The following is a 56,770-nucleotide window of genomic DNA, read 5'->3' on the forward strand; positions in this document are numbered from 1 at the left end:
TAATTGCGGTGCGACTAACCACCCAGGAACAGTAGGACAGCTCGGTCAACCGCATCCAAGTGGAAACCTAGAAAAACCAAAGCCCCAGACCAAGAAGGTCCGGGGCTTAATTCATATAAGTGAGAGAGAGCGGCTAGCGCCAACCCATGGTCATCAGCAGACCAAGGACGAACAGTCCGAAACCGATGCCATAGTTCCAAGCACCCAGCTCCACCATGAAGGGGATATGTGTGCCAGCCAGGTAGTTGACTACGAGCCAGATCAGACCGGCCAGCATGAGACCGAACATGATGGCCTTGTACCAGACCGGAGTACCTCCAGTGTTGATCTTTACTGGGGTGCGGTTAGCCGAGGACGTGCTCGACTGCGGGATGGAGCTTTTGGTGATCTTCGCCTTGGGCATATCAGGCCTTTCGTGTCAGTGGCGTTAAGGGTACCAGCCGACGGTGGTCCCCTAGATTTCTTTCGGTGAGCTAGCTGTTTCCTATCATGCGCCTGGGATTAGGGCACCGACATTGAATTCATAAAGAAGAATCGTAATGGTGGCGTCCTTGCGGATGGCTCCATCTGCGGCAGGCTCGCTGGCTGCGATGAGATCCTGGTCGATCAGAGCACCAGTAGGGACGGTCTCACCTTCGATCAATTGAGCAGCTGATCCCTGCCATCCAGACTCTTGGAGCATAGTTAATGCCTCATCGCGCTCGAGACGAGTGATATCTGGCATGGAGATCAGCATTCCATTGGATACTTCGATGGAAATCACTGTACCCGGGGAGACGTTAGTACCTTCGTTGGTCATGCTCAGTACTTGTCCCTCTGGTTCGAGAGAATCAATGGTAGTGACCTGTGCGGAAAGACCGATTGACGCCAAAGTAGCTTCGGCCTGAACCAGCTGCATACCGATTAATGACGGTACTCGGACTAACTCTGGACCAGTGGAAACCGTAATCGATACTGAGGATCCCTTGGACAGCTGGGAACCGGCGGCCGGTGACTGCGCGATAATACGTCCGATCTCGACCGCTTCCGAGTTGGCCTCGTCGACTTGCTGTTCAAGTTCTAAACCAGCAGCTTCGAGGGCATCTGCAGCCTCTTGGGGAGTCATATTGGTGATATCGGGGACATCGGTAATCTCTCGTCCGGAAGACACCGTGACGGTGACATTGGTACCAGGTTGTAGCTGGGAACCGGCGGTCGGATTGGTACGAATGACTTGGCCGCGCGCGACATCGGGATTGGGTTCTTCGTTGATATCTACCAGTAAGCCCAGCCCCTCGAGCTCTGTGACCGCTTCTAGACGCTGCATACCCGTGACATCGGGGACAGTAACCATCGATTCGGTGGAAACTCCATTGTTGCGATCGCCTACAAAATCCCACAGGAAGGCAGATCCAATACCTAGAGCTAACAGTGCCAACAGCCCAGCAACCCAGACCATCCACCGGTTACTACGACGCTTGTCGTCAGGGGCGATTTCTTGCGGTGCGGCAGGGACTACTGGAACAGCGGTGCTGGTATTTGCAGCAGCTAACAGGGTAGGAGATACCGCGGCAGGTCCTGCTATTTCGGTCGGTACCTCGGCGGAAATATGGTGCCTGGCAGCCTCGGTGACCGCATTGCGTGCCAGGCGTTGGAGGTCTTCGCCCATCTCAGCGGCGTTTTGGTATCGATCGGCAGGGTGCTTGGCCATCGCGGTCAACACCACGGCGTCGACGTTGACGGCGGCGGTGGGGGACAGCGGCTCGTCGAGAAGCTCGGAAGGAGGCGTCGGATTTTCCTGGACATGCTGGTAAGCCACAGCGAAAGGCGACTCGCCCTCGAAGGGCGGCCGGCCGGTGATCGCCTCGTAGAGGACACAACCCAGTGCGTATACGTCGGAACGGGCATCGGCAGGTTTGCCACGTGCTTGCTCAGGCGAGAGATATTGGGCCGTTCCGATGACCGCGGAGGTTTGGGTCATCGCGGATGTCGAGTCATCGAGGGCGCGAGCGATGCCAAAGTCCATCACCTTGACCGCACCCGTGTTGGTGATCATGATGTTGGCTGGCTTGATATCGCGGTGGATGATGCCAGCGTCATGACTGGCCTGCAAAGCTTGGGAGACGGGGAGCAGCACTTCCGCGGCTCGCGCCGGTGACATGGAGCCGTTCTCGCGAATAATCTCGCGAATAGTACGACCGTGAACCCGCTCCATGACGATATAGGGAACGTTGATGCTATCGATGATGGTCTCACCGGTGTCATAAACAGCGACGATCGCAGGATGGTTAAGACGACCGGAATTCTGCGCTTCACGGCGGAAACGCTCGCGGAAGTTGACGTCGCGAGCGAGCTCGACGCGCATGATCTTCACCGCGACACCACGCCCGAGCAGAGTATCTTCGGCCGCGTAGACATCGGACATCCCGCCAGTGCCGATGACCTCAGCCAATGTGTAGCGATCCCCAATTAAGGTCATCCGTCTACTCCATTGTCGAGGTAATCCGGAGAGGCGAGTACGCCCTCGTTCGTCTGCGGAGCACTGATAGGACCTTCGCTTTGGGCATCGTCGCCCGTGGCTTCATCATCAGTGTCATCGGAGTCTTCCGGTGCTGCGGTCGCAGTGGTTTCGACTGGCGTGGCGGGAGCTGTCGGACTGGTTACCTCCGGGGCAGTCGTAGTCGGAGTAGTAACCGTGGGCACGGTGGGTGTCGGAGTGATCCGCGCGGTGGTAGTCGGCGGCGCTGGCTCAGGTGTTGAGTTTTCTCGAGTGGGCGTCGGGGTAACCCATTCAGTGACAATCTCCGGCTCAACGGTGGTCTCTGGGGTGGAGGTTTCCACGCCGCCGGTGTCACCTTCGAATAACCCGGACCTTGACGCCAAGTACATGCCTCCGCCCAAGAGGCCAGCAATGACAACTGCCATGAGCACTCCCGTGATGAAGCCGCTGTTTGAGCTGCGCTTGTTTTTTCGAGGAGCCTGGACGGCAGCGGATGCTGCTACTGCGGCTCCGGCCGCTGCCGGGTGAACGGTAGTCGGGTGAGCGACCGCACCGAGCATCCGAGTGGATTCAGTGGGGGAGGGCTCTGGAGCCAGCTGCGTCATGGCTGCGGAGGCAGGCTGAGGCGGCCGATTACCCAAGCGCACAGCAGAAACTGCCAAGGCCATTTCATTGCCGTTGGCGAAACGCTGGGTAGGCTCCTTGCGCAGCGCAATGCCAATGAGCTCGCGAGCAGTAGCGCTGGTCTGAGTCGACAAGGGTGGTGGAGCATTGCCGATGTGGGCCAAAGCCACTGAGACTGAAGAATCGCCAGTGAAGGGACGCTGGCCGGCAAGCATTTCGTAGCCGACGACACCAAGCGAATAGATATCGGATGCTGCGGTGACCTCTTTGCCCTGGGCCTGTTCCGGGGAGACATATTGTGCAGTGCCAACAACCATGCCGGTGCGAGTCAACGGGACGGCTGCAGCGGCCTTAGCAATACCGAAATCGGTGATTTTGACTTGGCCGTTTTGAGTGACCATCAGATTGCCGGGCTTGATGTCCCGGTGCACCAGATTCATTCGGTGGATGATCGAAAGCCCATGTGCGGCTTGTTCGAGTACATCCAGTGCCAAGGACTCCGGCAACTGCTTTTCGCGGCTGAGCAGATCCGCTAGAGATTCGCCTCGAATGTACTCCATGGCAATGAAACAGAAAGTGTGACCAGCCGGATCGGGAATTTCGCGGTAATCGTAGGTGCGAACGACATTGTCAGAGTCGAGGAGTTTGGCGGTGCTGGCTTCGTTGCGGAAACGATCGAGAAACTCGCGGTTATCTGAAAACTCTGGGCGAAGGACCTTGATAGCCACCTCGCGATCGTTGACCACATCATCAGCTAGCCACACGGTGGACATGCCGCCGTGGCCAATGATCCACTGAAGCCGATAGTCCTCACCGATGAGTTTTTGGAGCCGTTCTCGGCCCTCATTGTCGTTCATTATGAACCTTCCTGGGCAGCCAGGGCAGCCTGGATAACAGCGCGGCCAATAGGAGAGGCCACCTGTCCACCGGTTGCGCTCGTGCCGTATCCGCCACCATTTTTGACGACAACTGCGACTGCCACGTCAGCATCTTCGCTCGGGGCGAAGGCTACGTACCAAGTGTGCGGAGCAGAGCTTTCATCACCATGCTCGGCGGTACCAGTCTTGGAAGCGTAACCCGTCCCGCTGCCGCCAGTGGTGTTGCTCTCGGAGGCGAGCATGAGTTGGGTCAGTTCTTCTGCAATGTCAGAGCTTATAGCTTGGGTGACCTCGTTGGGATCAGTGCTGCGTAATTCATCAAGGTTGCTGCCGGTAATCCGGTCGACGAGGTAGGGCTCCATGCGCAGCCCGTCATTAGCGACGGTCCCGGCCATCACCGCAGCCTGGAGTGCAGACATCGTGACATCGCGCTGACCAATAGAGGTTTGGCCTAGCGCCGCATCATCGGGAATATCGCCGAGAGAGCCGGCAGACATAGGCACGCCTAGGTCATAGGTCTCTCCGACACCGAAGGCATCGGCGGCACTACTTAAGGAATCTGCGCCGACATCAATACCCATCTGCACGAAAGCGGTATTACAGGAGTTGGCGAACGCAGTCTCTAAGGAGACTTCAGTAGATCCGGCACATTGCTGGTTACCGTAGTTAGTCAGCGTGGTGTTGGTGTTAGGCAGCGTGATCGAAGAAGCACCAGTGAGCTGAGAACTAGAGCTATAGCCGTTTTCTAACCCAGCGGCGGTGGTGATGATCTTAAAGATCGAGCCGGGGGGAAGAGTCTCTTGGCTGGCGTGGTTGGTCAGCGGGTTGCCTGGGTCGCTGTTGATTTCAGCCCAAGCATCGTTGGCAGTGGTGGGATCCACGATTGAGTTCGGATCAAAGCTGGGCGAGGAAGCCATAGCCAGAACTTCGCCAGTCGAAGGCTGCAAAGCAACAACTGCACCCTCGTAGCCATTGTCGCTGAGCTGCTGCTGGGCAACCTTCTGGACAGTGGGATCCAAGGTGAGTTCGAGGTTGGCACCTGTGGATTCTTGGCCAGTGATGGTATCCATCCAACGAGTTCCAAAGAGTGAATCATCGGTGCCGTTGAGGATGGAGTTATAAGAGGATTCTAGTCCCGCGGCTCCGAACTGATCAGAGAGATAACCCACGACTGGAGCGAAAGCGGTGGGGTTATCGGAAGGATAGGAGCGATTATAAAAACCCTCCTCATCCGCAGTGCTAGAGGCCAGCACGACCCCTCCTGCGGAAATCTGGCCTCGAGGGATTGACTTCATCTCGAGGAACCCACGCTGATTCAGCGCGTTGTTGGCGTATTCGTCCTGACGGAACCCCTGAATGATGGTGAGATTGATCATCAGAATGAGGGTTAACAGCAGGGCAAACACAGCGACGAGTCTGATAGGGCGGTTCATCTAGCGGTTCACCTCGCTCTGATTAAAAGTGGGGAAATATCCGGTTTCTGCGCCTTGGCGATTCGGATTCCCAGTGCTGAGTCCGGCATCGGTCTCAGCCGGCCGGCGAGCGGAGTCGGAGATTCTTAGCAATATTGCGATCAGGATGTAGTTGGCCATCAGTGAGGATCCGCCCGCGGACATGAACGGAGTGGTCAGTCCGGTCATCGGCATCAGTGCGCTGACACCTGCGGTGACGACGAAAATCTGAATGGCGATAGTTAACGAGAGTCCTGCGGCGACGAGCTTCCCATAGGAGTCACGCACCAACAAAGCGGTACGGAATCCTCGGGAGACCAGCAGTGCAAACAACACGAGGACTGCTCCCAGACCAATGAGTCCGAGTTCTTCACCGATCGCGGTAAGGATGAAATCGGAGTGCGCAACTGGCACAATTTCAGGATTTCCCTGACCTAGGCCGGTGCCAACGATTCCGCCCCAGGACATACCGAATAGGGCTTGGGAGAGCTGATAGCCGGTGGAATCGTAATTAGCTATCGGATCTTGGAAGTTGGAGACGCGTTCCTGGATTTTGGCCGAGACTTGGTAGATGGCGTAGCCGCCAATGCCTACCAAGGTGACGCCAATCAAAAGCCAGGAGGTTCGGTTGGTGGCCAAATACATCATGCCGAGCACGGTGGAAAACAGCAGCAGGGCAGGGCCGAAGTCATTGGAGGCTGCCATGATGAGGATGGCGATGGCCCAGACTGCCAAGATGGGTGCCAGGTCGCGCAGTCGTGGGAATTCGATTCCTAAGAAACGGTAGCCAGCGACATTAAAAAGTGCGCGTTTATTGACCAATAGCTGTGCGAAAAACAGCAGCAGCAGGATCTTAGAGAACTCACCCGGCTGGATAGAAAATGGCCCAATGGTGATCCAAATACGAGCGTCGGCGTTGATCTGAGTCGGCCAGACCAACGGCAAGGCCAAGAACACTAGGCCAACGAGCCCGAGCAAATAAGAATAGCGAGACAACGATTTATGGTCTCGGAGCAAAGTGAGCACACCGATCATGAGCCCGATTCCCAGCAGCGTCCACATCACTTGTCGGCTGGCCATCGACGTCCCATTGGCGATGTCGAGGCGGTAAATCATCACCAGTCCTAGGCCGTTGAGGACAGAGACCACCGGCAGAATGATCTGATCAGCATGCGGGGCCAAGATCACCAAGGCAACGTGTGCAGTGGAAAAGATCAAGATGAAGCCACCAATGAGCCACAGCATATCGGTGGTGAGAGCGTTGCCCTGGCTGAGCTCTAGGTTCGCTAGTGTCACTGTGAGCAGCACCGCAGCCAGAATCAGCAGGTTGAGCTCAGTTCGGCGAGCGGAAAGAAAAGACACTTAGTTCACCTCCCGGCAGTTGATACCCGGGCGGGAGAGGTCGCCGGAATCAGCATTGCCCTCGGCCTCGGGCTGGGTGTCCCGATCAATACAGACCGGCAGAGCTTGATCTGCCAAGCGGCGCAGCTGACCTGTGACCTCGTCATAAGAGCCGCTGGCGAGTCCATCAACTGACGTGCGTGTGGACTCAGGGAGATCTTCGAGGGTGAAAGCGGAACAATCATCGGCGCTGCCGACATCGACCAGGCGTAGCGCACCAGCCTCGTTAAGGCAGGCCTCTTGATATGGCGAGTGCAAATCTTTACCGAATACGGAGTACTCAATTCCCTGTTCGATCAAGAGTTGATCGTTGCTACCGGTGGCCACAAAATAGGTTCGATCCACGACCGACCAAGTCCACCAGCCAGCTACCACGAGTCCAATGAGCAGCAGTAGCCCGGCGATTAATGCCGAGAGACGAAACCTACCTCCTCGACCACCGACAGCGCCGGATTGGCTCGGGGTAGCTTCACCCATCGCTTGGGGTTGGGTTTGTACTCCTCCGTCTGGAGAGATGTTCTTGGGCTGCCGGCTCAATAGTGCAGCCCTACCTGCGGAGGTATCGGGATGAGAGTCTTCTTCGATCTCACCCAACAAGGCACCTGCGGTGGCGGGGATGACAGAGATGGCGGACAAAGCGGCGTCGTCAAGCAAGGAGGCATCGACGATATCGGCGATGACCACGGTGACATTGTCGGGTCCTCCGGAGCGCAGCGCTAGCTCAATGAGACGGTGCGCGGCCTCCTCTGGAGTGCCTTCAGCGAGGGTGGTCTCGATGGTGGAGGCAGTCACTGGGTCAGACAGCCCGTCCGAGCAAAGCAGAATACGGTCACCTGGGAGCGCTTCAAGCACGCTGAGCGTGGGCTCAACCGGGCGGCCCGTATAGGCCTTGAGGATCAATGATTTCTGTGGGTGGGAGGAGACATCCTCCGGGTCGAGCTTGCCTTCGTCGACAAGAGATTGAACGAAGGTGTCATCGATAGTGATCTGGGTGAGCTTGCCATCGCGCATTCGATAGCCGCGAGAGTCACCGACATGGATCATGCCGAATTCCCGACCATTGAACATCATGGCAGTCAGCGTCGTGCCCATGCCATCGGTTTCCGGCTTTTCGCGTACTACCTCGGCGATCTGTCGGTTGGCATCCTCAGCGACATTCCCGATCAAGGCGAGCATGTCGTTGTCTGCCGGGTCGGTATCTAGCCGCTCGAGGTGGGTAATCATGAGCATGCTGGCGACTTCACCAGCGGCATGTCCGCCCATGCCATCGGCCAACGCCAGCAGGTTGGGCCCCGCGTAGGCAGAGTCCTCGTTGTTGCTGCGCACTAGGCCGCGGTCAGAGTAAACGGTGTAATTGAGACGAAGCGTCACGGAATCAACCTCACTGTCGTTCGGCCGACTTTAATATCGGTGCCCACTCCGACTCGTTCAGGCTGATCGATTCGGTAGCCGCCGACGAAGGTGCCATTGCGGGAATCGAGGTCTTCGACAAACCAATCCGAACCGCGTCGGAACAACCTCGCGTGCCGGCCAGAGGAGTAGTCATCGCCCAGTTGGAAATCACACTCTGGACTACGGCCGAGTACGGCTTCCTCTAATGCAGCGACCTCCATATGGGAGCCTTTCAGTGGCCCATCGATGACGGTTAGCTGGCGCGCTGCTTCTCGACGTCCCGGTATCACCGCTGCTGACCGTAGCTGCGGGGCTGGGGTCATCGTGCTGCTGGTGACCCCAGCGGCGAGTTGAACGTCTTTGCGCATTGCCCGTAGTGCCATGAGTACAAAAAACCACAGCAGCGCTAACAGGCCGATACGGAAAACGAGCATCACAATCGAATCCACGGCTACCTCCTTTGTGGTTATCTAATGGCGGTTCGGGTCCACAATGCGGACCTCAATATGAGAGTGGCCAACCGTAATAACGTCTCCGTCTGCCAGAAGCCAGTTGTCTACCGGCATGTCATTGACGGTGGTTCCGTTGGTCGACTCCAAGTCGACTAACACTGCGTCATGTCCATCCCAAGTGATCTCCGCATGTTGTCGGGAGACACCTGTGTCGGGCAGCCGCAGATCGGCGTCATTGCTTCGGCCGATAATATTCGAGCCTTCCTTGATAAGGAAGGTACGGGAGGAGCCATCCTGCAGCAGTAGGCTGACCACCGGCTGCTTGGGGATCTGTGAGATTTCGGTGGGCGCGTCAATATCGTTCATGATCTCCTCCTGATGGGGATCCTCTGAGCTGGCAATGTCTGCGCTGCTGATTGCATCGAAGCCGCTGACATCAGTCGGAGTGCCGTCCGCATAGGACGACACCCGCAGCTGGCCGGTTCGCAGCCCCGATTCTTCAGCGATTCGGACGACCACAGGGCCGGAGAGTTGCCAACCATGATTACGGCAGTATCGCGACATCTGGTCAGCGAAACCGGCTGGAAGGTTTTGGTTCGCCTGCGACAGGGACTCTAGGTCCTTGGAGGAAACCCCCACCACATAAACATTTGGCGCGCCGGGGATACCTCCGCCGAGATTTGCGAGGTTATCCTCGGCTTCTTGCTTGAGCAGCTCTTCGATCTCGGCAGGTACTACTCGGCCACCGAAAACGAAGGCAAAACCGTTGTCGAGACCGCGCTGTAGAGCACTATCGAGCCTGGCGAAACGTGCCATCAGGGACATGTGCGCGGTCTCCTTTCACCTCAGATGGATTACTTAAGTAGCGCGAGGAGTAGTCCCCACGCGCACGACATGCACCAGTATAGGGGGCAACACCACCTGAAACCCATACCTAAGTAATCAGGGGGCGCGGCGAGAAAGTCCTGGGAAGGCTCTGGAAATTGCCCTTGAACTGGCGATTTGTTAATCGTATGGGCATTGATGTTAACTTAATGAAGTCGCACAGCGGACCGTGGTTTATTCTGCGGAAAGTTGGAACCAACACCCGCCCGGGTGGCGGAATGGCAGACGCGCTGGCTTCAGGTGCCAGTGTCCGCAAGGGCGTGGGGGTTCAAGTCCCCCCCCGGGCACAAAGAGCAGTTCTTGAACTGCAACAGCCGGAGATCACAAACTCGAAAGAGGGTGTGAGCTCCGGTTTTTCTTGTTTCCTGCACTGTTGTCTGAATGTGAAGCCAGTGCTGAGAGCAGCCGTATTTACAGGTCCTGGTGCGGCTCCCCCGTGGGGAAATCAGAAAGGCTGCAACCTCCGGGAGTTTTGAGTTTTGTGTATTGGATAATTCGCTAGAAATTATGGTTAGTGCCGCGACTTTTTTGCTTGATGTGGAGCTCAGGGTTAACGGTGAAGCAGCAAAACAAGGGAAAGCCCCGCAGGTCAGTGACTCCAGCTTCCATAACAATAGGAAGGGCCACTGACCGGCGGGGCTGAGAAGTGATGAGCTCCTAGATATAAATGCCGTGGTTGGCGAACCACGAGACCGGATCCACAGCGCCATCGCCGGTGGGGTGAATCTCGAAGTGCAGGTGGGAGCCGGTGGAAAAGCCTCGGCTGCCCATGCCCGCGATAGTCTGACCTGCGCTGACGCGCTCGCCAACGTTGACATTGAGGGTCTCCATGTGGCCGTAGACCGACATGGAGCCGTCATCATGCTTGATGCGGATCCACTGGCCGAAGCCTGAGGCTGGGCCGGAGTTGATGACGGTGCCATCCATGACGGCCAGGATCGGGGTGCCAATGGCGTTAGCGATGTCGATGCCATTGTGCATGGTTCCCCAGCGCATGCCATAGCCAGAGGTGAAGGTTCCTTGGGCTGGCTTAACGACGCCCCCGTTGAGCTGGGCAGGCAGTGCTTGGACCTGGCTGGCTACGGTGTTCACGATTTGCTCGGCTGTTACTGAAGAACCTGCCGGAAGTGTCTGCGCCGCGGCGGAGCCGATGCCGGCTGAGCTGACTGCCCCAGCTGTGAGCGTTGCCAGGATGAGTCGGCGGCGAGCCGCGGAAGTGCGGGACTGCTTGCGGTGGCGCCCGGCGGGCAGTCGTCGTTCCTGGAGGTGCATCCGTTCCCCTTTAGTGGTGTTCATGAGCAAGACCTGACCCAATCTGTTTTACTGCTCTGTGATCTTGCCGTTATCAATTTGTGACCACAGTAGCGGCCGCGTGCGCTCGTGTCCAACTATTGCCTTCACCTGCAATTAACGCTGCATTCCTGGTGTGGGGATTGAGTTCGAGGCAGTTATTGCGTACCGAATGGGAGACGAATGGTTATTCGCACAGCACATAGGGGTCCAAGGCGGAAGAAGTGATGACTAACTGCAGCTCGAATAACCGCTAGCCTGTTATCTCGGGCTGAAATGGCCATATGAGGTGGTCATCTACTGTGTGAGCATGTTGATTAACGGTCTCGAGGTAGACGGCCAGGGGCGATGCATTCACTACCGCAGCGAGTTCGATGTAGTGGCCAACAAGTGTCAAAGCTGCGGCCTCTACTGGGCGTGTCATGCCTGCCATGAGGAACTAGCGGGACATCCCTTTGGGCGGATGGATGTGCGGGCAGCTGATTCTGTTCTCTGCGGGGAGTGTGGCTACCTCATGGGTTTCGAGGCCTATTCCCAAATATCGAGCTGCCCAAGTTGCAGTCACCCGTTCAATCCTGGGTGTTCAATTCACAAATCGGTATATTTTAAGGTGAATTAGCTCTATCTAATTTTGCAGATGGAATGTAAAATTAGCCCACACACTCCCGATTGGAAGGTTCATCCCATGCGTCGAATCCTGACCGCTCTGACCACTGTGACCTTGGCTGCCGCGTTGACCGTGCCAGTTGCTGGGGCTCAAGACATCTTCAACGGGGGTCGTCTCGGTGGCGGTTCCAGCCAGGTGCTGGAAGGTGTTTCATCTAGCCAAGGCAATCCATTGCCTGAAATCGATGGCGCAGTTGATTTGAACAAATATCAGGGCACTTGGTACCAGGTAGCTGCAGTTCCGCAGCCTTTCACCCTGCAGTGCGCCTATGACACTCGGGCTGAATACGGCGTCATCGACGAGACCACAATCTCGGTTCTCAACTCTTGTGGAACTCTTTTCGGCCAGGACTCCGTTATCTCAGGAACCGCGACTGCAGTTTCGGATGCTTCCCTGCGGGTGTCCTTCTCTGACATTCCTTTCCAGAATGCTGATGGTCCAGCCAACTACCGGGTGACTTACTTGAATGACGATTACACCTTGGCAATTGTCGGAGACCCGGATCGCCAATCGGGCTTCGTGCTTTCTCGTTCTCAGGATCTTTCAGATCAGCAGTGGTCTGATATTCGCGCCACCGTGGAATCGCGTGGCTGGTGGTCTTGTTCTTTCTTGACCGTGCCCATGACTGAAGGACGCGACGACGTTGCGCCTTTGTGTGCCCTCTGAGGTTGATCGCTAGAACTCGAAGCTGATCTAGGCCAAGGCATGGGGGATGCCTCGGCCTAGATTTTTTGGGGCTTGTTTTATTCGAAGAGCTCTGTGCTTTTTTAGCAGCTAGAAGGCTGCGGAATCTACTAAAAGCGGCGAGCGCAAGTCTCCGGTGAGCAATTAATCTGGTGGGAGTTAGCTTGCCACTATTGGCTAAGACCGCTTGTCAGTCTTCATCGTCTGGAGATCAAAATCTCCACCACTCATTGGTGGTTTTTAAACCCCCAGGAACCTTCTAGCCAGCGAACGATAGGCATTGAGGGTGAGATCCAGATCTTCCAATTCGATGTACTCATCGTGTGAGTGCAAAAGTGCGAAGACATCTCCCATGGTGCGTTCTCGAGCGTGGAGTGCGAAACCATAACCCACCCCGTCGAGACGACGAGCAAAACGTAGGTCAGAACCACCGGCTGCGACGGTGGGAATCACCGGTACACCGGGGAAGAACTCGTCGAAGGTATCCACCATGGCGCGATAGAGCGGACCGTCGGTGGGGGAGACCGAGGCAGGCTCGCTGATGAGGCGTTCGATCTGGACGAGATCGGCTAGGTCGCCGAGGGCGTCGATAAGAATCTCGTCTACCTCTTCCTGGGTAGTGCCAGGCAGTGGGCGGATATCCAGATCGAGCGTTGCCGAGGAAGGCAGGACATTGATGGCGCTGCCGGAGTTCAGAATCGTCTGGGAGATAGTCAACCGGGAGAGTGCGTGGGCATAGCGGGAGAGCTCCCCGAAATGCTCAAATGCGGAGTTATCGCTGCCGTTGAGGAGCGCATGTTCGATTGCCGGGGAGAAGTGGAAGGCCCGCACGAAGCCACGCCACAGGGGATCCTGGCTGACGGGGAGATCGATCAAGGAGATGCGCCGTACGACCTCGGCAATTGTTGCCACTGCAGATACTCGACCATAAGGATTCGAGGCATGGCCAGCATCGCCTGTCACCGTGAGCCGCCGCTGTGCAGAGCCCTTTTCACCCACCACGACGACAAGAGCATCGGAGCCATCGGCGACCGGCAAATGCGATCCGCCAGTCTCGGAGAGACAGTTACGCCAGGAGAACGCATCCGGGTGTTGCTCAGAAAGCCATTTCGCACCCAATCCACCGCGGGCCTCCTCATCGGCCACGCCCACAAAGTAGAGCGTGCCAGTCGGTGGTCCAGCAAGAGCAACATCGCGGGCTACCGCAGCCATGCTGGCAGTAATAAACAGCATGTCCATTGAGCCACGGCCGTAGAGGCGGCCGTCGATAATCTCTGCCCCGAAGGGGTCAGTTTCCCAGCGAGAATGATCAACCGGGACGACATCGGTGTGGCCCAATAGTGTCAATGGCTCAGCTTCTGGATCGGTGCCAGCAACGGTGACAACAATGCTCACCCGCCCGGGGGCTGATTCATAGCGATCAATGCAGATGCCAGGTACTCCGTCGAAGAATCGCTCCAGACTATCGGCGTTGCGCACCTCCTGACCGGAAGCCGGGGTCATGTCGTTGACGCAAGCGTTGCGGATCAGTTCACGCAACAGGGCGAGGGTGTCGTCGTAGAGGGCCATACCTCTAAGGTAGCCAGCTAGGTGCTTCATGGGGAGGTCTAGGGGCGTCACACCGTGGAGTGAGAGATTTCGGTACCACTGGAGATGACGATTTAGTGCAAACGCCTGTATTTTTGGAAAGTGCAGGCGTCTTGTACGCGACACTAATTCAGCGAGAGGATCTCCCTACATGGGTTTCATGGACAGCGCTAAAGACAAAGCCGCCGAGTTTCTCGGCAATGAGCAAAATACTGATCAGGTGTTGGACAAAGCAGAGCAGCTAGCGACTGACAAGCTGGGCGAAGATAAGGCCGAGCACATCCGCACCGCACGCGAAGCCATCGATGAGCGCATCGGTGAGACTTCCTCAGCCGATTCAGCACACGGTGCGGATGAGTCCAACGGATTTGACGATAATCCGGAAGACGAACCACTGACCCGCTAGTTCTTTCCTAGCGCGGTTGTTGGCGGTTTAGCGCAGAATCCGCTTGCTCCACTTCAACGCGGTGCTCACCGCCTGTGCATAGGACTGCTTTGACACGCCGTGTGGTCCGCTAAGCGGGACCCAACGCTGGACGGCGATAGTGCGCGATTCGGTGTATTTGAGCAGGCCATCATCTGCGTGTCGACGCCCGACGCCGGAGTCTTTCCACCCGCCCATCGGGGCATCGATGGAGGCCCACGTCGCGGCGAAACCCTCGTTGATATTGACTGTTCCGCATTCCAATTGGGAGGCAATTTTTCGGGCGGTGAGTACTTTTCCCCACACCGAAGCATTGAGCCCATAAGCGGATGCGTTGGCTCGTTGCACCGCAATGTCGTGGCTGCTTACCGTCTCTACGGTGACGACTGGACCGAATACCTCATTGGCATAGAGTTCTGCGTCGGTGGGCACATCAACGAGCACGGTCGGAGCGTAAAAGGTCGGACCCAGCTCTGGGAGCGGATGTCCACCAGTCAGAGCGCGGGCGCCGTGATTGAGGGCGTCGTCGACCAGCGCGGAGACTCGCTCAAGGTGCTCCTGAGAAATTAGGCAGCCGACATCGAGGGTCCAATCATGGCCGGGGCCAATGCGCAAAGATTGCGTCAGCTCCCGGAAACGTGTGGTGAATGCTTCAGCGATATCCTCGTGGACAAAGATCCGTTCAATGGAGATACACAGCTGCCCAGTGTTAGAAAAGCAGGCATTCACCGCGCCTCGAGCAGCAGTCTCGACATCGGCGTCGGCGCACACAATCATGGGATTTTTTCCGCCGAGTTCTGCGGAGAAGCCAATCAACCGTTCCCCGGCCTGAGCTGCCAATATTCGGCCGGTAGCACTAGATCCGGTGAACATGAGGTAATCACATTCGGCCACGATGGCCTGGCCGACGCTCTCGCCTGGGCCCGGGGTGATCTGCATGAGTTCTGGCGGAAGACCAGCCAATTTCAGCAGCTCTAAGGCCCGCAATGCGGTCCGAGTGGTTTTCTCATCTGGTTTGAGTACTACGGCATTGCCGGCTAGCAACGCTGGAATGGCATCAGACATGGCCATGGTCAGTGGGTAGTTCCACGGGGCGATAATTCCGACTACTCCCTTGGGCGAGCGCTCCACGACGGTGCTGGTCATCAATGGCAGGGCACCCTTTGCCTTGGATGTGCGTAGCAGCCGGGCAGCTCGGTAACCGTAATGGCGGGCCGTGATGGCTGCGTCCATGATCTCGTCGAAGGCGCTAGAGCGAGATTTTCCAGTCTCATCTTGAATGAGATCGAGCAGCTCGACTTGATGATCGAGCACCAGATCATGAAAAGCGAGCATAATCTCCCGGCGAGCTGAGACCGGAGTGCGCTCCCATTCTGACTGAGCGTGACGTGCGCGGAGAAAGGCAGTGTGGACCTCGGCGGTGGTGGCAGTAACAGACATAAGATCAACGTTATGCCATCTATCTTTATCTCGGGAGCGGCCACCGGTATCGGCCGTGCCGTCGCCGAAAGATTCCTTGCTGAGGGCTGGACCGTCGGCGCCTATGATATTGCCCCGGTGACCTGGAGTTCTCAGGTTGTTTCCGGGCATCTTGATGTCACAAATGCAGACTCTTGGGCCGCCGCCCTGGCTGACTTCTCTGAGCACACCGGCGGGTCTATCGATGTCGTAGACAACAACGCTGGGGTCATTGCAGCTGGCCGGTTAGCGCAACAAACCCCCACAGAGCTACAGAACATCATCGAGGTCAATTGCCTGGGAGTGACCCTGGGTGCCCACGCTGCCCATCAATATCTCTGCGGCGGTGGCCAGTTGGTCAACATGGCCAGTGCCTCTGCGATCTACGGCCAGCCTGAGATCGCTGCCTATTCTGCCTCCAAGTTTTATGTCGCTGGTTTAACTGAGGCTTTGGACTTGGAATGGCGCGGGGACGGCATCCGCGTGGTTGATATCTGGCCGCTCTGGGCGAAGACTTCTTTGGCAGAAGTAGAGGCAGGCTCGGTGCGCAAGCTCGGGGTCAAGATCACTCCCGAACAGGTCGCTGATGTGGTGTGGATGGCGGTTCATCCGCGCGGACGCTGGGCCCGGGGCAAACTCCACTATGGCGTCTCCAAGCTGGATAAAGCACTATATTTTGGCAGGTCAATCTCGCCGGATCGAGTCTCGCGCCTGCTCACCCGAGTGCTGACTGGCTAAATATTCTGACGCGACTATCACCGCCAGCAATGGCTAGGGTTGTGGATGTGGACAGACCGCTTTTCGACGCCGATTTCAATGACCCCGCCATCAACGACTCGCATCGTTCCGCGCTGCGTTCGATCGCCCGGGTGGTCGAGGAGACCACGATTCCTACTCCACCGGAGCAGGCCCTAGAACTGATTTCAGCACAACTCAAAACTGGTTCAGTGCTCGTGCTGACAGGTGCAGGAGTGTCTACGGATTCTGGGATTCCTGATTATCGGGGCCCACTCGGATCATTGAACAGACATCGCCCGATGACCTATCAGGAGTTTAGCCATGACCCAGCGGCAGCCAAGCGCTACTGGGCTCGGAGTTTTGTTGGTTGGCGGCAGATGGATAGTGCTCGCCCCAACCGCACTCATTTCGCCATCGTGGAATTGGAACGGGCGGGCTATCTTAGCGGGATAGTTACCCAGAATGTCGATGGGCTCCACCGCTCTGCGGGTGCGCAAAATATTGTGCATCTCCATGGTGATTTAGCGACGGTGATCTGCCTGGATTGTCATGCTCGCGAAGTCGACATCAGTGCTGGTCGCGGGATCATCTTTAGCAGTGATGAGTGGCTACCGTCTCGTATTGGAGGGCCTGCGTCAGGGCAAACCGGTAGCCGTAGTCAACGGCGGGCCTGGGCGCGCCGATGGGAGAGTTGACCCGCTGTGGCGCACTGAACTCGCCCCAGCGTTTGACGCGCTACTTGATGCTCTAGATATTTAAGCGCTTTGGAGAGCTCGGGCAGCAGTGAGGCCGCTGCTGAAATGGAACACCGGCTCTACGGGTGCAGCGGGGGCTTCGGGAGTCTCTACAACCTCGACTGTTTCTACAACCTCGACTACCTCAGCCTCATCGGCCTGGAGGTCAAAGGTAACGGAGACACCTAGGGCATCAGCTAGGGTGAGAATGCGATCGAGGGCTGGGCCTTTGGTCATGCCGCGTTCGAATTGGCTGACCCAAGAGCGTGAAACGCCGAGCTGCTCGGCGATCTGACCCTGAGACATGCCGGAGTTCACGCGTGCGGTCTTGAGGGTGGCAGCAATGGCGGTGAGCGTGTGGGACATGATGTGGCCTTCCACGGGAGCGAGGTTCTTGGCGGGGACAATCCCCGTATGATTTCGAAAGGCTAGAGCGCATCCCAGATCAATAGGGTGAGCAAAACACGCCTTAGCGGGAAATTTACTCATAGGTTGGCCTTCGTTCACCCAATACGTTCATGACACCGGTCACAAGTGCGCCTAACATGGCGGTTATGAACATGGACCCGCGCCTCCAAGAGGCCCTAAATGACCAAGTCACCGCCGAGTACACAGCTTCACTGATCTACAGTCAGATTTCCTATGATCTCAGCAAGATGAGTTTTTCCGGCATGAGTGCATGGATGTCTGCTCAGGCCGATGAAGAGCGCCTGCATGCTGGGAAGTTCTCGGATCATCTCCTAGCCCGGAATACCAGCGTCAAGCTCAGCAGCATCACTCTGCCTGATCTGGAGATCACGTCCGCACTGGAGGCTTTTACTATCGCCTACGCGCATGAGAAGAAGGTCTCGGAGATGATTCGTAACCTCGCCCGCGTTGCCGATGATGTTCGTGATTTCGACAGCCGGACCTTGATCAACTGGTTCTTGCAGGAGCAGATTGAGGAAGAAGATACCGTTTCTGGCATCGTTGATCAGCTTCGGATGGTCGGTGATGATGGCGCCGGCCAGCTTCGCATTGACGCTCGCTTGGGTGCTGAACGCGGACAGGCGCCGCCTGCTCAGTAGCTATCATGGCCCTGTTGCGGGGCTTGCTGAATATTTTCCATGTCCGAGGAGTGCGGGTGGGGAGGTATTCAGTTTTTCTTTGCCTAATGGCTATGGGGTGTGTCAGTGGGGGGATCCGGAAGGTTGAGCTTCCGAGGTGCCTATGGCATTTATCTCATAAATTAAATAAGGTACACCTAACCAAGGTAAGGGTTGCCTTATTTGCTGACTGTGCGGGAAGAGAAGGATTGCCATGATCGCTGCTTTAGATCGTCCACTGTCGACTGTCCTGCGTGACTGCACGGCTATAGCGCATAGCCACTCGGAAAAGTCCCCGTTCATGTCCTGCTTGACCTCCGGCGCTCTCAATAGTGCAGCGGTCGCCGATTACACGGCTCAATTGTGGTTTATCTATGTAGTCCTAGAGGATGGAGTTAGAGAGCATTCAGCTGGTTCGCGGCTGGGGGTGTTCGCTGACTCTAGGTTGGAGCGAGTTCAAGCCCTTGAGCAGGATTTATTAGGGCTCATCGGCCCTCGTTGGCGAGACTGCGTCCTGCCGGGCCGGGGCACTCTTGCCTATGTCGCACACTTGCGTCGGCTAGCTGAGGTGGGAGATGAGACAGGACTGATTGCTCATCATTATGTTCGATATCTGGGAGATCTGAGCGGTGGCCAGGTCCTGGCCCGAGTACTGCGCGAGCGTTATCGGATCGGGCCGGATGGGCTGAACTTTTATGATTTCAGTCGGATTGGTTCAAGGGAGTGTTATCGCAGCGACTATCGGTGTCGTCTTGATCTGCTCGAGTTAGATGAAGTTGATCTGTCCTGGTTGGTCTCCTCGGCGAATGAGGCCTTTGAATTTACGCGTGGCGTTTTAGGCGATCTTGCCGAGCGGCATTGCGTCTTTAGCAATCGGATATGAAAAAAAGTGAACTAATTTCACGAGATCCCTTTCAATTTAGGTAAGGCTTGCCTAAGGTGGACGTAGTGCGTGGGGCATCACGCACAACCTTCCCGGCCACCCGGCCGAGACCCACACCGACACCGATATTTCGGGAGGCCGATCAGGACGAACTCCGACACTCTTTCTGAACTGACTGGCGATGACCCGGGGCACACTCCAGCCCCGGGTTTTTGCGTGTCAGAGTACACATTAAGGTGCCGTAGACGTGCCTGTTCAAGCGGTCTGCCCAGCACTATCTGTCAGTGGCCACTAGCCTGAGCCGGAGGAGGAACAATCACCGTGACTGACACCAAACTCACCCGAGTTACCGATATCGATGAAGCTCTAGAAGCCATCGTTGGAATTTATGAACGCTCCGCTGAGCTGGCGCGCAAGATCTTCGAGGAAGGCAATTACACCGACTATCGGTATGTGGTCTACCCACAGATCGTCGTGGATGTGAAACAGTGGCGGCCGATTGACCGCTCCGAGCCTTTTGGCTACGTCAACGAGGCTGGTCGCTACACCGCCACCTTGTCTAAACCTCACTTGCTTCGTGACTATCTTCATGCCCAATTGACTCGCCTGACCGACAATTATCCCTGCGAGGTCTACGTCGGTCCTTCCGCTGAGCTGATTCCGCCGGAGTACATCCGCGGGATCGTGGGGATTTCTGAGGCCCGGCGCGCCGGGGACGGCGATGGGATCATTCCGCGACCGACCCTTGACCATGTGCACGATGGCATCGTCGATGGCGATTGGGAAGCTTTTCACGGCACTTCGAAGCCGCTATTTCACTTCGGTCCGCAGCGTTTCGACATCGCTTGTGCCCGCATCGAGCACTACACCGGTATTCAAGTCGACTCGGTCCAGCGGTTCATTCTGTTTACCAATTACGCCATGCACACCTCCGAGTTCGTCAGTTTTGGGCTGTCCCAGCTCACCGACCCTGACTCCCGTTACACGCTGTTGGTTTTGCCATCTGGGCGCCGCATCACCAGGCAGCAGGCCGAGCATCTCGACGTCGCTGAGCTTGATCTTGGTTCCAATTACCAAATGCCCCGCTACGACCTGTGCACCCAAGAGGGCGATGGCATCACGATGATCAACATTGGTGTCGGGCCCTCAAATGCCAAGACCATCACCGATTGTCTTGCGGTCTTACGCCCCGAGGCATGGATCATGATCGGGCACTGCGCGGGTCTTGACGGTCGAATGCGGATGGGCGATCTCATCCTTGGCAATGCCTATCAGCGTCAAGACCATATCCTCAACGAGCGTATTACCCGAGAGATTCCGATCCCCGCGGTGCCAGAGATCCAGCGGGCACTCGAGGCCGCGGTGAAAGAGATCTACGGTGACGATAATTCGCTTATGCGTACCGGCACGGTCTTATCCACTGCCGATCGCAACTGGGAGTGGCAAACCCCACGCGATCTATGGGAGTGGCTACGCGGTTCCACCGCAGCAGCCGTAGACATGGAATCCTGTGCACTGGCAACCAACGGCTATCGCTACCGCATTCCCTATGGCACCTTGTTGTCTGTCTCAGACCTACCGTTGCACGCGGTGCCGAAGCTGCCTGCCCAGGCCCAAGCGTTCTATTCCAATTCCAAGGAAGCCCACGTGATGTGCGCAGTACGAGCCGTAGAAGCTCTAGCGAGCAAACCAAGACGTTTGCATACTCGCAAGCTGCGCCGAACCATCGGCGAGGTGCCATTTAGGTGAGCATCGCATAAGCGATCTGCAGTAAAGACAAGACCAGATAGAGACATCACCCGCCGACCCTATTATCAGGGCCGGCGGGTGATTGTCTGTGCCAGAAAACTGCTATTGCGGCTTGATCCCCTCAAGGTAGGCGGTGCGTTGATCCACCCAATCACCCAGTTCGGTGATGGCAGTATCCACGTCTTCCTGCGGGAGGCCTTCAGTCACCGGGATGGATTCCTCTATCTCACTGAGGAGCTCCGTAGCGGTTCCGGAACCGTACATCTGCTCGTAGAGATCCCAGTAGGTCTGTTCGTAGATCTCGGTGAAGGCATCGGAAGCGAGGAATCGTTCCTTCAGCTCGTGGCCGCTAGTGATTCCTCCCTCTTCTCCTCCTGGTGCCTGCATGCCCTCAGGGCGTTCACCAATTGCGGGTAGTGCTGCGTCCTCAGTATCGGTACCGGTGGTATCACCAGTGGCCAGATCCGGCGGGGTGTTGCCGATTCCGGCTTCTTCCTCAACGCCCATCGGAGGCTGCATGCCTGCCGGGGGAGCCATGACGCCGGCATCGGTGCCGGTGATATCCGAGGTGTCTATTTCTGGAGGGATGGCACCTTCCGGGATGGTGGTCATGTTTTCCGGGAGTACGCCATCGACCTGGGGAGAGACTGCAGTGCCCTCCGTACCAGCGGTGGCTTCGGCAGTACCTCCACGGCCGCCACCTCCTCCGCCTCCGCCGCCAACGGAGGTGGTTTCCTGGGGGCCTAGATCGGTAGAACCATTCATGGCCGAGTTCAGGTCCCAAGAGACCACGCTGATCAATTCGGTGTCGTAGTCGTACCAGAGGTAGTAGTTCTGGCCCGGTCCGGACATATCATCCCCGTTGACCAAAAGGTTCTGGGTGGCGACATATTCAGCGAAGCTCTCGACGTCGACATAATCGGCTAGTTCCGCATCAAATTCTTCGTCGGTGGCGGAGTCCATCCAGCTCAGCAGGTTAATGATCGGCTGGAGATCGCCAGTGCCTTCTTCATTGATCTGCTTGAACTGTCCGTCGTAGGCAGTCTGATCTTCGCCTTGGTAGGTGAAGCTACTTTCCGCATCGGCCTTGTAGAGGATGCCGTCGCCGAGCTCGGCCGCGTAGTTCTCGTCCGGATGCTCAAGTAACAACCTGGTGGTCAGTGCACTCGAATTAACTGAGTAGGTGGCATATCCGAAGTCCTGGCTGGGCTGATCGGTGGCCTCAGTCAATGACAACGAGAGTGCTTCATTCGCCGAAGGAGTGCCTGGTCGAACCGAGATTTCACTCATGCCCTGATAGACGCGACCCTCGTAGTACTTGTCGAAGCTGATAAGGAAGGGCCAGGTGCTGGGATCATCGAGCTCAATACCTAAATCGTTGCCGGCGGGAGCCCCACCACCACCGCCAGGTCCGCCGCCACCAAATCCTTCAGTAGTGGTGCCGTCAGTGGCAGCTGATTCCGGCAGCTCGCCGGCTTCAGGAGCAGTGACACCTTCCGGGAGGGTGACACCTTCTGGGAGGGTGACGCCTTCTGGGAGGGTCGCACCTTCAGGTAGTTCACCACCAGGTGCCGCACCTCCCGGTGCGCCATCAGAGGTCTGTCCCAGGCTGCTGCGAAGCGTGGAGTTGCCCTTGAGTCGGACGCCAACATCTTCGATGGTCACGCCATCGATGGTGAGAGTGGCGGACTCCCAGGTTTTAGAAGCGTCGGTTTGATAATCGGCGATCATTTCATCAAGGCTTTCCTGGCTGATATCCAGGTAGAACTCGTGGTCGACCGAGTCGTCGAATAGCGCTGGTGTGGCGGTACCGACATCGATGGTGGGGAGATAGCTCTCAGCTGAAGCGGAGGTACTGGAGGAGGTAGAAATATAGGGGACCACCTGGGTGGCTCCAAATACACCACCTACGCCGACGAATACCGCAACCGATCCTACGATCAGACGACGGTTCATCCGCAGGTGCGCTTTACGGTAAGTCGGCATTCTAGATCACACGTCCGTCTGGTCGTGGCCGGTGAGGACGGTGGCCTTCTGGCCGTAGTTGACATCGCGCAGCGCGGAGACCAGTTCTTGGGGCTTAACGGTCTTACGCATTTGGGCGGTATAAGAATATTCGGTTAATGCGCCACCGCGGACCGATTCTGCGGAGATCATCTCGAAGGAGGTGCAGTTAGCCGCCAAGATCATCTCGACAGCCTCGGAAGGAGAGTTCCCGGAGTCATCGACGCCGTCGGCAGGGACCTGAACCTTGATGACCTGGCGTTGGATGTCGGCGCGGAACCAGTCGAAGCGGTACATGATCAGCATGACAGAGCAGATGATGACAGTGGCGGCAATAGCGAGCACATAGAAGCGGGTACCGGTGGTCATACCGACGGCCATCGCTAAGAAGAGGAAGCCGACGTCGCGAGTCTCCTTGACGGCATTACGGAAACGGATGACCGACAGTGCGCCGACCAGCGCGAAGGCGCGGGCGATGTTGGAACCGACCACGAGCATGATCACGGCAATAACCATGCCGACCAAGACCAAGGTCTGCACGAAAGACTGGCTGTAGGAGACGTTGCGGTGGGTCTTTTGATAAACCACACCGATGATGCTGGTGAGCACGAAGGCCAGAAGCAGTGAAAGGAAGACATCGAGGACGGAGAAGGTTCCGGAGAGATCTTGGAAATCAAAAATACTGGAGAAATCTGTTTCAGTCATGATGGAGATCAGCTTTCTTATGAAATTTAAGCGAAGTGAATGGGATCAACGCTGCCGATGGCAGAGGCGGGGCGGAGATGGAAGGCCTCGACACTGTTGCAGTATTTAGACATCCGGATCACCGACATCCCGTGGTGGGCGGTGAGATCAGTGAGCCAGAACGGAACTCGTTCGTCTGCCTTGATCTCAACGACGGCGAATCGCTGGTCGACGGTGGGGCGGTTTTCCGCATCCGGGTCTCCGAGCAGAAAGTCGCGGTCACGGCCAGAGACACCGTGATCGATGGTGACTCGAGCACCCGACTCTGCGTCCTTGCCAGCGAAGGCTTCGCGCTTGTAGGTGGTGGTGGCGATGGGGCGTAGTCGGTTATTGACTACAAAGGCGGAAATTTCGTTGACTAGAGCATGGTCACGTTCCGGCAGCTTCGGGATGAGATCCTCGGGAAGGGCTTGGTAGCCGACCGATTCTCCGCTGGCATCGCACAGTGCCATCGCATCAGCGAAGCCGAGATTAAGGCGACGCTTCTGCGTGACTTTGTTGACACGCTGTTTGATTTCCACCGATACCTGCGAGTCTGCCGTGGCAACCCCGTCGCCGTAGCGACGGATGCGCAGTTTACGGCGGAACTTCAGGCCCTCGATCTTTTCGTAGTAGAAACGCAGATCCGGAGAATCGAAGTAGAGGGACTCAACGCGGTATCCACCCTCGGGGGATAGCGGGTCGAAGTCCAAACGCTGGGTGAGGGAATCTCGCAGACGCGGGATATCCTCCTCCGCAACCAAGTACTTGATTTCAAAGCGATTGAATAGGTGAGGCGAAACGGGTGCGGGGGACGCGGTCTCCTTGGCCCCGGTTTTCGTCCTCTCCGGGGTGGCATACCTGCCGGTCAGTGATGTGCTCATGTCCTTACTAAAAGCCATTTACCTGGAATTAACCCGTAGGTTTTCTGGAAGCAAGCTTTAAGAATGTCCGGGTGAGTCTGGTTTCCTGCTTTTGCTTCGGCTGTCTCGATCATGGGCAAAGCTGAAGTGACATGAGTTGTCTTGATCTTTTAAGAACTATCTCTCAGCAGGGAATATCTGAGAAATTCTGATGCGTGCGAAAGGACTGTGAGAGATTCCGGAACAGCGCTGGCAGAATTCGAAGCATCTCCCAGGGGGAGATTTTTACCCTGGAAACGTACAGGAAACGTACAGTTTGGCTCTGTGAGTGGTGGGCAGTACTTCGCCCTGAACAGTCCGCTATTGGTATTTGCCCAGCTCACAAGGTGATTCTAAGCGCATATCGCGGAGCTGCAGCAAGTACCTCAGCTCAGTAGAACTACGTCCAGCCGCCGAGGACCATGAACACCCTCGACCCTTTCAAGTTCGATATCAGAAGTCGCTGACGGCCCAGAGATCATTGTGATCGGTGCGGTGGGCTCTATCTGGGCCAATGCCTCCGGAATCAATTCCACTACCGAGCTAGCCGAGACGATGCAGATGTGGTGATCGGGGACCAAGCTGATTGCCCGCCGACCCTCATCGGGTCGACCGGTGAGAAAGATGGTGCCGGTCTCCGCACAAGAGACGGTGGAGGAGGTGACCACGGCGTCGATAGTGTCGTTGAGTTCATGGACTGGGAGCGGATGTCCGGGTGCCTCGAAGAGGAACTGTTCTTCGGAATTACTAGGCAGCCAGGAGTGATCGATTCCCTCGGGCACAATCACTTTGGTGGCATCGATACATAACTTAGCCAATAGGAGCGGTAGGGATTGGGCGGTCTCGTGGAAGACGGCCGCCTTGTAGTCGAGTAGGCGCTCCTCGAGCATGGTGAGGATGGCAGCCGGGTCTTGATCGGAGACTCGTCGGTAGTCTCGCGGGATCTCGGGAGCTAGGGGGGCGTCGTCAAGCGAGTTTTTGATTCGCCGAAGGATCTCGGTCTTGGCTTCGTTACTCATTATTGCTCCTGCTGAGGGTGCTGGCCATCCTGCTGGAGGCGTTGTTCGGTTTCGCCTGCATGCTTTTTCCACCAATTGCGGAAGGATTGGTTTGGCGGGGCGGGAATATTGCGTTCATCGGTCCAACCGCCGGCGATACCCGGAAGCCAACCGATCGAGTGCTTGGGGCCAGCCGCGATCCGGCCAACCGGAAGTCCTCGTTCGATCAGCCCCATCCGAGTTCCCGATGACATCACTATCGACGCCCCCTTCATCAGGAGATCCATTTGGGAAGGGACCTTGTGTTCCTCGGCCTCGACGGCCTGAGCTCGCAGGTGAACCAAGATCTCAGGGATGTTGATTTTGACCGGGCAGACGTCATAGCAAGCGCCACAGAGGGAAGAGGCGAACGGCAGTGAGGCGTTTTCCTCGGAAGTGATGCCGGTCAGCTGCGGGGAGAGGATCGCCCCGATCGGGCCCGGGTAGGTCGAACCATAGGAATGCCCGCCAGCATGTTCGTAGACCGGGCAGACGTTGAGACAGGCGGAGCAGCGAATACAGTGCAACGCCGAACGGCCAGCCGGGTCATCGAGAACAGCGGTGCGGCCGTTATCTAAGAGCACCACATGGACATCCTGTGGCCCATCATCCGGGGTGACGCCGGTCCACATGGAGGTATAGGGATTCATGCGCTCGCCGGTGGAGGAACGCGGTAACAGCTGGAGGAAAACCTCCAGGTCAGAGAAGCTCGGAACGATTTTCTCGATGCCCATGACCGTGATCAAGGTATCGGGCAGCGTCAGGCACATGCGGCCGTTGCCCTCGGACTCGACGACGGTGAGAGTACCGGTCTCCGCGACGCCGAAGTTGGCACCAGAGACTGCAACGGAGGTGCTGAGGAACTTCTCACGCAGGTGTCGGCGCGCTGCTTCGGCGAGATCACGCGGCTCAGAGGTCAGGCTCTCATCAGTCTCAGGCATCTCTTTGATGAAGATGTCTCGAACCTCGTGCCGGTTGCGGTGGATAGCCGGGACCAAGATGTGAGAGGGCTTGTCCTTGCCCAGTTGAACAATCAGTTCTGCCAGGTCAGTCTCGGTCGCGGTGATGCCGTGGCGGTGAAGGTGGGCTTCCAGGTCGATTTCCTGGGTGGCCATGGATTTAACCTTGATGACTTCCGTAGAACCGGTGGCCTGAATGAGTTCAGTGACGATGCGGTTGGCTTCGTCGGCATCCCTGGCCCAGTGGACGGTGCCGCCGCGGGCGGTGAAATTGCGTTCAAACTCTTCGAGTAGTTCTGGAAGATTTGCGGCTACCTGTTGTTTGAGAGCAGAACCGGTATCGCGCAGGTGCTCCCAATCGGGCAGCTCCGCGGCTACGTGTGCCCGTTTTTCTCGGATGGTGTGGGTAGCGTGCTGGATATTCGCGCGCATTTGCTCGTTGCGCAGCTGCTCCTTAGCAGCCTTGGGGAAGGCAGTCTCGGCGTGCAAGTTGCCCTGACCATGGACGGGTCGGATGCTGGGGATTCCCAGAGAGGTGGTGCTCATCGGGCACTTCCTTTGGCGGGAGCGGGGATGGAAAGTTCGAGTGGGCCAGTGATATCGAGTGGATTCTCTCGGGTAGAGGCGAGGATCTCAGCAAAGTGGACAGTTCGAACCTCGACTGTGCGCCGCGACATCGCTCCACCGATATGCAGCAAGCAGGAGGCGTCGCCGCCGGTACAGGCCTGCGCGCCGGTAGTCGTGATATTGCCGATCTTTTCTTCGACCATCGCGCCGGAGACATCTGCATTTTTCATGGAAAACGTACCGCCAAAGCCGCAACACTCTTCCGCATCCGGTAGCGGGCGAAAATCAATGCCCTCAACTGAGCTGATGAGATCTTGTTGACGGTCGCCCAGTCGCAGCAGGCGCATGCCGTGGCAGGAGGGGTGATAGGTCACCGAGTGCGGGAAATAAGAGCCCAGTTGTTCGGCGGCATCGGTGATTCCGAGGACGTCGACGAGCAGTTGGGAGAGCTCATAGGTGTTTTCGGCAACCTCGGCAGCCTGCTTGGCTAGGAGTTCATCTCCGCCGACGCGGGCGACCATCGGTTGTTGGTGTCCTAGGGAGGCCACGCATGATCCGGAAGGCGCGACGGCTACGTCATAATCGGCCGTGGAAAACGCCTTGACGTGGTTTCGGACCACTGGAAGCGCATCTGCCAGGTAGCCACTGTTGACGTGCATCTGTGAGCAGCAGCCCTGGCCGGTGGGGAAAACCACCTCATGGCCAAGTCGTTCCAACACGCGGACGGTGGCCAGCGCGACCTTTGGATACATGGCATCCACGATGCAGGTGGAAAACAGCGCGATCCTCATAGGACCTCCAAAATTATCGGAGATGAGCGAATCGGGGCCCGCACACCTGTGGTCAGACCATAATAAGTTAGTGATTGAAGTCACGCAACCGTCACGGAACGGGGCTAGTTCACTTACTCAATATAATCACGTTATATGCTTTAGGGCCGTCCAGGTTGTAGATCTCATAAGTCAGACATCGGTCGTGGAATGAGCTAATCCTGGAGAGTGATGTCCAGGTCTACCGCTATCGATGTCCGTGTCTGTGTTCACGTCCTGCTTCTGCGCTGCTGATCAACCACAATCTGGGAAAGATTGGCAGAGGAGAATATGGCCTTTTCCGGTCTCTGGCCGGTGCGGGCCTAGGATTGGTGAAATTCCTTAGCGCCCTAGGAGGCCCGCTCCATGTTGACCGATCAGCCCCGTGCTTACTCTGTCGTTCTTGAATGGCTGGAGGCGCGACTTCGCAGCGGGGAGATCTCTGTGGGCGATAAACTCCCTGGTGAACGGCAGCTCGCTGAGGATTTTTCCATCTCTCGAGCCTCGGTGCGTGAAGCAATCCGCGTTTTGGACGCGATGGGATTGGTTCGTTCCTCGACCGGTTCCGGACCTGCGGCAGGCGCCGTGGTTATCTCGGAACCGTCGACAGCACTGTCGTGGGCCTTAAGGATGCACGTGGCTACCCGCTCTTTGCCGGTGGGGGATCTGGTGGAGACTCGATTGTTGTTGGAGATCCAATCTGCAGTTCAAGCCGCCGCGGCGGAGGATTCCCCAAAGCGATACGAGACGCTGGCTCGCGCTGAGCGTCTATTGGACCTGATGGATGATCCTGATCTGCCCGCCGGCGAGTTTCACCACTATGACACCCAATTTCATCTGCTGCTGGTCTCATTGGCGGGCAATGTCGTGGTGGAAACGATCATGGAGTCGCTGCGCCAAGCCACCATTGGCTATGTCCAAGAGACAGTGTCGGATGTAGAAGATTGGCCTTCGGTGAGCGTGGTTCTTCGGCGGCAGCACCGGCAGATCCTGCAGGCGGTACGGGAGCATCGGGGAAGCGACGCCGCTGCTGCTCTGCGCGAACACATCATGTGGTTCTTCGAGCTCAGCGGGCAGGTTCGGAGCTAGTTGTCCCGGCGGACTCGGATCTCGGCGAGCGCGCTTTCGGCGAGCAAGAATTCGACGGTGCCGATCTGGACTTTGAGCATGCCCGCTGCAGGTGATTCGAGCACGGTGAGCTGGGATCCGGGGATCATTCCGTGTTCGGCCAGGTAGCGCAACAGTTGCGGATCGTGATCGTTGGCTTGCTCGACGGTGACCGTCTGACCTGGGGAAATCGCAGCTAGGCTCACCCAGTCAACCTGAGGAATCTGCCCTGCCGCATCGGGGATGGGGTCTCCATGTGGGTCGCGTTCGGGGTGGCCTAGGTGGGCGTCGATTCGCGACATAAGCCGGTCGGAGACGGAGTGTTCGAGAGATTCCGCGTCCTCATGAACTTCATCCCAGGTGTAGCCGAGCGTCTGCACCAAGAAGGTCTCTAATAGGCGGTGCCGACGCACCATGTCCATCGCCAGCCGCTGTCCGGCGGCAGTCAGGATGGCGCCCTTATAGGGCTCCTGAATGACGAGGCCCTTGGCCGCTAATCGACGGATCGCTTCCGAAGCTGTTGTCGTTTTTTGTCCCACTCGGGCGGCTAACTCCCCCAAGGGTGCGGGGGCGCCGGAGTGTTCATTGATATTCCAGATTTCTTTTAGGTAGTCCTGGGATCGGTCTGCCAAGTCGCTCACGTGCATGTTCGCCAGCGTATCGGAGCGGTAGGAGCGGGGCTAGTTGCTTGCTAAGGGTAGCTTTCAACGATACTGTTATCTAAAGTTCAATCAATTGAAGATCAAACTTCAGACACCGAGGAGAGATATACCGTGACATCGTTCCGCCGGTTATTGCCCGCCGTAGTTCTGACAACCACTAGCTCACTGATGCTGGCCAGCTGTTCCGTGGAGACGGAGACTGCCAATGCTGAAAGCGACGGACCGCTCACCGTTTATGCCACCACTGGCTATTTGGCAGATGCGGTACTCAATATCGATCCTGATGCTGAAGTGACCACCATGGTCGGTCCAGGTGGCGATCCGCACACCTACCAGCCCTCCACTCAAGACATTGAAGCCATGCGGGATGTAGATCTAGTCTTCTGGAATGGTCTGCACCTAGAAGCTCAGATGATTGATCAGCTGGAAAGTCTCGGCGACAAGCAGCTAGCTGTCGGCGAGATGTTGCCCGAGGACATGCTGCTGGCCTGGGATCAGACCGACGATGAGGGAAATCCCCTCCATGACCCGCATATCTGGAACAGTCCTGATGCTTGGTCGTTGGTGGTCGAAGATATAGCTGACCGCATGGGTGAGGCCGTTCCAGCTAGCGCGGATGAGTATGAGGCTAATGCCACCGATTTCCAAGAGCAGATCAGTGAGGCTGATGATTGGGCACAAGAGCAGCTTTCAAGCATCCCCGATCCTCGAGTCCTGGTCACCGGACATGATGCCTTCAACTACTTCGGCGATACCTATGGCTTAGAAGTCCGAGCTACTGACTTTATTTCCACTCAGGCCGCACTATCTGCCACTGAGCTCTCTGATCTGGCTGATTACATCGTGGACAACGAGGTTCCGGTGATCTTCCAAGATAACCAAGCTAATCCGCAGGCGATTACTTCCTTGCGGGAAGCCGTCGAGTCTCGTGGCTGGGACGTAGAGATATCCACCGAAGAGCTCTTCGCTGACTCCCTCGGGCCCACTGAGCCCGTGGACACCTACCTCGGCGTTTTTGAAAATAACGTCAACACCGTTGCGCAGGCACTGGGAGAATAAATGACAATCTCGACAACCGGCCCGGCTGTGGTCGCTACTAATATCTCGGTGGCTTATCGGGTTGACCCTGTCTTACGCGGAGTCAACGTGGAAGTCCCCCAGGGAGTGGTGATGGGCATCGTCGGTCCTAATGGCTCTGGAAAATCAACCTTGTTGAAATCGATGCTGGGTTTGATACCTACGCTCAGTGGGCATACTGAGTTTTTCGGTCAGCAGCTTGGCGCAGTGCGCAACCACATCGGGTACATGCCACAACAGACCAGTGTGGACTGGGATTTTCCCACCACCGTGGCCGATGTGGTGCTCATGGGAACCTATGGCCGGCTCGGTTGGTTTCGTCGTCCCGGAAAAGCGGAGAAGCAACGGGCCGCCGATGCAATGGAGCAAACTGGCATTACCAATTTGGCTGATCGGCAGATCGGTCAGCTCTCCGGCGGACAACGTCAGCGGGTATTTCTCTCGCGCACGCTGGCTCAGCAGCCGGATCTGTACTTCATGGATGAGCCTTTCCAAGGAGTCGATGCCTATAGCCAGCAGACCATTGTGGATGTGATGCACCGGCTGCGCGGCGAAGGAAAGACCATCATCTTGGTCCACCATGACCTTAAGACCGTGCCCGACTATTGTGACCAAGTCACCATGCTCAACACCGGTCGAGTGGTCAGTTCTGGCCCGGTGGGATCGCATTTCACTGAAGACCTGATCCGAATCGCCTATGGTCTGGAGGCGCAACGGCCGTGACTCCAGTGGAGTTTTTTGCTGACCACACCTTTACGATGGTGTTCTGGGGAACAACCATTATTGGCGTGGTTGCCGGTACGCTTGGCTCCTTCGCGTATCTGCGTCGACAGTCGCTGATCAGTGACGTGATCTCGCACTCGGCGCTGCCAGGAACATTGGCCGCATTCCTCCTGATGACCTCATTGGGGCTTTATGGGCGCAGCATGCTGGCCTTGATTATTGGTGCGGTAATCGTTGGCACGTTCGTGGTGGTAGCCACGAACTGGATCCCCCGAGCCACCAAAATCAAGATCGACACCGCTATGGCAGTGGTGCTTTCCGCCTTCTTTGGCCTGGGCATGTTGATGATGCAGTACATCCAGAACAATCCGATTCCGGACAAAGGCGGCATCCAAGACTATCTATTCGGCAACGCATCGACCATCACGAAGGCAGATCTTGCCGTCTCTTTGAGCATTGGCGGTATCGCCCTGCTGGTCTTGCTGCTGATGTGGAAAGAGTTTGCACTGACCACCTTCGACCGGGAACATGCTGCGGTGATGGGCTTTAATAATCGGCTTATCGACGCCGCCATGTTCGTCCTGATTGCCATCGCCACTGTTATCGGTGCGAAAGCCATTGGCTTGGTTCTCATGGTTGCCTTCGTGGTCACCCCGCCAGCGGCCGCTAGACAGTGGACCTCCACGTTGCCCGGCATGGTCTTTTTCTCCGGACTGATCGGTGGCGTCGGCTCGGCAGTGGGTACCTATCTTTCTATTGCCTTCGGCCCAATTCCTACTGGTCCGGTGATCGCGGTGACCTTGTTCGTCATCTTCCTATTCTCTTTGCTCGCGGCACCTGATCGCAGCATTATCGTGCGTGCTATCCGTCGCCGTCGGGCGATTGCTGAGCTTAAGGCGGCGGTCTAGATGGGATTCGCTTTAGGAGCCGCGCTCCTCGCGGTAGTTACTGCTATCACCTGTGCATTGCCTGGCGTTTTCGTTGTGCTGCGCCGCAATTCCATGCTCGTCGATGGCATCAGCCATGCCGTATTCCCTGGCATCGTTGTTGGCTTCGCACTTACTGGGGATCTCAACTCCCCCTGGTTGATCATCGGGGCGGCCATCTCCGGGCTGATGGTGGCTGTGGGTTCGGAATGGCTCTCGCGTACCGGCCTGATCACTGGCGATGCACCACAAGGCCTGATCTTTCCCGCACTATTTGCTGTGGGCGTGATCATGGTTAGCGGCCAGTTCACCAATGTCCACCTCGATACTCACGTGGTGTTGGTTGGCGACTTGAACCTGGCTTCTTTCGAGCATCTGATCGTCTCCGGTCGTGACTTCGGTCCGACCTATATGTACTTGATGCTCGGTATGTTCCTGATCAACGCGGTGTTTATTCTCTTGTTCTACCGCCAGCTCAAGGTCGCTACTTTCGATCCTGAATTTGCCGAACTTATTGGCATTCGTACCCGCCGGTTGAACCTGTGGTTGATGTTTCTGGTCGCAGTCACTGTCACCGCAGCTTTCCATGCTGCGGGCGCAATTCTGGTGATCTCGTTGATGATCACCCCGGCCGCGGTTGCCTATCTGGTCAGTGATCGGTTGCCGCAGATGTTCTTTTGGACACTGGTGGTTTCCACCATTGGTGCCATTGCTGGCTTCCAAATTGCCTATGCCTTTAACGCCGCTACTTCTGCGGCGATGGCTACTTTCTATGGCCTGATTTTTGTGGTGGTCCTGGTAGGAACGCGGGTCGTCCGGAATCGGCGACGTCGACAAGCAACAGATCAACCTGGGCACTCCAACCCAGCGCCGAGCGAGCCTGCGCTGGGAAGTAGCACCTAGCGGCTACTCGATCCATATCGGATGACATTGATCGCCGCATCCATCGTCTTAACTGTCAGCTTTGAGAGCTCTTCGGCCTGGTTGTGCAGGTCGTTGAGTTTTTCTAGAGACCGTGCGACTTCTCGCTGCTGGTCGATATCCAGGTGGGGGATCTGGATTTGTTTGAGTTCCCTGCGTGCAATCGGCAGACCAAGCTGAGGGGCTTCATTAAATGAGGCGTTGATGCACGCTGCCAAATAGTGCGGGTCGAAGGCCTGATTATTGACGCGCAACACTAAGAAGCCAAGCGGGGCGACCCAGCGAGAACCATCTGCTGTGAACACCCAGGCGGGCGAAGTCCCGATGCGGGGGAGCACGATATCTCCGTCCTGGAGCAGGGGAGTGTCTTTTTCAACGGTGACGATCTTTGCCTCATTGCCCCGATGGCGTGAGGTAATTTGTCGTGCCTGGAGTCCGGTTTCTGGTGACTCATCCGGCGCGTTAAGCCTGCGGGTGGGACGTTGTCTGCTGATGATTTTTCTGGCAATGAGTTGGTGCAGGCTGGAGACGGCAGCGGCAGTGGGAAGATGTTCAAAGAACTCCCCCTCGGCGCTCTGTGCACTGTGGATGAGCTCTAAGACATCGTGCAGTTGAGTGCTGGATTGTTCTAGTTCTTGGTGGACTTCCTGGCTGCTGCGGTCTTTTCGGAGCAGCTGAGCGGGGACGAGAGAACCCTCATTAGTGATCAATTCCGCAAGGCTGATCTTCCCGGTAGGAATCGAGGCATCGATGCCTGCTCTAAGCTCTGTGAGCCATTGGCCGATATGAGCTTCTGGCTGGGAGGCTTCGCTGGCATCGGCGATGAGGACCGAGGCTTCCTGGGAATGCTCCGGGGATTGAATGACCCACAGCATTGTGGGGATGCTGGAATAGGACAACAACCCCTGGGGAAGCTGAACCACTGCTTCAAGAGCGTTGCGGGCCACAAGTGCTTGACGGAATTGGGTGGAGCGACCGCTGTATCCGGTGCTCATCCCGGTCAAGACATATCCACGTCCGCCTGGAGCTAGGTGGCTGAGAATATAGAGGACAAACGCCTCTTCCGAAAACACTGTCGAGGCATCGATGCCTGCCTCGGCCAGCAGTGACTGTTGGATCTCTCTATCGAGACGCATCGCCAGTGGAGGTTCCGTAACAATGGTCTGGGCACTGAGACCTGGGTGCGGATCATTGGCCAATGAATCACCATGGGTGAAGGTGGCAGGAATATCTGCCAAATAGGCATGAATGGTGGCGATGAAAGCGGAAACCAGCTCAATGTCGTTGCCGATGACGTTGAGATTGGTACCTCTTGTACTCAATGAGAGCGCCGTACCACCGATACCGCAGGCGGGATCGAAGATGGTGTCGCCATCTTTGATCGTGGTGGCAGCGGCGTTGACCAATAGTGCAGACGAGGCAGACTTGGAGGTGCCGAATTCGCTGGAGCTACCGCGCCCGCCTAGCCCCAAGATGGAATCGATGGTGAGTGTCGCTGCCTGGCCATAGTCCTCAATCTCGAGGCTGTTGAAGCCGTTGATCAAATCGGGGGCCAAGGTCTCGGGGAGATGTGTGATGATCTCGCAGACAAATGCGGGAGCATCAGCCGGGAGATGGCGCGCGGGTACTGGGGCATCGCTGATTGCCTGGTGAAGTTGTGCTGTTGTGCTCGAGTCAGCAACGCTCTGCCAGGAATCGCTGGTAGTTGTGGCGGCTTGTTTGTGTAGGGCTAGCAGGTAGAGCGTCAAGAATGTGGAGTTGATGGGCTCTAACGTGCTTGCGCGTAGCAGGTTGATGGTGGCCTTCAAGCTAAATTCGACGCTCCTAGTGGCAGCATCTTGCGCTAATAGGTCGTTGGCCTTGAGCCAGGAGAGGATTTCTTGAAGGTCGAATAGAGGTCGTCGGGCCGGGGATTGGGGGGTGGGGGATGGGAAATCTTGGTAGCGAGAACGCCAGTTACTGACGGCCGCGCGGGTGACATTGGCCAGGGCGGCAATGTCTTTGATGGCCAATTGGCCAGTGGGGGTGTTCATTTAGGCGCTCTTTCGGTGGTCGTTCTCGGTGGGGTTAGTAATCGGGGTGGTGATAACGGTATTAGCCGCGAAACGCAGGCGCTTTGATAGAGCATCTGGGTGGGAATAGACGGTGGTGGTCAAGCCCTGCCCATTCAGCCAAGAGATTTTTTCTGCAAAGATTCGGTCTCCAGAAACTAAGACCACTTCGTCGAAGCGGGCTGCTAGATCCTCATCCATTACCTCTAGAAGGCGAAAATCTGCTCCATTTTCACCATGTCCCGGCAGAATCCGGTGGCGCTGCCAACCAGCGTGCACGTTGGTCACTGTGGTGATATCTGCGGCCAACACAATCAGATCCTCCGTAGTGGAGCTAATCCAGTTATCCAGCATTCGGCGGCACCAGTGGGCTTGACCCGGGGTGGCGATGGGGCCTCCGTTGAAGTTCTCAATGTCGATGAGGATGATCTTTCGTGCGGTCATGATGTGTTCCCTTTGTGTGTTGGTTGCTTAATCTGTGTTTAATCATGACCTATGAACACAGAAATGTCAACACGAGCAATGTACACATTGGTATAAAGCTATGAAAGGCCAGGCAGTAGCATTCTGTGTGCATTAAATTCAGTAAATGGTCAGTACTTTATGGAGTCGATCTTCCTTGTGTACATAGGTGAAATGAACTCATTGGGTAGCTTTCCTAGCCGGTGGAATGAAAAGTCCCCGCCTCCAATTGGAAGCGGGGACGATCTGTGTTCAGTGGTTGATGAAGCGAATATTAAGCACTCGCACTTCGGCTAGCGCGGAGTCCGTTGGCGATGACCACGACTTCAGCAAGCTCGTGAATGAGCACCACGGCTGCTAGCCCGAGCACACCGGTGATGGCCAAGGGCAAGAGGATGAGAATGATCGCCAGGGAGAGAATGATGTTCTGGTTGATGATCCGCTTGCCTTTGCGGGCGTGCTCCAAGACTCGTGGAATCAGGCGCAGATCATCGCCGATAAAGGCCACATCTGCGGACTCGATGGCGGCATCCGAGCCGGCGGTGCCCATGGCGATCCCGACGTCGGCGGTGGCTAATGCAGGAGTGTCATTGATGCCGTCACCGACCATCGCCACCGGCCCACGTTCAGCCAAGCCAGCTACCGCAGTGGCCTTGTCTTCCGGGCGCAGTTGAGCTCGGACGTCGTGGATTCCAGCCTGGCGGGCCAAGGTGTTGGCAGTACGGACGTTATCGCCGGTGAGCATGGTGGTGCCGATGCCTTGAGCGGAGAGGATTTGGATGACCTCAGGGGTTTCGGGGCGCAGCTCATCGCGCACTCCGATCGCGCCGACGCAGTTGCCATCTTGGTGGACAATGACCACGGTCATGCCTTGTTGCTCAAGGACTGCGACCTCTTCAGTTAAAGATCCGGGGGAGAGCCACCGGGGACTACCTACCGAGATAGTCATTGCGCCAATTACGCCGCTCATACCCTGGCCGGGAGATTCGATGACCTCTTGAGCATCGGGTAGCTGAGGGGCAGCAGAGGTGATCGCGGTGGCCAGCGGGTGAGTGGAATGGCTCTCCAGGGCGGCGGCCCAGTTGAGCACGTCTGCACGGCTGAGGTCTTGGGTAGTCAATACTTCGGCCACAGTGGGGTGATTGCGCGTTAGGGTGCCAGTCTTATCCAGTGCGAGGTGTTTGATGTCCCCGAGGCGCTCGAAGGCAGCGCCGGATTTGATGATCACGCCAAGCTTGCTGGCCGCACCGATCGCGGAGACTACCGTCACTGGCACTGAAATTCCTAGGGCGCAGGGGGAGGCGGCGACAAGAACCACGAGGGCACGTTGGATCCACACATCGGGATCGCCGAATAGGGAGCCAATCACACCGACTAGGAGTGCCAAGACTAGGACTCCGGGTACTAGAGGTTTGGCCATCCGATCGGCGATCCGAGCTCGTTCGCCCTTCTCATGCTGGGCTTGTTTCACTAGCTCCACGACCGTGGTCAGGGAGTTGTCCGTGCCATTGGCGGTGGCTTCAATCTCGAGTGAGCCATTGGTATTGATTGAACCGGCCAGGACCGTATCGCCTGGACCGACCTCGATGGGGATGGATTCACCCGCGATTGCAGAGACATCTAGGGCGCTATGGCCAGTCTTAATCACGCCATCGGTGGCCAGGCGTTCACCTGCGGAAAGTCTGAGGATATCGCCCACGGCGAGCTTCTCGATGGCCACGGTGCGAGCGCTTCCACAGGAAGAGACCACGGTAGCGGTTGAGGGAATGATCGCCAGTAGGGAGCTCAGTCCTGAGGTCGCCTTATTCATTGCTCGGTCTTCGAGCGCCTCGGCGATGGAGTAAAGGAAAGCTAGTGCAGCAGCCTCTTCTAGGTAGCCCAACAGGACTGCGCCGATGGCGCTGATGGTCATCAGCAACCCAATGCTGAGCTTGCCAGAGGTAAGCAGCCAGCGAATTGAATTGGGGACAAATTGTGAGCCACCCAGCAGGAGCGATATCCAAAACAGGGTGAGGGTGATCGTGCTGGAGGTGAGATCGAGCCATTCCAGCGCCAGTCCGATGAGCAGGATCAAGCCGGAGGCTGCCGGGATGAGAACGGATCTATCGCGCCACCAGGGGGTGTGCTTTTCTGGGGCTTTTTCTTGTTCGCGGTTCTTGCTCGGGGCAGCGGGAGCGCAGCAATCGTCCATTTACTTGCCCTCCTGAGCAGCGTTATCGCAACAACCTGGCACGCAGCAGTTGGGATCAACACAAGCGGTGTTCTCGTCGAGAGCGAGGGTCACGCTCAGAAGATCGTTGAAGGAGTGGGCGAGATGGGCGTCGATAATCTCGTACCGGGTGCGTCGACCTTCCGATTCGGCTTTGATGATGCCGCAACCGCGCAGGCAGGACAGGTGGTTGGACACGTTTGTTCTGCTGAGCTCGAGGTCTCGGGCTAGCTCCGCCGGATAGCCGGGGCCCTCTAATAGGGCAAGGAGGATTCGGGAGCGAGTGGGGTCGGCCATGGCACGCCCTAGGCGATTCATGGCATCCAAACGAGAGGAAATGGTCAGCATGCGATGAATAGTACATCCGATGATGACCTATTGGCTAGGGGCTGTCCTCCGCAGACGATCGCTGTGGCGACGCTGGGTTATGAGATTTTACCAACCACTACGGATCGCAGAGACCGCCAGACTCAGGCGAGAACTCACTCCGAAGTAGCCAATGAGCTGAGAGACGTACTTCTTCACGGTCGATTCCGAGTAGTTCAGTGTCTTAGCGATAGTGGCATTCGACATGCCTTGGCATAAAAGCAGCAAGATTTCCCGCTCAACGTTGGTCAGCTCAAAGCTGTTTTCTGCGCTTTCTTCGGATGCGGTGTGTGGAGGATCCGCTGGTAGATAATCCATCAGTCGCGTCAGGCTTTGCGGGGAGACAGTCGTGCCGCCGGAAACTGCATCACGGACCGCTTCGATGATGGCTTGCGGCCGGGAGCTTTTGAGGATGTAGCCTGCCCCGCCGCTGGCGAGTACCTGCAGCATTGTGTTGTCGGAGTCAAGAGCAGTGATAGCAACGAACGCCGGTGGATTGGGGCGCTCCTGCAGGTTGCGGAGCAAATTCACCCCGTCCATGTTGGGCATGTGGATATCGGCCAAGACAACATCGACACAGATATCCTCCAGCTGGGCCAACGCATCTGCTCCGTCCACGGCTTCGCCGATCACCCGGATATCTTCAGTGGCATCGAAATATCGACGCAAAGATTGCAAGACGATCGGGTCATCGTCGACTAGAAAAGTCCAGGTAGTCACGGTTTCAGTTGCTTTCATCTGCTTCTACTTGCACCAAGGGATCCTAGATTGTTCACGGCAGGTCAGCAGATCAATGATGCTGGCCACGCTCACCATGTTTTGCTCAGGAAATTCCACGACCTCGGCCGCGGCGGTGGCGGTGGGAGCCGGAACTGAGATGAGCGCGGCGATGGCTAAGCCAGCGGCCAAACGTTGCCGCTTAGAGGCTGTCAGTGCTGACATAATGGCTCCTTAACTAGTGCCGATCACTGGGTGTTGATCGGGCTTTATTGTCCCTTGCTAGCCCATCAAATAGCAGCCCCTTGGTATCGGTGGGCCGGATGGTAGACGAGAGTGACCACCCGTTTAGGGGGAGCTGCTCGAGCGCGACGATGAGTAGGGGAGCCTGAGAATGCTGCTCCACTGTTGACCATTTGAATGGGTAGAGACACGACCGTTAACACCTGCGGCAAGTTGGGATAGTGCTGCCAGCCCCAACCCACTGGCCAGATTGGGTAGCTGGGCACCAGTGCGGACCGCGTTGCTGATCTCAAGAGAAAGCTCATTATCGGTCTCTGTCAGCTGAAGGAGCACAGTAGAACCTGGCTCGGCGTACTTGATCACATTGGTGCTCAGTTCGCTAAGCACCTGCCGGAGCACCACCAGCTTGTTGGCATTGAGCTCGCCGCCTGGTTGTTCGGTGCGGACTTCCACCAAGAACCCATGCGCGCGGAGTAGCTTCGCGGTGTCAGTGCACTGTCTGGATAACGGCGCTTCCGGTTGTGGCTCCCGGGCTGGGGCATCCTCACTAAGCACACGGAGAAGTCCGCGCACCTCGGACATCGAAAGGCGTGCTTGGTCAGCTATTTCGCCGAGCTCTTCGCTGATCTGGGGGTCTAAATCTTGGCGAAGGTTGAGCGCTTCGGAGCGCATCACTATCGAGGTCAACGAGGCGGCAACCGAGTCATGGAGTGACTGAGCTAGGTTCTCTCGGCGTTGTTCGACATCCTTTCGCCACCGATCGATGAGCTCTCTGCGTTGTCTGGACAGCTGGTGCAGCGTCTTTCCCGTCAATACCGCAGTGGCCAGCAAAATAGCCCAGATCATCAACGCCAGCAGATTCTCCGGCAGGTAGATGCCATTCAAAGGGTCAATGGAACCGGCAAAGGTAATCAGCAAGCCACCCCAAGCTGCGGCGCGTGGATGTCCAAGATAAGCGACAATCCCAGCCATCAAGGGTGCGATCAAGACAAACGCAGTGATCCGAGCATCAGGGACGAAAGCGACGATCAAGTAGAGCGGGAGGTAAAACGCCCAGGTAAGGAGTACCCGTTTGGGCACCGCAATCAGACATGCCACATGAGCTAATCCGACGACAGTGATCCAAGGGCTGGTCCATTGCTCGGGTGCGATCAGCAGATTGATCAAGATGCTGGCGCTGCCAATCACCCCAGTCCATACCGACAGCGGAATCTGCCTGAGTTTGGCCCGAACGGCGTCGACGTGCCGGGTGGTTGTCTTCGGCGACATGTGTCATTTCCCCTTTGCCGTGGTTCTCGGATCACGGGTATCCGCCACATCCTAGCCGCCGAGCGCCCGGCAGAGATATCACTAGGCTCGAGGCATGCCCACCCCTCTTGAGTCAGTACCTGGGATTGCTCGCTCTGCTCTTGACGCGCTTGCCCACGCTGGTTTCGTAGATCTTGAATCGCTGGATGACGTTGATTATGCGCAGCTAGCGGGTTTGCGCGGCGTCGGAAAGCGGAGTCTAGAGCGGGCACAGGATGCGTTGGCAGAACGCGGCGGGAGCTTGGGTGGCCACGTACCTGAACGGGAAAACCGGGCTGCCACCTTTAGCTTCGGGGCGACCGGTGAAAACGCCGCCGATATCAAGACTCACCCGCAGGATTGTTCTGTCAGTGGGTATATCGATCAGCTAGATAGCCCGCGCAGAGTAGAACACGGACGTCTCCTCCTAGAGATTTTCGGCCGAGCTACTGATGCCGATCCAGTGTTGTGGGGGTCCAGCATGATTGGCTACGGGCAGCTTCACTACCGCTATGCCACTGGACGTGAAGGCGATACTTTTCGCGTTGGTTTTAGCCCGCGTAAGGCGAAGATTTCGCTCTATGGCCTGCAAGGACATCCTGATTCAGAAAATCTCTTAGCAGCGCTGGGAAAGCATGACCGGGCGGTGGGCTGTATCTACGTTAATAAACCAGCCGACATTGACCTGCGGGTATTAGAGACACTCATTCGGCATGCTTGGCACAGCCCGCCGAACGAATAGACAGCAGCTTTAGGAGCAAAAGGCTCGGTGGTAAGACACCTCGCCGCTGGGCATCGCGGAATCTGCCAGCGGCATCGCCAGGAAATACTGCTTATCGACGCCCGGGAGTACCAAGTCCGCTACATGCTCAAGACCGAAACGCTGATAGAAGGTGGGATCTCCCACTGCCACCGCGCCGCCTGCGTTGATTTCTCTTAACTCTTTGAGGACTCGCCGCATGAGCTGGGAGCCGATTCCTTCGCCCTGACGTTGCGGGTCCACGCTGATGGGGCCGATGGCTAGCCAATTAACGGCGCCATTGCTGATGGTGACTGGGGAGGCCGCGATATGCCCGACCAACGATGAACCTTTTACCGCCATGAAGGAAAAAGTCAGGGCATCGGCATCGCGCAAGGACTCAATAATCGATGATTCTTGTTGATTGGAATAAGGCTTGCCCACGAACGCACGCGAAGTCAGGTCTCGGATGGCTGGGATATCCGCTTCTGACTCTCGACGGATGGTGAAGGTGTCCATGCAAGGCATCCTACGTCGTGACCGGAGACACTATTTGAATTTCGGCTCAGAATCATTGGCTCATCTCATCCCATGGGTTGCGAAGTGGACAAGATCGAACTCGATCCGCCGAGAATCATTGCGGTGCGCACGTAGGCTGGAAGTAGAACCAAGGAGAGGAGTCCCGCATCATGAACGCTGTGCTGTTCGACCTATTCGGAGTGTTTCTCAAGCCGCGAACGGAGACCGAACGGATCCGGGTGGAAAACGCAGTAGGAGCGGATGCTCGGATCTGGCCCATCTATGAGGAGCTACGTCCGGCCTACGACCGTGGCGATATCGGCGATGAACGCTTTTGGCGTCAGCTGCAGGTCCGCGCCGGGTTGGAACCACTCGATATTTATGAAGCCGTTGTTGCGGACTGGGCAACCAGCATCGAGGCTAACCCAGAGATGGTGGAACTAATCGATTCCTTAGATGACGCAGATATTTGCGCTGGTGTCCTCGCCAATATTCCGCTGGGACTAGCAAAAAAGGTGCGGGCCAAGCACCGCTGGCTCGACTATTTCGATGCGGTGGTTTTCTCCTGCGACATCGGAGTGATCAAACCTGATCCCCGGATGTATGCGGTGGCCGTCGATGCCATGGGCGTGCATGCCAAAGACATCATCTACTTCAGCGACAATCCTCGCAATGTTCTAGCCGCACAAGAGGCCGGTTTACAGGCTATTTTGTTCACCGGCCCCGACTCCGTGCGATCGGCTTTAGCATGAGCGGCCCATTGATTTTGCCCTTTGCTGGCAAGATTCCCCGCGTTCATGCCTCGGCCTGGATCGCCCCGACCGCGGTGTTGATTGGTGATGTAGAAATCGGTGCAGACTCTTCGGTGTTCTACGGCTGCGTATTGCGTGCGGATACCAATGCCATCCGAGTGGGGGAGCGCACCAATATTCAGGACAACAGCGTCCTGCACGTCGATCGCGATGCCCCATGCACCCTCGGCGATGATGTCACCGTCGGCCACTTGGCCCTCGTCCATGGCTCAACGGTGGGAAACGGCACCTTGGTTGGGATGAAATCTGCGCTGCTGTCGAGGTCAGTAATCGGTGCCGGTTGCTTGATCGCGGCGGGCGCGGTGGTGCTCGAGGGCCAGGAAATACCGGAGCAAGCATTAGCCGCAGGAGTTCCTGCGAAGGTGCGCCGTCAGCTCGACCCAGCGCAATCTGCAGCATTTATCCCACACGCTGGCCGCTACGTCGACTTGGCTGGCAGGCAGGCAGCACCTGAGCAGGCGCTCTCGCTGGAGAGCGTCCGCTTCAACTGAGACTAGAGCTGGCCGATAGTAATATTGTCGATCAGCCGAGTATTGCCCACTCGAATGGCGGCTACCACCAGAGCTCCGCTGTCGAGCTGATCGAGTCGATGGACATCCGGTACTGGCAATAGCGTGGCTGGATCGACAACCTCGAGGTGATCGAGTTCTACACCCTCGGCGGCGGAAATTGCAGCCCGGGCGTGGTCGACGTCGCTGATTTCTCCCTGGGCCAGAGCTGACAGAGTGCGGGGCAAGATCAGTGCTTGTTGCCGTTGCTGGGCAGATAGATGCTGGTTACGGCTCGATTCTGCGAGACCGTCAGTACCACGGATGATGGGTACGCCAGTGATCTCAACAGGGATATTAAGGTCGGCGACCATGCGCCGGATGATCGCTAGCTGCTGGGCGTCTTTTTCGCCGAAGTAGGCCCGGTCGGGTTGGATCAGTTGAAAGAGCTTGGCCACCACGGTGGTTACGCCGTCGAAGTGTCCTGGGCGGCTAGCACCCTCGAGGCGGCTACCCATCTCACCAGCGCGAACCCACACCTCCGGTACTGCGTTGGGGTACATCTCGGAGGGCTCTGGAGCGAATACTGCGTCGACGTCTAAGTCCTGGAGTGCCTCGAGATCAGCAGCTAGATCTCGGGGATAGTCGCGGTAGTCTGCGCAGTCGCCGAGATCGCTGAACTGCAGGGGATTGACGAAAATGCTAACAATTACTGAGTCATTCTCGGCGCGTGCTCGCTCGATCAATTCGCGGTGCCCGGTGTGCAGTGCTCCCATAGTGGGCACGAGACCTAGGCAGCCAGGGGAGTGGAACTTGCGCACTTCTTCGACAGTGCGCAAAATATGCGTCATTTGTGATCCTCGAAGGACTCGGAAGCATCGGGGAAGGTGCCATTTTCTACGTCCGCGCGATAGACCTGTGCTGCCTCCAACATGATCTCCCCGATGGCAGCATAGCGACGCACGAACCGGGGCGCCTTGCTGTCACCGAGGCCGAAGGCATCGGTCCAGACCAAAATCTGGGCATCGGTTCCAGAACCCGCGCCGATGCCAATAGTGGGGATCTCTAGCTCTTGGGTGACCTGCGTTGCTAGGGCAGCTGGAACCATTTCCAGCACGACGGCGAAGGCACCTGCGGTTTGGACCGCGAGGGCGTCGGCACGCAGGCTTTCAGCGGCTGAGCCTCGGCCTTGGACAACATGCCCGCCGAGGGCATGCTCGGACTGCGGGGTGTAGCCGATATGCGCGACGACCGGAATTCCGGCTTTTACCAACGCACTAATTGTCGGTGCCATCTCGACGCCGCCCTCTAGCTTCACACCGGCCACACCGGTTTCCTTCATGAACCGCACCGCAGTGGCTAGGGCTTGCTCGGGGCCGGATTCATAGGTGCCGAAGGGCAGATCGGCCACGACGAAGGCGCGTTGCGTCGCTCCAGCGACTGCCCGGGACATCGATAGCATCTCATCGAGGGTGATCGACAGCGTAGATGCCTGGCCGAGAACGACATTGGCCGCGGAATCGCCGACCAACAATAGATCGATGCCAGCCTGATCAAAGATGGCAGCAGTCGGGGCATCATAGCTGGTCAGGCAGGAAAACCTGCGGCCCTCGGCCTTGGCTTGAGTGAAGTGGCGGGTGCGCATCCGTGCAGACATGGATCTAAGGATATAGGTTCAGTGGCTCGCGTAGGAGCTGATCAAGCGCCACGGCTCGGGCGATAGCACGGACGATCTCCTGATGGGTGGGGATCAGGCGCAGCTCTACATCTATATCTGCCAACAGTGAGCGGACCTGGCTGGCAAAGAGCTTTGGCGCGGCGGGATCATCGATAAAAGCGCTGCCCGCGACGACCACCGTGGAGGAACCGTGGTCCCTGGCCAGCTTGGCGGTGAGATCACCAAGGCAGCGAGCGCGTTGGTCGAGGGCTGCGCGCATTTCTGGGGCACGGGCGGCGTCGGCAAGCGAGGGGAAACGTCCACAGAGCACACCTTCGGTGGTGAGCTCCTCGCAGCTTTCCGGCAGGTCGATCTGGGAGATGCCTTCATCATTGATGATGGCCGCGCCGAGTGAATCATCGGCAAATAGCGCCATGGTGCCGGTGGGCAGGTCAGTGGACTGGATCTCGGAACCCAGGATCGCGGGGACCGCGCCAGAAACGACCACGGGGACGGAGAATTGGTAGCTCAAACGGCCTGCGACATCCGCGCCCTGCCAGCCAAGGTTCTGAGCATTGACCACCCCGTCGGGGCTGACCCGGCCGGAGGTGGTGACGCCGACGCAGACCAACGGGCGATCAAGGCCAGCCCTAAGCCGGTTGAGGCCTGCCATGACATGTTCGATGAAGTCCGATTCCGAGAGCCGCGCGACCGGGGTGGGTACTTCGACGTCGCGGATGGTGCGCCCGCGGGTATCGAATAGTCCGATATAGGTGGTCGAGGTGCCGACGGCGATTCCGGCGTGCAGGCGAGGATTGGGCGCCAGTTCCAATGGAATGGTGGGGCGACCGCGGCCCTGTGAGCGAGTGAGGTCGGTTCGCTGCTGGATGAGGCCAGCGTCGATAAGTGCGCTGACAGTACGGGTGATCGTGGGTTGAGATAGGCCGGTGGCCTCGACGAGTTCACTGCGGGTGACGATGTGGTTCAGGCGCACCAAGTGCAGACATTTCGCCGCGGGTGTGCGCGGCCGAGAGAAGACTGCTCCAGCATTAGGCATGAATATATCCTAATACTAGGCAGACTGTTTAGTCTAATTTTATTTGCTAGAACTAGACCGCTTAGTTCGCAGGGGTGGTGATAATCTCCGTCGACCCGGGCTTTTGATAGCGGGTAAACGAAGGCACCAATAAGGCGCACAGGAGCGTACCGACAATCACCAAAACTCCACCCAGCAGAGTCACCATGCCTACTCCCAGTGGGCCAGCCGCCCATCCGTGCAACACATCAGCCAACCGTGGGCCACCGACTACCACCACAATATAAACGCCTTGGATTCGTCCCTGCACGTGTTCCTCGGCTGACTGCTGCAAGATCGCCCCGCGCAGACTGGCGGAGAACATATCCGCCGCGCCGCCAAAAATCAGCATGCTGACCATCAGCCACGCCCAGATCCCGATCGCACCCGGACTCAGCATTACGGCCAGCCCGGCGATGACCACTGCCACTCCCCACACCAGGACGCACACGATCACCGCCAAGCCTTGGCGAACTACCCGGGAAATCCAACCGGACAAGAGCCCGCCAACCACCGCGCCCGCAGCCATCGAGGAATAGAGCAGCGCCAGCATCATGCCAGGCTCGGTCTCCCCGAACCGTTCGGCGGCAATTTCCGGATAGAGCGCCCGTGGCATACCGAACGTCATGGCGATCAAATCCAACAGCATCGCGACCAAGAGAATTGGCTGACCGCGGAGATAACGCAGGCCATCGAGGACAGAATGCACCCCGGCTCGGCTCAGCTGCTTTGGCGGCAAGGAAGGCAGCGCCAGCACCGCTCCCAGGGTGGGGAGAAGCAGGAGTGCATCTAGAAAATAGAGCCAGGAGAATCCGATAAACGGGATCAGTGCGCCGGCTACCAAGGGCCCGAGGATTGCTCCTGCTTGCATGAGCATCATGTTCAGAGCAGCCCCGGCAGGAAGCTGTTCGACCGGCAGAATCGAGCGAAACGCCGCCGTCCGGGTGGGCTGATTGACGGCAAAAAACGCCTGTTGAAGCGAGAAAGTGCACAGCAACCACCACACATTGGCCTGGCCGGAGAGCGTCATCGCCCAGAACACCAGGGCAGTTCCGGTCATGCCCAGCGTGGAGACAATAAGTACGGTGCGTTTATCGAAGCTATCGGCGATCGATCCGCCATAGAGTCCAAAGATCACCAAAGGCACGAGTCCGAATAGGCCGGTTAGCCCGACGTAGGCGCTTGAACCGGTCAGGGAGAAAATCTGCGCCGGCACCGCCACTACTGATAGCTGCGCGCCGATCGTCGTGGCGATGTTCGCGGTCCACAGCCGTCGATAGGCGGGGACCTGCAACGGTCGAGTGTCGGCGAAGACGTCACGGAAGCTCACGGAGGGCAATGCTAGCCCAACAATTCACGGCAGCTTATCGACGCCCAGATAATCACCAAAGTAAGCCCCCAGCGGTATCCATTTTCCCAGTTCATCGGCCTGATTAGGAGATGCTTTCTTTGAGGTACATAGAGATGCTGAACACTGGTGGGCCGAACCTCTCAAGTGAGGTGGTCAATGAGTGTCGTAAACCTGTCTGACCCGGCTACACTCACCTGTCATGAGTTCGGAGAAAATCGTAGATCATCAGACGCCTAGATCAGAGGAGCGTGCTCCCTCGCTGCTGGATGCCTCTTGCGAAGGCTTTGTCTACGACCTGGCGGCCCTCTCGCCCACCGATGCCACCGCCTGGGGCATCAATGGGTACGAGGGTGACCTGCAGGATTTTTCCCCCGAATACTGGAGCGCGCGTGCCGATCGCACCCGCGAGATGATCGCCGACGTCGATGCCTTCGATGACGGCACCGACGAATGCGATGACGACGATGACTTCGACGAGGTTGACCACGTCACCGCAGCCGTCCTGCGCGATCGACTGTGCCTTGACCTTGACCTGCACTACCACGGGGAAGATCTGGCGCTGCTCAATAACATCGCCTCTCCAGTACAGACCATCCGCGACACCCTGGTTCTGATGCCCAATGAGACCGTTGAACAGATCGACGCCATCCGCTCCCGGCTCTCGCAGGTCAAAAAATCCCTAGAGGGCTACCAAGAATCCCTCGCGGAGGCTGCCGCCCACGGCCATGTGGCCCCTTCGCGACAGATCGATGATGTGACCTCGCAGTGCGGCGACCTAGCTGATTCCGGTTCCCTGTTGGAGAGCCTAGGCGTCGATCCGCACTCCGCCGAGGTGGCCTCCGCCAAGCATGCGTTCGCAGACCTAGCGGATTGGCTTTCCGAGCAGCTAGTTACCCACGCGCCGCACGAAGACGCCGTGGGCCGCGATCGCTACCGACGCTTCTCACACCTATTCGTAGGCGATACCGTTGACCTGGATGAGGCCTATACCTGGGGGCTCGAGCGCCTCCGCGAGATCACCGATGAACAAAAGCGGATCGCCGCCAAGCTCTATGGCTCGAAGACGAGCGTGACCCGCGCATTCCGCCATCTCAACGCCGAGGAACGCTACACCCTCAATGGCACCGATGAACTGGTCGAATGGATGCAGCGCACGGCAGATCAAGCCGTCACTGATTTGAGTGCCACTGCTTTTGATATCCCCGAGCAGGTCCGCACCATCGAGTGTCGCATCGATCCGGCCGGGACTGGCGGTATTTTTTACACCCCGCCGAGCGATGATTTCTCCCGCCCGGGCCGCATGTGGTGGTCCGTTCCGCCCACCCAGAAAACCTTCCACACCTGGCAGGAACTGACCACTGTCTTCCACGAAGGCGTCCCCGGCCACCACCTGCAGATTGGCCAGACGTTGGTCGAGCGCGACAAGCTCAACCTCTGGCGCCGAGTCGCTTGTTGGAATTCCGGCCACGGCGAGGGCTGGGCGCTCTATGCCGAGCAGCTCATGGAAGAACTTGGCTACCACGAGGATCTGGGCACCCGCATGGGGCTTCTCGACGCCCAGCGTCTCCGCGCGGCCCGCGTCGTTCTGGACATCGGTGTCCACCTGCGCAAGAAGGCTCCGGAAGGTGCCAACGTGTGGGATGCCTCTTATGCCAAGGCCTTCCTGCGTGATAACTCCGCCATGGACGAGGCCAACCTGCGCTTTGAGCTCAACCGCTACCTGGGCTGGCCAGGTCAAGCACCTTCCTATGCTTTGGGCCAGCGTCTCTGGCAGCAAACTCGTGACGACGCCGTCGCTCAGGGCCAATCCGTCCGCGATTTCCACCGCGAGGCGTTATCCCTGGGGTCGATTCCGATGTCGATCCTGCGGGAGCAGATTCTCAACTAGCGTTGCCCGAGATCAGTCGGCAGGTATCAACCCTGATCCCGGTATATAGACGGTCCAGACCGGGTGATCCCGGTGCACTGATCTCGGGGGTTGGCTAGCGGCTGCGGGTGAGCAGTCGAATCAGCTGCGGCAGCCACCCAGCAATCGCCAGCACCGAGAGCAACCGGATCAACTGAATTGCCACCACGGCTGGCCCGGCCCCGCCTTCGCTCGACAACGCCAAGACAGTTTCCAATGCCCCGGGGCTGGTGGCCAGATAGGCCTCGAAGTAGCTGATCCCTAGCCACTGCGTCAGGGGGAGGGCCGTCAGCGCGCAAGCACCAATGATGACCACGATGAAAGTCAGGGTCGCGGGCAGCTGTCTGGCGAAGGCTTTGAGCGCGGGGGTCGATAATGCGCCGCCGCACATCCAACCGATGGCCAGGAAAGCTAGAATCTGAAACGATTCCGGCGGCTGCAGGCTCAATTGTGCAGGTAGCAGCAGCGAGGCCACCACCGTAATGATCAGCGGGCCGAGCACACTTGGCACCGGCACCCGCAGCAGTCGACCGGTGTTTTCGCCGAAGTAGGCGATCACCGCCACCGCGAGGATCATGAACCACAGTTGATTATTCTCTGCAGCATCTGACCCATGCCCGGGATGGGCGAAAAGGGCGGTGATCAGCGGCAATGACATGGAGACGACCAGCAGGCGCAGGTATTGGCCAAGCGCAACGAATCGGTAGTCGGCGCCGAGTTCTTTGGCCAGGATGGGCATGATCGAGGCGCCACCGGCGAGCATCGATAAGATCCCGGTTTCTCGGCTGACTTCACGTTCCCGGGCCGCCAACAGCAACCCGCCGCCAACACCGATGCCGAGGGTGACTATCGCTACGAACAGCCCGGGCAGTAGGTAGCCGCCAAGTTCGCCGAGGGGCACCCCAACCAGTGGCAGGCCGGCGAGCATGCCGATGATTCCGCGCCCGAACCGATAGAAGCCTTCGTTGATGGGAAGTTCATCACCGCTGCCCAACGCCATGGCTCCGGAGGCAATGATCGCTGCGAGGATCCACGCTGCCGGAACATTCCAGAGGCTAAATAGCGTTCCTAACAGCAGAGATGCTGGGACGACGAGTAGCCAGCGCATCGTCACCGAGCGATTGTCCATGATCGCACCATACTCCCGATCAGGTGCGCGTATGGTTAATCGCACATTGTGGACATCCGATCATCACGAGGAGGATCACCCGTGGAGATCGAGCTCGGTATCTGGGCGATACTGATTTCCGGTGCGGCAGTGGCCGGTTGGATTGACGCAGTAATCGGCGGCGGTGGATTGGTGCTCATCCCGCTGCTGTTAGCGGTGGTGCCTGGCATTGCCCCCGCGACGGCTTTGGGCACTAACAAGCTGGTTGGAGTCTCTGGCACGGCTTCGGCGGCGGTGGTGATGGTGCGTCGGGTGGGTGCGCAGTCGGCGGTGAAATACGTGCCGTTGGCGCTGTTGTGCGCCGGTGCTGGCGCGGCCTCCGCCTCGCTTATCGACGCCGCCCTCATGCGCCCGATCATCATCGTGCTGTTGTTGGTAGTCGGCACTTTCGTGGCCTTCCGGCCATCCTTCGGTGCAGCGGCGGTGGAGAAGAAGGAGGTGGCAACGTGGCGAAGATGGGTTCTGTTGCTGGCCGTCGGCGTTATTTCCTTCTATGACGGGATTTTTGGCCCCGGCACCGGCATGTTCTTGATTATGGCGTTTACGGCATTGCTCTCGCAGGATTTTCTGCGCTCGGCGGCGATGGCCAAGGTGGTCAACACTGCGACCAACCTTGGTGCCCTGGTGGTGTTCGCCTGGGGCGGACACGTGTGGTGGGAACTCGGATTGATCCTGGCGGTGGCCAATATTGCCGGCGCCCAATTGGGTGCGCGAACCGTATTGGGCGGCGGGGCGAAGCTGGTCCGAGGCGCGCTCTTGGCGGTGGTCGTGGTGATGAGCGGATACCTCGGCTGGCAGCAGTTCGGCTACCCCAAGCTAGCTATCACGGCCTGGATGTCTTGATCGCTGATATCTGAAAGATAGAAGCGGATGAGATAGACGTTGTCAGTCTGGCTCCAGTTCCTAGGCAGGAGACACGGCGCACCGGGCGAGGGTTGACGGGGACGTCGATAAGATCTGTCAGCTCCTCGCAGCTTTCTCACAGCGAAGATGTTTATGGTAGTTGACATGACGACAATTCTTGATAGCTACCAGGTCCTGGCCCCCGAAAACCTGCGCGATGATCTCTCCGCGGCAGTGGATTTCGTCTCCACAGAGATCTTTATCGCAAGGATCTATGACAACACCGCCGTCGAGATTATTGCCTCCCCAGAGGTGCTGCCCATTCTCGCAGAAGCTGCAGCAGCCTTTGATGGAGATGAACTACCCGCAGGTTTTCGATTACGCGAAGGCTAATCAAAGCAGCTACATCCGATTTTTAGTCCGGGCGGTAGCCTTCGCCGACCACGGATCCTCCGGCCACGGATGTCTGGGGTATCGCCCACGCATCTCCGCGCGCACCTGCGCATAGGGGCCGGACCAGAAGCTGGCCAGGTCATCAGTGACTGCCAATGGTCGCCCGGCAGGAGAGAGCAGGTGGAAGAGCACCGGTACGCCAGCCAACTCGGGAGAGCCAGCGAGGCCGAAGCATTCTTGCAGCTTCACCGACACCACTGGGCGCCCCGTATCGTAGGCGATCCGATGGCGGTTGCCGCTGGGAACTTGGAGCCGCTCCGGAGCCAGCTCCTCCATCCGGGTTGCTTCTGGCCAGGGCAGAATTCGCTGCAGCGCAGGATACATATCCACGCGTTCTGCCGAGGTGCCGTGGGCCATGGCATCCAACTCCGGGCCCAGCCAAGAAGCAGGGTCGGCGGCGGTTGGGTCGGGCCACGGATCTCCCAGGCGTGAGTGCAGGAAACTCAGCCGCTCTCGGAGCGAGCGGGCCTTATCGGAGAAGCGAAACATCTCAAGACCGTGTTCGCGGATCGTGTTCGCTAACGCTTCGGCGGCTTGCTCCGGTGGAACCTTTACCGGGGTGTAGCTGAGCACAATGGCCCCAATCCCGGTCACTTTCAGGCCTTTGACCTTCCCATTATCGACCCTCGCGCGAACCTCCTCAGTGACCCCGACGACCTCTCGAGCCTGCTGTTCGCTCAGCCGGGCCGCCGCTCTGATCGTCGCGCCTGCCCTGCCTTCCCGCGAGCTGTACCCAACGCGAGTGACCTCGGCTACGGCCAGCCATTCGGCGCCCCGAAGCGAGGAATTGGGCGGTAGGACTGCGCGAGTGCCGCTGGCCAGCAGGTACTCCTCGCCCGTAGTTCGAGCCACCCAACCTGGAAACGCCAGTGCGGTGATTACGCCTGGGTCGGAGGTCCCCGAGGCCGAACCTGCCAGTCGTCGCAAGCGAGTGACTTCTCGTTTGAAGGAGGGTTGCCCCCGCAAAGTGCGCAGCTGAGCACTGATGTCTCCTCGGGGAGAGTCCGCCAGACAGGCGATCACCTCCGCGGCGTTGGGCCCGCAGGTCAACAACGCGCGCCCAAGCCGTGGGTCTAACGGCATCCGGGCGAGTTGTCGTCCCAGATCAGTGGCATGGCCAGCTTCCGATATCGCGCCGATGCCACGCAGCACCTCCTCGGCGGCATCGAGGGCGAGGGAAGGAGGGGCGTCGACAAACGGGAGTTCTGCTCCACGCGGTGTGCCCCAGACTGCGAGCGTCAAAGCAGCCTGGGTGAGATCTGAGGTTGCGATTTCTGGAGAGATATGCGCTGGTAGGTGTCGATAATCATGCTCCGAATAGCAACGGATGACGGTGCCTGGACCCTCACGCCCGGCACGCCCGGCGCGCTGATCGACGGTCGATCCGGCCGCGCTGACGGTCACCAGGCCGGTCATGTGTCGGGCGGCGTCGCGGCGAGGAACCCGCGATAGACCAGAATCGACCACCACGCGCACCCCCGGGACAGTCAGGGAGGACTCCGCGATCGAGGTCGCCACGATCACCCGCGGGCTATCGCTGGGCCGAAGCGCGGCATCTTGCTCGGATGAGTTCAATGATCCATGCAGAGCCAGCGCGCCGGGAATCCGCGACACGACATGCTCAACCTCGCGCACACCCGGAACGAACACCAACACTGAATGCTCGCGACAAGCCTTTCGAGCCTGCAGCGCTAGGTGATCGAGGAACGCCGGAGTACATCCGAGCCGTCCCTCGTGCGGGGCATATTCGATCATCAAGGGATAGATGACGGCCGGGGTATCCAGCACCGGGGCGTCCATGAGCCCAGCGAACTTATCGACGTCCAGTGTCGCCGACATTGCCGTCACCACCAGATCCTCACGCAGTTCGGCCAGTTCCAAAATCATCCCCAGCACTAGGTCAGTATCTAGCTGACGCTCGTGGACCTCGTCGATTGCAACGGCCTGGATACCGGTGAGTTCCGGATCGGACATCAAGCGGCGCAAGAGCACCCCGGGGGTCATGAACTCCACGCGACTGCCAGGATGATGCTCGCCGCGGACGCTGAAACCGACGCGCTCGCCGATCCGGCTGCCATCGAGCTGGGCGAGCCTTCTAGCTGCCGCCCGCACGGCCACCCGGCGCGGGGCGGTGACCAGTACTTTTCCACCCGTAAAGTTGGCTAGCGCAGGTGGAATGAGCGTGGTTTTACCAGTTCCGGGAGGAGCTTGGATGACTGCGCGTTGGTTTCTAGCTAAAAGCTTGGGCAGCTGATCTATGGTCTCAGCCACCGGCAACCCCTGGCCGATCCGGGAGAGATCAAACACCGAAGTTCAGACCCTCCACGGGTGCTCCTGCGGGCAGGTCCTCGCGTTCGAGCCGGTCATCGCCTTGGTTGAGCATGCGCACTACCCGGCCTGGCGAACCCAGTACCAGTGAATCAGCAGGCATATCCCGAGTGACCAGGGTGCCAGCGCCGATGACGCAACGATCCCCAATGCTGACTCCCGCTAAGACGGTGACTCCGGCTCCGAGCCAACAATCATCGCCGATGGTGATCGGATGAGCCTGCTCCCAGCCGCCCGCGCGCATCTCCACATCATTGATGGGATGTCCGACCGTAATGAACTGACAATTCGGGCCCACCAGCGTCCTCGAACCGAAGGTCACCTCAGCGACATCCAGGATGACGGTATTGAAATTGAGGAAGCACCCAGCGCCGAAAGTGGTATTGATCCCATAATCCATCTGCAACGGTGCGATGGCTTCTGGCACCGCGGAACCGGTGGCTAGTAGCTGGGTCAGGAGTTCATCTCCGCGCTTGCGATCAGTGTTGGCCAACTCGTTGAACTCCTTGAGCAGTCGGGCGCGGCGCTCACAATGAGCAATGAGCTCTTCGGAACCTGCCAGATACCACCGCTGAGCACGGAGATCGTCGAGAGAGCTATAAGTCTTGGGATCGAAGGACATAGGGCAATTGTGCCAGCTTTCCGGCGATGATTTCTGCCGATCTTCGAGGTGGGAGAACCGGTAGGCGTTTTCGACAGTCCAATAGTGATGCCCACGTGATTGCTGGTGAGGAATCCAGGAGTGAAATTGTGTCCTACCGAGGTGCCCCCGATGACCGTTCGATCCTTCACCTGCCGGGAACGCTCCGAGTCTGGGATGGGATGCCGTTGCCGCCGGCCGGGTTCGGCCTGCCGCTATCGATCGCGGAAGTTAGAACACGAGCTGCTCGACATCACCGCCTAGCGCCGTCGAACCCGCGGTTGAATCGGGAGATTGAGCGTTGGTTCTACCGGATTAGCCCAGCTCATGTGCTCGAACACGATCGCTTGAGAAGCAGTGGCCTGGCAGATTTTGATGCACTTAGCCACCCTCGAGGGATCCGCTATGCGGCTGATGCCCGGACCCGGGCGGTGGCTCACCTGCGAGAACACCCGAAGTGGACGGCCTCTGCATGGAGTGCGGCGGCATTGCTGGGAATCACTGAGTTCAGCGATGGAGCCGATGCCTGTTTCAGTTGCCCTAGCGATAGACGATTGACTCCCGATGCGCTGCACGCCACTCGTCAGCGGTTGGGGTTGGAGTTCAAACCGTGGGTGTTGCATTTAGGCAGCGAGCAATTAGCTGTGACGCCACCCTTGTTGACCTTGGCCGGGTGTCTTCGCTCAGTATTGGCCGGGCAGCATGCATGGGAGGTGCCAAAGGTTTCGCAGATGCCTGCACGCGAGGTGCGGGCGGTGCAGGTGATTGATCAATTTCGTCGACAGTGCGGTTTTGGATCCGAGCATCTGATCAGGGGTCTGCAGGGATTAATTCATGCGCGGACGGTTTGTCGTCTCGTGGATTGGAGCAGTCAACATGCGGATTCGCCGCCGGAGACCACCCTGCGGCTATTGACCCAGCGGGCGCTGGCGGGGCGCGGCGTCGAGTTCCGCGAGCAGGTCCCAGTATTCGAAGACGGCCAGGTTGGAGCTTTGGGGACTAGGTCAGGTCGGCCCAAGTTGTTGACGGTGCTCGACCTCGGGGAACCTGGACTCAAGATTGCTTTGATGTATGACGGCGGGCATCACCTCCAGCGTGGGCAACGAGACCGAGACGCCCGGATCACCGCGGAGCTGAGCATGCAAGGTTGGTGGGTTCTACGGGTTTCGGCGGGAATGCTCCGGAATGGCGAGGACCTGACGCGCAAAATTCGGGCGTTGGTGGCTGGGCGGCAGACTCATGGGGCGGCAGGCGGGTGATTTCGGGTTGGTGCGGGTTGGTGCGGGTGTGTGATTTCGCTGAAGGCGTATTTTCTCACCGACCCCCTTTCGCTGAAGGCGTATTTTCCCTGTTCAGGATTCCGGGCAGCATTCGAGCTGGTGAGAAAATACGCCTTTGGAACTCTGACACTCTCCGACAGCCCGACAGCCCGACACTCTGCCAGCCCACAAGCCTCCTCATGAACACACCGACGGCCCTTTTGGCAGCGCCCGAGCCAGATCACCTTGTCTTCTGCCACACTTGAACTTATGACTGAAAACTCCAATGCCACATTCACCAAGAAGATCGCTGTCGTTACTGGTGGTTCCTCCGGAATCGGTGCAGCTACCGCCGAGGCACTGGCCCATGATGGCTGGTATGTCATCGTGGCCGCGCGTCGTCAGGACCGAATCAAAGAAGTCGCAGAACGCATCGGCGGGTCTGCCATCGAACTCGATGTGACTTCAGACGAGTCTGTCGAGCGGTTGGTGGCAGAGGTAGCCAAGTTCGGTCGGGTAGATCTCTTGGTCAATAACGCCGGTGGTGCCAAAGGCCTGGATCCGCTGCGGGAAGCCAATATTGAGGATTGGAAGTGGATGTATGACACTAACGTCCTAGGTACGGTCCGAGTGACCAAGGCGCTTTATCCGCTGTTGCTGGCCAGCGAGGGATTGATCGTCAATATTGGTTCCATGGCCGCGCTCAACGCTTATGCAGGTGGCTCCGGCTATAACGCCGCGAAATTCGGGTTGCGAGCACTAACCCGATCCATGCGCTTGGAAGAAGTAGAAAACCCGGTCCGCATCACTGAGATTGACCCAGGTCGAGTCGCCACCGATTTCTCCCTGGTCCGGTTCAAGGGCGATCAGGATAAAGCCGAAGCCGTCTATGGCGACAAGCTCAATCTCACCGCTGGTG

The 56,770-nt window shown here is 57.9% G+C and carries 54 protein-coding genes, 1 tRNA gene and 1 pseudogene (1 of these 56 cut by a window edge); 22 read left to right on the forward strand and 34 right to left on the reverse strand.

What is annotated here, in order from left to right:
- Positions 1-133: 133 nt before the first annotated feature.
- The 8 genes from crgA to C5L39_RS10900 all read right to left on the reverse strand — a co-directional run bounded on the left by crgA (position 134) and on the right by C5L39_RS10900 (position 9,502).
- Positions 134-403: a cell division protein CrgA gene (gene crgA, locus C5L39_RS09785; protein WP_123048724.1), complete on the reverse strand. Its 270-nt coding sequence runs from the start codon at positions 401-403 to the stop codon at positions 134-136.
- An 84-nt stretch (positions 404-487) separates the two neighbouring features.
- Complete coding sequence (gene pknB / locus C5L39_RS09790) at positions 488-2,458, reverse strand: Stk1 family PASTA domain-containing Ser/Thr kinase (RefSeq protein WP_123048725.1); 1,971 nt, start codon at positions 2,456-2,458, stop codon at positions 488-490.
- A complete protein-coding gene (locus tag C5L39_RS09795) occupies positions 2,455-3,960 on the reverse strand; it encodes a serine/threonine-protein kinase (RefSeq protein ID WP_123048726.1) in 1,506 nt (501 codons plus the stop codon). Before C5L39_RS09795 ends, pknB begins: the two co-directional genes overlap by 4 nt.
- Positions 3,960-5,414, reverse strand: a complete 1,455-nt coding sequence (locus C5L39_RS09800) for a penicillin-binding transpeptidase domain-containing protein (protein WP_123048727.1) — start codon at positions 5,412-5,414, stop codon at positions 3,960-3,962. The genes C5L39_RS09795 and C5L39_RS09800 overlap by 1 nt, the downstream gene beginning before the upstream one ends.
- On the reverse strand, positions 5,415-6,794 hold the full coding sequence (locus C5L39_RS09805) for an FtsW/RodA/SpoVE family cell cycle protein (RefSeq protein WP_123048728.1): 1,380 nt from the start codon (positions 6,792-6,794) through the stop codon (positions 5,415-5,417). It abuts the gene before it with no gap.
- Complete coding sequence (locus tag C5L39_RS09810; protein WP_123048729.1) at positions 6,795-8,204, reverse strand: PP2C family protein-serine/threonine phosphatase; 1,410 nt, start codon at positions 8,202-8,204, stop codon at positions 6,795-6,797.
- Complete coding sequence (locus tag C5L39_RS09815; RefSeq protein ID WP_123048730.1) at positions 8,201-8,674, reverse strand: FHA domain-containing protein FhaB/FipA; 474 nt, start codon at positions 8,672-8,674, stop codon at positions 8,201-8,203. Before C5L39_RS09815 ends, C5L39_RS09810 begins: the two co-directional genes overlap by 4 nt.
- A gap of 21 nt (positions 8,675-8,695) precedes the next feature.
- Entirely contained in the window at positions 8,696-9,502 is an 807-nt protein-coding gene (locus C5L39_RS10900; protein WP_123048731.1) for an FHA domain-containing protein, read from the reverse strand.
- A 264-nt stretch (positions 9,503-9,766) separates the two neighbouring features.
- Here C5L39_RS10900 and C5L39_RS09825 point away from each other — a divergent pair.
- Positions 9,767-9,849: transfer RNA gene (locus tag C5L39_RS09825), tRNA-Leu, on the forward strand.
- A 370-nt stretch (positions 9,850-10,219) separates the two neighbouring features.
- On the opposite strand, the gene C5L39_RS09830 is transcribed toward C5L39_RS09825, so the two are convergent.
- Complete coding sequence (locus tag C5L39_RS09830) at positions 10,220-10,834, reverse strand: M23 family metallopeptidase (protein ID WP_123048732.1); 615 nt, start codon at positions 10,832-10,834, stop codon at positions 10,220-10,222.
- A gap of 328 nt (positions 10,835-11,162) precedes the next feature.
- On the opposite strand from C5L39_RS09830, the gene C5L39_RS09835 reads away from it, so the two are divergent.
- Together C5L39_RS09835 and C5L39_RS09840 are read left to right on the forward strand one after the other, a co-directional pair.
- Positions 11,163-11,471, forward strand: a complete 309-nt coding sequence (locus C5L39_RS09835; protein WP_123048847.1) for a CHY zinc finger protein — start codon at positions 11,163-11,165, stop codon at positions 11,469-11,471.
- A 66-nt stretch (positions 11,472-11,537) separates the two neighbouring features.
- Positions 11,538-12,185, forward strand: coding sequence for a lipocalin family protein (locus tag C5L39_RS09840; protein ID WP_123048733.1), 648 nt, complete (start codon positions 11,538-11,540; stop codon positions 12,183-12,185).
- Between the two features lie 258 nt (positions 12,186-12,443).
- On the opposite strand, the gene C5L39_RS09845 is transcribed toward C5L39_RS09840, so the two are convergent.
- A complete protein-coding gene (locus C5L39_RS09845; protein WP_123048734.1) occupies positions 12,444-13,772 on the reverse strand; it encodes a M20/M25/M40 family metallo-hydrolase in 1,329 nt (442 codons plus the stop codon).
- A 169-nt stretch (positions 13,773-13,941) separates the two neighbouring features.
- On the opposite strand from C5L39_RS09845, the gene C5L39_RS09850 reads away from it, so the two are divergent.
- Entirely contained in the window at positions 13,942-14,196 is a 255-nt protein-coding gene (locus C5L39_RS09850) for an Rv0909 family putative TA system antitoxin (protein ID WP_123048735.1), read from the forward strand.
- Positions 14,197-14,223: 27 nt separating this feature from the next.
- Here the strand turns inward: C5L39_RS09850 and C5L39_RS09855 are convergent, their stop codons facing one another.
- The gene (locus tag C5L39_RS09855) at positions 14,224-15,654 is read right to left on the reverse strand and encodes a succinic semialdehyde dehydrogenase (RefSeq protein ID WP_123048736.1); all 1,431 of its coding nucleotides are present in this window, start codon (positions 15,652-15,654) and stop codon (positions 14,224-14,226) included.
- Positions 15,655-15,666: 12 nt separating this feature from the next.
- Here C5L39_RS09855 and C5L39_RS09860 point away from each other — a divergent pair, with 12 nt between their 5' ends.
- Together C5L39_RS09860 and C5L39_RS09865 are read left to right on the forward strand one after the other, a co-directional pair.
- Entirely contained in the window at positions 15,667-16,410 is a 744-nt protein-coding gene (locus C5L39_RS09860) for an SDR family oxidoreductase (protein WP_123048848.1), read from the forward strand.
- Between the two features lie 29 nt (positions 16,411-16,439).
- Positions 16,440-17,169: pseudogene (locus C5L39_RS09865) on the forward strand (Sir2 family NAD-dependent protein deacetylase).
- On the opposite strand, the gene C5L39_RS09870 reads toward C5L39_RS09865, so the two are convergent.
- Positions 17,166-17,633: a helix-turn-helix domain-containing protein gene (locus C5L39_RS09870; RefSeq protein WP_123048737.1), complete on the reverse strand. Its 468-nt coding sequence runs from the start codon at positions 17,631-17,633 to the stop codon at positions 17,166-17,168. The pseudogene C5L39_RS09865 and the gene C5L39_RS09870 sit on opposite strands and share 4 nt — an antisense overlap.
- A gap of 65 nt (positions 17,634-17,698) precedes the next feature.
- On the opposite strand from C5L39_RS09870, the gene C5L39_RS09875 reads away from it, so the two are divergent.
- From C5L39_RS09875 to amn, 3 genes are all read left to right on the forward strand, one after another.
- Positions 17,699-18,211 (forward strand): ferritin, encoded by a 513-nt coding sequence (locus C5L39_RS09875; protein ID WP_123048738.1) that lies wholly within the window; start codon positions 17,699-17,701, stop codon positions 18,209-18,211.
- A 232-nt stretch (positions 18,212-18,443) separates the two neighbouring features.
- Positions 18,444-19,112 carry a biliverdin-producing heme oxygenase gene (locus tag C5L39_RS09880; protein WP_123048739.1) on the forward strand — a complete coding sequence of 223 codons (669 nt, stop codon included), beginning with the start codon at positions 18,444-18,446 and terminating at the stop codon, positions 19,110-19,112.
- A gap of 321 nt (positions 19,113-19,433) precedes the next feature.
- On the forward strand, positions 19,434-20,861 hold the full coding sequence (amn, locus tag C5L39_RS09885) for an AMP nucleosidase (protein ID WP_123048740.1): 1,428 nt from the start codon (positions 19,434-19,436) through the stop codon (positions 20,859-20,861).
- Positions 20,862-20,963: 102 nt separating this feature from the next.
- On the opposite strand, the gene C5L39_RS09890 is transcribed toward amn, so the two are convergent.
- The 6 genes from C5L39_RS09890 to C5L39_RS09915 form a co-directional block, all read right to left on the reverse strand.
- Positions 20,964-22,817 carry a CotH kinase family protein gene (locus C5L39_RS09890; RefSeq protein ID WP_123048741.1) on the reverse strand — a complete coding sequence of 618 codons (1,854 nt, stop codon included), beginning with the start codon at positions 22,815-22,817 and terminating at the stop codon, positions 20,964-20,966.
- A 36-nt stretch (positions 22,818-22,853) separates the two neighbouring features.
- Positions 22,854-23,570 (reverse strand): DUF4956 domain-containing protein, encoded by a 717-nt coding sequence (locus tag C5L39_RS09895; RefSeq protein ID WP_123048742.1) that lies wholly within the window; start codon positions 23,568-23,570, stop codon positions 22,854-22,856.
- A 26-nt stretch (positions 23,571-23,596) separates the two neighbouring features.
- Positions 23,597-24,472, reverse strand: coding sequence for a polyphosphate polymerase domain-containing protein (locus C5L39_RS09900; RefSeq protein WP_123048849.1), 876 nt, complete (start codon positions 24,470-24,472; stop codon positions 23,597-23,599).
- 404 nt (positions 24,473-24,876) lie between these two features.
- A complete protein-coding gene (locus C5L39_RS09905) occupies positions 24,877-25,509 on the reverse strand; it encodes a LutC/YkgG family protein (protein ID WP_123048743.1) in 633 nt (210 codons plus the stop codon).
- A complete protein-coding gene (locus tag C5L39_RS09910; protein WP_123048744.1) occupies positions 25,509-27,032 on the reverse strand; it encodes a LutB/LldF family L-lactate oxidation iron-sulfur protein in 1,524 nt (507 codons plus the stop codon). The genes C5L39_RS09905 and C5L39_RS09910 overlap by 1 nt, the downstream gene beginning before the upstream one ends.
- Complete coding sequence (locus C5L39_RS09915; RefSeq protein WP_123048745.1) at positions 27,029-27,844, reverse strand: (Fe-S)-binding protein; 816 nt, start codon at positions 27,842-27,844, stop codon at positions 27,029-27,031. The genes C5L39_RS09910 and C5L39_RS09915 overlap by 4 nt, the downstream gene beginning before the upstream one ends.
- Positions 27,845-28,228: 384 nt before the next feature.
- On the opposite strand from C5L39_RS09915, the gene C5L39_RS09920 reads away from it, so the two are divergent.
- Positions 28,229-28,951 (forward strand): FadR/GntR family transcriptional regulator, encoded by a 723-nt coding sequence (locus tag C5L39_RS09920; protein ID WP_123048746.1) that lies wholly within the window; start codon positions 28,229-28,231, stop codon positions 28,949-28,951.
- On the opposite strand, the gene C5L39_RS09925 is transcribed toward C5L39_RS09920, so the two are convergent.
- Complete coding sequence (locus tag C5L39_RS09925) at positions 28,948-29,616, reverse strand: metal-dependent transcriptional regulator (RefSeq protein ID WP_123048747.1); 669 nt, start codon at positions 29,614-29,616, stop codon at positions 28,948-28,950. The genes C5L39_RS09920 and C5L39_RS09925 overlap by 4 nt on opposite strands.
- Before the next feature lie 126 nt (positions 29,617-29,742).
- Here C5L39_RS09925 and C5L39_RS09930 point away from each other — a divergent pair, with 126 nt between their 5' ends.
- Genes C5L39_RS09930 through C5L39_RS09945 form a run of 4 tightly spaced genes read left to right on the forward strand, consistent with a single transcriptional unit; the run spans position 29,743 to position 33,260 of the window.
- Positions 29,743-30,690: a metal ABC transporter substrate-binding protein gene (locus tag C5L39_RS09930; RefSeq protein WP_245974972.1), complete on the forward strand. Its 948-nt coding sequence runs from the start codon at positions 29,743-29,745 to the stop codon at positions 30,688-30,690.
- The gene (locus tag C5L39_RS09935) at positions 30,691-31,431 is read left to right on the forward strand and encodes a metal ABC transporter ATP-binding protein (RefSeq protein ID WP_123048748.1); all 741 of its coding nucleotides are present in this window, start codon (positions 30,691-30,693) and stop codon (positions 31,429-31,431) included.
- Positions 31,428-32,339: a metal ABC transporter permease gene (locus tag C5L39_RS09940; protein ID WP_123048749.1), complete on the forward strand. Its 912-nt coding sequence runs from the start codon at positions 31,428-31,430 to the stop codon at positions 32,337-32,339. The genes C5L39_RS09935 and C5L39_RS09940 overlap by 4 nt, the downstream gene beginning before the upstream one ends.
- Positions 32,340-33,260, forward strand: a complete 921-nt coding sequence (locus C5L39_RS09945) for a metal ABC transporter permease (RefSeq protein ID WP_123048750.1) — start codon at positions 32,340-32,342, stop codon at positions 33,258-33,260.
- Here the strand turns inward: C5L39_RS09945 and C5L39_RS09950 are convergent.
- The 7 genes from C5L39_RS09950 to C5L39_RS09980 all read right to left on the reverse strand — a co-directional run bounded on the left by C5L39_RS09950 (position 33,257) and on the right by C5L39_RS09980 (position 40,595).
- Positions 33,257-35,311 carry an N-6 DNA methylase gene (locus tag C5L39_RS09950; RefSeq protein ID WP_123048751.1) on the reverse strand — a complete coding sequence of 685 codons (2,055 nt, stop codon included), beginning with the start codon at positions 35,309-35,311 and terminating at the stop codon, positions 33,257-33,259. The genes C5L39_RS09945 and C5L39_RS09950 overlap by 4 nt on opposite strands.
- Complete coding sequence (locus C5L39_RS09955; protein WP_123048752.1) at positions 35,312-35,773, reverse strand: NYN domain-containing protein; 462 nt, start codon at positions 35,771-35,773, stop codon at positions 35,312-35,314.
- A 292-nt stretch (positions 35,774-36,065) separates the two neighbouring features.
- On the reverse strand, positions 36,066-37,982 hold the full coding sequence (locus C5L39_RS09960; RefSeq protein WP_123048753.1) for a heavy metal translocating P-type ATPase: 1,917 nt from the start codon (positions 37,980-37,982) through the stop codon (positions 36,066-36,068).
- Positions 37,983-38,348 carry a Cd(II)/Pb(II)-sensing metalloregulatory transcriptional regulator CmtR gene (cmtR, locus tag C5L39_RS09965; RefSeq protein WP_123048754.1) on the reverse strand — a complete coding sequence of 122 codons (366 nt, stop codon included), beginning with the start codon at positions 38,346-38,348 and terminating at the stop codon, positions 37,983-37,985.
- Positions 38,349-38,435: 87 nt separating this feature from the next.
- Complete coding sequence (locus tag C5L39_RS09970) at positions 38,436-39,104, reverse strand: response regulator (protein WP_197714740.1); 669 nt, start codon at positions 39,102-39,104, stop codon at positions 38,436-38,438.
- 6 nt (positions 39,105-39,110) lie between these two features.
- Positions 39,111-39,308: a hypothetical protein gene (locus tag C5L39_RS09975; RefSeq protein ID WP_123048755.1), complete on the reverse strand. Its 198-nt coding sequence runs from the start codon at positions 39,306-39,308 to the stop codon at positions 39,111-39,113.
- Between the two features lie 123 nt (positions 39,309-39,431).
- Positions 39,432-40,595, reverse strand: a complete 1,164-nt coding sequence (locus tag C5L39_RS09980) for a sensor histidine kinase (RefSeq protein ID WP_123048756.1) — start codon at positions 40,593-40,595, stop codon at positions 39,432-39,434.
- Positions 40,596-40,689: 94 nt separating this feature from the next.
- On the opposite strand from C5L39_RS09980, the gene C5L39_RS09985 reads away from it, so the two are divergent.
- Positions 40,690-41,355: a DUF1801 domain-containing protein gene (locus C5L39_RS09985; protein WP_123048757.1), complete on the forward strand. Its 666-nt coding sequence runs from the start codon at positions 40,690-40,692 to the stop codon at positions 41,353-41,355.
- Positions 41,356-41,364: 9 nt separating this feature from the next.
- Here C5L39_RS09985 and C5L39_RS09990 read toward each other — a convergent pair whose 3' ends face one another.
- Positions 41,365-41,871, reverse strand: a complete 507-nt coding sequence (locus C5L39_RS09990; protein ID WP_123048758.1) for a GNAT family N-acetyltransferase — start codon at positions 41,869-41,871, stop codon at positions 41,365-41,367.
- Between the two features lie 170 nt (positions 41,872-42,041).
- Between C5L39_RS09990 and C5L39_RS09995 the strand changes: the two genes are divergently transcribed.
- A complete protein-coding gene (locus C5L39_RS09995) occupies positions 42,042-42,623 on the forward strand; it encodes an HAD family hydrolase (RefSeq protein WP_123048759.1) in 582 nt (193 codons plus the stop codon).
- Positions 42,620-43,174, forward strand: a complete 555-nt coding sequence (locus tag C5L39_RS10000; protein WP_123048760.1) for a gamma carbonic anhydrase family protein — start codon at positions 42,620-42,622, stop codon at positions 43,172-43,174. Before C5L39_RS09995 ends, C5L39_RS10000 begins: the two co-directional genes overlap by 4 nt.
- Before the next feature lie 2 nt (positions 43,175-43,176).
- Here C5L39_RS10000 and panC read toward each other — a convergent pair whose 3' ends face one another.
- From panC to C5L39_RS10020, 4 genes are all read right to left on the reverse strand, one after another.
- The gene (gene panC / locus C5L39_RS10005; protein WP_123048761.1) at positions 43,177-44,022 is read right to left on the reverse strand and encodes a pantoate--beta-alanine ligase; all 846 of its coding nucleotides are present in this window, start codon (positions 44,020-44,022) and stop codon (positions 43,177-43,179) included.
- Positions 44,019-44,828, reverse strand: a complete 810-nt coding sequence (gene panB / locus C5L39_RS10010) for a 3-methyl-2-oxobutanoate hydroxymethyltransferase (RefSeq protein WP_123048762.1) — start codon at positions 44,826-44,828, stop codon at positions 44,019-44,021. The genes panC and panB overlap by 4 nt, the downstream gene beginning before the upstream one ends.
- Before the next feature lie 4 nt (positions 44,829-44,832).
- Positions 44,833-45,885 carry an ROK family transcriptional regulator gene (locus C5L39_RS10015; RefSeq protein WP_123048763.1) on the reverse strand — a complete coding sequence of 351 codons (1,053 nt, stop codon included), beginning with the start codon at positions 45,883-45,885 and terminating at the stop codon, positions 44,833-44,835.
- A gap of 61 nt (positions 45,886-45,946) precedes the next feature.
- Positions 45,947-47,233, reverse strand: coding sequence for an MFS transporter (locus tag C5L39_RS10020; RefSeq protein WP_123048764.1), 1,287 nt, complete (start codon positions 47,231-47,233; stop codon positions 45,947-45,949).
- A 220-nt stretch (positions 47,234-47,453) separates the two neighbouring features.
- On the opposite strand from C5L39_RS10020, the gene C5L39_RS10025 reads away from it, so the two are divergent.
- Positions 47,454-49,142: a DUF885 domain-containing protein gene (locus tag C5L39_RS10025; RefSeq protein WP_123048765.1), complete on the forward strand. Its 1,689-nt coding sequence runs from the start codon at positions 47,454-47,456 to the stop codon at positions 49,140-49,142.
- 94 nt (positions 49,143-49,236) lie between these two features.
- Here C5L39_RS10025 and C5L39_RS10030 read toward each other — a convergent pair whose 3' ends face one another.
- Complete coding sequence (locus tag C5L39_RS10030) at positions 49,237-50,289, reverse strand: AbrB family transcriptional regulator (protein ID WP_123048766.1); 1,053 nt, start codon at positions 50,287-50,289, stop codon at positions 49,237-49,239.
- A gap of 81 nt (positions 50,290-50,370) precedes the next feature.
- Between C5L39_RS10030 and C5L39_RS10035 the strand changes: the two genes are divergently transcribed.
- Entirely contained in the window at positions 50,371-51,171 is an 801-nt protein-coding gene (locus C5L39_RS10035) for a TSUP family transporter (RefSeq protein WP_123048767.1), read from the forward strand.
- A gap of 165 nt (positions 51,172-51,336) precedes the next feature.
- Complete coding sequence (locus C5L39_RS10040; protein ID WP_126268756.1) at positions 51,337-51,564, forward strand: hypothetical protein; 228 nt, start codon at positions 51,337-51,339, stop codon at positions 51,562-51,564.
- 9 nt (positions 51,565-51,573) lie between these two features.
- Here the strand turns inward: C5L39_RS10040 and hrpB are convergent, their stop codons facing one another.
- Complete coding sequence (gene hrpB / locus C5L39_RS10045; protein ID WP_123048769.1) at positions 51,574-53,931, reverse strand: ATP-dependent helicase HrpB; 2,358 nt, start codon at positions 53,929-53,931, stop codon at positions 51,574-51,576.
- Positions 53,924-54,574, reverse strand: a complete 651-nt coding sequence (locus C5L39_RS10050; RefSeq protein WP_123048770.1) for a sugar O-acetyltransferase — start codon at positions 54,572-54,574, stop codon at positions 53,924-53,926. The genes hrpB and C5L39_RS10050 overlap by 8 nt, the downstream gene beginning before the upstream one ends.
- A 128-nt stretch (positions 54,575-54,702) precedes the next feature.
- On the opposite strand from C5L39_RS10050, the gene C5L39_RS10055 reads away from it, so the two are divergent.
- Both C5L39_RS10055 and C5L39_RS10060 read left to right on the forward strand, forming a co-directional pair.
- Positions 54,703-55,851 carry an endonuclease domain-containing protein gene (locus tag C5L39_RS10055; protein WP_123048771.1) on the forward strand — a complete coding sequence of 383 codons (1,149 nt, stop codon included), beginning with the start codon at positions 54,703-54,705 and terminating at the stop codon, positions 55,849-55,851.
- Positions 55,852-56,121: 270 nt separating this feature from the next.
- Positions 56,122-56,770 carry the 5' portion of an SDR family oxidoreductase gene (locus C5L39_RS10060; protein ID WP_123048772.1) on the forward strand. It continues 89 nt past the right edge of the window, so the window shows 649 of its 738 coding nt (coding positions 1-649); the start codon lies at positions 56,122-56,124; its stop codon lies off the right edge, out of view.

This window comes from Corynebacterium alimapuense (assembly GCF_003716585.1).
Classification (GTDB): domain Bacteria; phylum Actinomycetota; class Actinomycetes; order Mycobacteriales; family Mycobacteriaceae; genus Corynebacterium; species Corynebacterium alimapuense.

Bases quoted from the DNA above. Each gene is read 5' to 3' on its own strand.
- C5L39_RS09795 (WP_123048726.1), bottom strand. From the start codon at position 3,960: ATGAACGACAATGAGGGCCGAGAACGGCTCCAAAAACTCATCGGTGAG.
- C5L39_RS10025 (WP_123048765.1), top strand. From the start codon at position 47,454: ATGAGTTCGGAGAAAATCGTAGATCATCAGACGCCTAGATCAGAGGAG.
- C5L39_RS10015 (WP_123048763.1), bottom strand. From the start codon at position 45,885: ATGCCTAATGCTGGAGCAGTCTTCTCTCGGCCGCGCACACCCGCGGCG.
- C5L39_RS09875 (WP_123048738.1), top strand. From the start codon at position 17,699: ATGAACATGGACCCGCGCCTCCAAGAGGCCCTAAATGACCAAGTCACC.
- C5L39_RS09860 (WP_123048848.1), top strand. From the start codon at position 15,667: ATGCCATCTATCTTTATCTCGGGAGCGGCCACCGGTATCGGCCGTGCC.
- C5L39_RS09945 (WP_123048750.1), top strand. From the start codon at position 32,340: ATGGGATTCGCTTTAGGAGCCGCGCTCCTCGCGGTAGTTACTGCTATC.
- C5L39_RS09900 (WP_123048849.1), bottom strand. From the start codon at position 24,472: ATGAGCACATCACTGACCGGCAGGTATGCCACCCCGGAGAGGACGAAA.
- C5L39_RS09910 (WP_123048744.1), bottom strand. From the start codon at position 27,032: ATGAGCACCACCTCTCTGGGAATCCCCAGCATCCGACCCGTCCATGGT.
- C5L39_RS09845 (WP_123048734.1), bottom strand. From the start codon at position 13,772: ATGGCCCTCTACGACGACACCCTCGCCCTGTTGCGTGAACTGATCCGC.
- C5L39_RS09890 (WP_123048741.1), bottom strand. From the start codon at position 22,817: ATGAACCGTCGTCTGATCGTAGGATCGGTTGCGGTATTCGTCGGCGTA.
- C5L39_RS09975 (WP_123048755.1), bottom strand. From the start codon at position 39,308: ATGTCAGCACTGACAGCCTCTAAGCGGCAACGTTTGGCCGCTGGCTTA.
- C5L39_RS10030 (WP_123048766.1), bottom strand. From the start codon at position 50,289: ATGGACAATCGCTCGGTGACGATGCGCTGGCTACTCGTCGTCCCAGCA.
- cmtR (WP_123048754.1), bottom strand. From the start codon at position 38,348: ATGCTGACCATTTCCTCTCGTTTGGATGCCATGAATCGCCTAGGGCGT.
- C5L39_RS09980 (WP_123048756.1), bottom strand. From the start codon at position 40,595: ATGTCGCCGAAGACAACCACCCGGCACGTCGACGCCGTTCGGGCCAAA.
- C5L39_RS09830 (WP_123048732.1), bottom strand. From the start codon at position 10,834: ATGCACCTCCAGGAACGACGACTGCCCGCCGGGCGCCACCGCAAGCAG.
- C5L39_RS09920 (WP_123048746.1), top strand. From the start codon at position 28,229: ATGTTGACCGATCAGCCCCGTGCTTACTCTGTCGTTCTTGAATGGCTG.
- C5L39_RS09995 (WP_123048759.1), top strand. From the start codon at position 42,042: ATGAACGCTGTGCTGTTCGACCTATTCGGAGTGTTTCTCAAGCCGCGA.
- C5L39_RS09925 (WP_123048747.1), bottom strand. From the start codon at position 29,616: ATGCACGTGAGCGACTTGGCAGACCGATCCCAGGACTACCTAAAAGAA.
- C5L39_RS09970 (WP_197714740.1), bottom strand. From the start codon at position 39,104: ATGAAAGCAACTGAAACCGTGACTACCTGGACTTTTCTAGTCGACGAT.
- C5L39_RS09880 (WP_123048739.1), top strand. From the start codon at position 18,444: ATGATCGCTGCTTTAGATCGTCCACTGTCGACTGTCCTGCGTGACTGC.
- C5L39_RS10000 (WP_123048760.1), top strand. From the start codon at position 42,620: ATGAGCGGCCCATTGATTTTGCCCTTTGCTGGCAAGATTCCCCGCGTT.
- C5L39_RS10050 (WP_123048770.1), bottom strand. From the start codon at position 54,574: ATGTCCTTCGATCCCAAGACTTATAGCTCTCTCGACGATCTCCGTGCT.
- C5L39_RS09840 (WP_123048733.1), top strand. From the start codon at position 11,538: ATGCGTCGAATCCTGACCGCTCTGACCACTGTGACCTTGGCTGCCGCG.
- C5L39_RS09990 (WP_123048758.1), bottom strand. From the start codon at position 41,871: ATGGACACCTTCACCATCCGTCGAGAGTCAGAAGCGGATATCCCAGCC.
- crgA (WP_123048724.1), bottom strand. From the start codon at position 403: ATGCCCAAGGCGAAGATCACCAAAAGCTCCATCCCGCAGTCGAGCACG.
- C5L39_RS09800 (WP_123048727.1), bottom strand. From the start codon at position 5,414: ATGAACCGCCCTATCAGACTCGTCGCTGTGTTTGCCCTGCTGTTAACC.
- panB (WP_123048762.1), bottom strand. From the start codon at position 44,828: ATGTCTGCACGGATGCGCACCCGCCACTTCACTCAAGCCAAGGCCGAG.
- C5L39_RS09935 (WP_123048748.1), top strand. From the start codon at position 30,691: ATGACAATCTCGACAACCGGCCCGGCTGTGGTCGCTACTAATATCTCG.
- C5L39_RS09835 (WP_123048847.1), top strand. From the start codon at position 11,163: ATGTTGATTAACGGTCTCGAGGTAGACGGCCAGGGGCGATGCATTCAC.
- C5L39_RS09985 (WP_123048757.1), top strand. From the start codon at position 40,690: ATGCCCACCCCTCTTGAGTCAGTACCTGGGATTGCTCGCTCTGCTCTT.
- C5L39_RS09870 (WP_123048737.1), bottom strand. From the start codon at position 17,633: ATGAGTAAATTTCCCGCTAAGGCGTGTTTTGCTCACCCTATTGATCTG.
- C5L39_RS09895 (WP_123048742.1), bottom strand. From the start codon at position 23,570: ATGACTGAAACAGATTTCTCCAGTATTTTTGATTTCCAAGATCTCTCC.
- C5L39_RS10900 (WP_123048731.1), bottom strand. From the start codon at position 9,502: ATGTCCCTGATGGCACGTTTCGCCAGGCTCGATAGTGCTCTACAGCGC.
- C5L39_RS09950 (WP_123048751.1), bottom strand. From the start codon at position 35,311: ATGAACACCCCCACTGGCCAATTGGCCATCAAAGACATTGCCGCCCTG.
- pknB (WP_123048725.1), bottom strand. From the start codon at position 2,458: ATGACCTTAATTGGGGATCGCTACACATTGGCTGAGGTCATCGGCACT.
- C5L39_RS10040 (WP_126268756.1), top strand. From the start codon at position 51,337: ATGACGACAATTCTTGATAGCTACCAGGTCCTGGCCCCCGAAAACCTG.
- C5L39_RS09915 (WP_123048745.1), bottom strand. From the start codon at position 27,844: ATGAGGATCGCGCTGTTTTCCACCTGCATCGTGGATGCCATGTATCCA.
- C5L39_RS09850 (WP_123048735.1), top strand. From the start codon at position 13,942: ATGGGTTTCATGGACAGCGCTAAAGACAAAGCCGCCGAGTTTCTCGGC.
- C5L39_RS09855 (WP_123048736.1), bottom strand. From the start codon at position 15,654: ATGTCTGTTACTGCCACCACCGCCGAGGTCCACACTGCCTTTCTCCGC.
- C5L39_RS09905 (WP_123048743.1), bottom strand. From the start codon at position 25,509: ATGAGTAACGAAGCCAAGACCGAGATCCTTCGGCGAATCAAAAACTCG.
- panC (WP_123048761.1), bottom strand. From the start codon at position 44,022: ATGACGCATATTTTGCGCACTGTCGAAGAAGTGCGCAAGTTCCACTCC.
- C5L39_RS09955 (WP_123048752.1), bottom strand. From the start codon at position 35,773: ATGACCGCACGAAAGATCATCCTCATCGACATTGAGAACTTCAACGGA.
- C5L39_RS09960 (WP_123048753.1), bottom strand. From the start codon at position 37,982: ATGGACGATTGCTGCGCTCCCGCTGCCCCGAGCAAGAACCGCGAACAA.